48 protein-coding genes, 1 tRNA gene and 1 pseudogene (2 of these 50 running past the window's edge) are annotated in these 57,671 nt (G+C 38.4%); 21 read left to right on the top strand and 29 right to left on the bottom strand.

The window, feature by feature from the left end; genetic code table 11:
- Positions 1-513, bottom strand: partial view of a replication initiation regulator SeqA gene (locus tag KO525_RS06230; RefSeq protein ID WP_215962925.1) — the 5' portion only. It extends 129 nt beyond the left edge of the window; 513 of the gene's 642 nt are visible here — the first part of the coding sequence; it begins with the start codon at positions 511-513; the stop codon falls past the left edge of the window.
- A 330-nt stretch (positions 514-843) separates the two neighbouring features.
- On the opposite strand from KO525_RS06230, the gene KO525_RS06225 reads away from it, so the two are divergent.
- The 4 genes from KO525_RS06225 (at position 844) to fldA (ending at position 2,737) form a co-directional block, all read left to right on the top strand.
- The gene (locus KO525_RS06225) at positions 844-1,599 is read left to right on the top strand and encodes an alpha/beta fold hydrolase (protein ID WP_215962924.1); all 756 of its coding nucleotides are present in this window, start codon (positions 844-846) and stop codon (positions 1,597-1,599) included.
- A gap of 103 nt (positions 1,600-1,702) precedes the next feature.
- Positions 1,703-1,924, top strand: coding sequence for a DUF2788 domain-containing protein (locus KO525_RS06220; RefSeq protein WP_215962923.1), 222 nt, complete (start codon positions 1,703-1,705; stop codon positions 1,922-1,924).
- Positions 1,924-2,199, top strand: coding sequence for a LexA regulated protein (ybfE, locus tag KO525_RS06215; RefSeq protein ID WP_215962922.1), 276 nt, complete (start codon positions 1,924-1,926; stop codon positions 2,197-2,199). Before KO525_RS06220 ends, ybfE begins: the two co-directional genes overlap by 1 nt.
- Before the next feature lie 13 nt (positions 2,200-2,212).
- Entirely contained in the window at positions 2,213-2,737 is a 525-nt protein-coding gene (gene fldA / locus KO525_RS06210) for a flavodoxin FldA (RefSeq protein ID WP_215962921.1), read from the top strand.
- 64 nt (positions 2,738-2,801) lie between these two features.
- Here the strand turns inward: fldA and KO525_RS06205 are convergent, their stop codons facing one another.
- The 4 genes from KO525_RS06205 to KO525_RS06190 all read right to left on the bottom strand — a co-directional run bounded on the left by KO525_RS06205 (position 2,802) and on the right by KO525_RS06190 (position 8,755).
- The gene (locus KO525_RS06205; RefSeq protein WP_215962920.1) at positions 2,802-4,445 is read right to left on the bottom strand and encodes a SulP family inorganic anion transporter; all 1,644 of its coding nucleotides are present in this window, start codon (positions 4,443-4,445) and stop codon (positions 2,802-2,804) included.
- A gap of 346 nt (positions 4,446-4,791) precedes the next feature.
- Positions 4,792-6,681, bottom strand: a complete 1,890-nt coding sequence (locus KO525_RS06200) for an AMP-binding protein (RefSeq protein WP_215962919.1) — start codon at positions 6,679-6,681, stop codon at positions 4,792-4,794.
- Positions 6,682-6,753: 72 nt separating this feature from the next.
- The gene (locus KO525_RS06195; protein ID WP_215962918.1) at positions 6,754-8,127 is read right to left on the bottom strand and encodes a DASS family sodium-coupled anion symporter; all 1,374 of its coding nucleotides are present in this window, start codon (positions 8,125-8,127) and stop codon (positions 6,754-6,756) included.
- On the bottom strand, positions 8,120-8,755 hold the full coding sequence (locus tag KO525_RS06190) for a TetR/AcrR family transcriptional regulator (RefSeq protein WP_215962917.1): 636 nt from the start codon (positions 8,753-8,755) through the stop codon (positions 8,120-8,122). Before KO525_RS06190 ends, KO525_RS06195 begins: the two co-directional genes overlap by 8 nt.
- A 129-nt stretch (positions 8,756-8,884) precedes the next feature.
- Here KO525_RS06190 and KO525_RS06185 point away from each other — a divergent pair, with 129 nt between their 5' ends.
- From KO525_RS06185 to fur, 4 genes are all read left to right on the top strand, one after another.
- Complete coding sequence (locus KO525_RS06185; protein WP_215962916.1) at positions 8,885-9,892, top strand: cytochrome-c peroxidase; 1,008 nt, start codon at positions 8,885-8,887, stop codon at positions 9,890-9,892.
- 1 nt (position 9,893) lies between these two features.
- Positions 9,894-12,221 carry a response regulator gene (locus KO525_RS06180; protein WP_215962915.1) on the top strand — a complete coding sequence of 776 codons (2,328 nt, stop codon included), beginning with the start codon at positions 9,894-9,896 and terminating at the stop codon, positions 12,219-12,221.
- A gap of 133 nt (positions 12,222-12,354) precedes the next feature.
- Positions 12,355-13,773 (top strand): 30S ribosomal protein S12 methylthiotransferase RimO, encoded by a 1,419-nt coding sequence (rimO, locus tag KO525_RS06175; protein WP_215962914.1) that lies wholly within the window; start codon positions 12,355-12,357, stop codon positions 13,771-13,773.
- 103 nt (positions 13,774-13,876) lie between these two features.
- Complete coding sequence (fur, locus tag KO525_RS06170) at positions 13,877-14,317, top strand: ferric iron uptake transcriptional regulator (protein WP_215962913.1); 441 nt, start codon at positions 13,877-13,879, stop codon at positions 14,315-14,317.
- A gap of 96 nt (positions 14,318-14,413) precedes the next feature.
- On the opposite strand, the gene KO525_RS06165 is transcribed toward fur, so the two are convergent.
- Both KO525_RS06165 and KO525_RS06160 read right to left on the bottom strand, forming a co-directional pair.
- Complete coding sequence (locus KO525_RS06165) at positions 14,414-15,577, bottom strand: N(5)-(carboxyethyl)ornithine synthase (RefSeq protein WP_215962912.1); 1,164 nt, start codon at positions 15,575-15,577, stop codon at positions 14,414-14,416.
- Positions 15,578-15,968: 391 nt separating this feature from the next.
- Positions 15,969-16,598 carry an MBL fold metallo-hydrolase gene (locus tag KO525_RS06160; protein ID WP_215962911.1) on the bottom strand — a complete coding sequence of 210 codons (630 nt, stop codon included), beginning with the start codon at positions 16,596-16,598 and terminating at the stop codon, positions 15,969-15,971.
- Between the two features lie 216 nt (positions 16,599-16,814).
- Here KO525_RS06160 and KO525_RS06155 point away from each other — a divergent pair, with 216 nt between their 5' ends.
- Complete coding sequence (locus tag KO525_RS06155) at positions 16,815-17,672, top strand: MaoC/PaaZ C-terminal domain-containing protein (RefSeq protein ID WP_215962910.1); 858 nt, start codon at positions 16,815-16,817, stop codon at positions 17,670-17,672.
- A 124-nt stretch (positions 17,673-17,796) separates the two neighbouring features.
- Here the strand turns inward: KO525_RS06155 and rplT are convergent, their stop codons facing one another.
- The 4 genes from rplT to thrS form a co-directional block, all read right to left on the bottom strand.
- Positions 17,797-18,156: a 50S ribosomal protein L20 gene (rplT, locus tag KO525_RS06150; protein WP_215962909.1), complete on the bottom strand. Its 360-nt coding sequence runs from the start codon at positions 18,154-18,156 to the stop codon at positions 17,797-17,799.
- 16 nt (positions 18,157-18,172) lie between these two features.
- On the bottom strand, positions 18,173-18,370 hold the full coding sequence (rpmI, locus tag KO525_RS06145; RefSeq protein ID WP_215962908.1) for a 50S ribosomal protein L35: 198 nt from the start codon (positions 18,368-18,370) through the stop codon (positions 18,173-18,175).
- Between the two features lie 107 nt (positions 18,371-18,477).
- The gene (gene infC / locus KO525_RS06140) at positions 18,478-19,038 is read right to left on the bottom strand and encodes a translation initiation factor IF-3 (RefSeq protein ID WP_215962907.1); all 561 of its coding nucleotides are present in this window, start codon (positions 19,036-19,038) and stop codon (positions 18,478-18,480) included.
- A 67-nt stretch (positions 19,039-19,105) separates the two neighbouring features.
- Complete coding sequence (gene thrS, locus KO525_RS06135; protein WP_215962906.1) at positions 19,106-21,016, bottom strand: threonine--tRNA ligase; 1,911 nt, start codon at positions 21,014-21,016, stop codon at positions 19,106-19,108.
- A gap of 240 nt (positions 21,017-21,256) precedes the next feature.
- On the opposite strand from thrS, the gene KO525_RS06130 reads away from it, so the two are divergent.
- Together KO525_RS06130 and KO525_RS06125 are read left to right on the top strand one after the other, a co-directional pair.
- A complete protein-coding gene (locus KO525_RS06130; protein WP_215962905.1) occupies positions 21,257-22,000 on the top strand; it encodes a pteridine reductase in 744 nt (247 codons plus the stop codon).
- Positions 22,001-22,017: 17 nt separating this feature from the next.
- Positions 22,018-22,218, top strand: coding sequence for a CPXCG motif-containing cysteine-rich protein (locus KO525_RS06125; RefSeq protein ID WP_215962904.1), 201 nt, complete (start codon positions 22,018-22,020; stop codon positions 22,216-22,218).
- Between the two features lie 45 nt (positions 22,219-22,263).
- On the opposite strand, the gene KO525_RS06120 is transcribed toward KO525_RS06125, so the two are convergent.
- Positions 22,264-22,890, bottom strand: a complete 627-nt coding sequence (locus KO525_RS06120) for a riboflavin synthase subunit alpha (RefSeq protein WP_215962903.1) — start codon at positions 22,888-22,890, stop codon at positions 22,264-22,266.
- Positions 22,891-23,109: 219 nt separating this feature from the next.
- Between KO525_RS06120 and KO525_RS06115 the strand changes: the two genes are divergently transcribed.
- Both KO525_RS06115 and KO525_RS06110 read left to right on the top strand, forming a co-directional pair.
- A tRNA-Val gene (locus tag KO525_RS06115) sits at positions 23,110-23,186 on the top strand.
- A 94-nt stretch (positions 23,187-23,280) separates the two neighbouring features.
- A complete protein-coding gene (locus KO525_RS06110; protein WP_215962902.1) occupies positions 23,281-25,071 on the top strand; it encodes a site-specific integrase in 1,791 nt (596 codons plus the stop codon).
- 277 nt (positions 25,072-25,348) lie between these two features.
- Here KO525_RS06110 and KO525_RS06105 read toward each other — a convergent pair whose 3' ends face one another.
- Complete coding sequence (locus KO525_RS06105; protein WP_215962901.1) at positions 25,349-26,134, bottom strand: abortive infection family protein; 786 nt, start codon at positions 26,132-26,134, stop codon at positions 25,349-25,351.
- Between the two features lie 174 nt (positions 26,135-26,308).
- Here KO525_RS06105 and KO525_RS06100 point away from each other — a divergent pair, with 174 nt between their 5' ends.
- A complete protein-coding gene (locus tag KO525_RS06100; protein WP_215962900.1) occupies positions 26,309-26,491 on the top strand; it encodes a hypothetical protein in 183 nt (60 codons plus the stop codon).
- A gap of 191 nt (positions 26,492-26,682) precedes the next feature.
- Here KO525_RS06100 and KO525_RS06095 read toward each other — a convergent pair whose 3' ends face one another.
- The 5 genes from KO525_RS06095 to KO525_RS06075 form a co-directional block, all read right to left on the bottom strand.
- A complete protein-coding gene (locus KO525_RS06095; RefSeq protein WP_215962899.1) occupies positions 26,683-27,147 on the bottom strand; it encodes an RNase H family protein in 465 nt (154 codons plus the stop codon).
- A gap of 77 nt (positions 27,148-27,224) precedes the next feature.
- A complete protein-coding gene (locus KO525_RS19640; protein ID WP_252736702.1) occupies positions 27,225-27,659 on the bottom strand; it encodes a hypothetical protein in 435 nt (144 codons plus the stop codon).
- Between the two features lie 1,337 nt (positions 27,660-28,996).
- The gene (locus KO525_RS06085) at positions 28,997-29,554 is read right to left on the bottom strand and encodes a recombinase family protein (protein ID WP_215962898.1); all 558 of its coding nucleotides are present in this window, start codon (positions 29,552-29,554) and stop codon (positions 28,997-28,999) included.
- 458 nt (positions 29,555-30,012) lie between these two features.
- On the bottom strand, positions 30,013-31,347 hold the full coding sequence (locus KO525_RS06080) for a hypothetical protein (protein WP_215962897.1): 1,335 nt from the start codon (positions 31,345-31,347) through the stop codon (positions 30,013-30,015).
- Between the two features lie 373 nt (positions 31,348-31,720).
- Complete coding sequence (locus KO525_RS06075; protein WP_215962896.1) at positions 31,721-32,806, bottom strand: hypothetical protein; 1,086 nt, start codon at positions 32,804-32,806, stop codon at positions 31,721-31,723.
- Positions 32,807-33,488: 682 nt separating this feature from the next.
- Here KO525_RS06075 and KO525_RS06070 point away from each other — a divergent pair.
- From KO525_RS06070 to KO525_RS06050, 5 genes are all read left to right on the top strand, one after another.
- The gene (locus KO525_RS06070) at positions 33,489-34,121 is read left to right on the top strand and encodes a PEP-CTERM sorting domain-containing protein (protein WP_215962895.1); all 633 of its coding nucleotides are present in this window, start codon (positions 33,489-33,491) and stop codon (positions 34,119-34,121) included.
- Between the two features lie 480 nt (positions 34,122-34,601).
- Entirely contained in the window at positions 34,602-35,210 is a 609-nt protein-coding gene (locus KO525_RS06065; RefSeq protein ID WP_215962894.1) for a PolC-type DNA polymerase III, read from the top strand.
- A gap of 360 nt (positions 35,211-35,570) precedes the next feature.
- Positions 35,571-36,368, top strand: a complete 798-nt coding sequence (locus tag KO525_RS06060) for an ABC transporter ATP-binding protein (RefSeq protein ID WP_303521047.1) — start codon at positions 35,571-35,573, stop codon at positions 36,366-36,368.
- Positions 36,365-37,075: an ABC transporter permease gene (locus tag KO525_RS06055; RefSeq protein WP_215962893.1), complete on the top strand. Its 711-nt coding sequence runs from the start codon at positions 36,365-36,367 to the stop codon at positions 37,073-37,075. The genes KO525_RS06060 and KO525_RS06055 overlap by 4 nt, the downstream gene beginning before the upstream one ends.
- Positions 37,076-38,749: a Gldg family protein gene (locus tag KO525_RS06050; RefSeq protein ID WP_252736701.1), complete on the top strand. Its 1,674-nt coding sequence runs from the start codon at positions 37,076-37,078 to the stop codon at positions 38,747-38,749. It begins immediately after the preceding gene.
- On the opposite strand, the gene KO525_RS06045 is transcribed toward KO525_RS06050, so the two are convergent.
- Positions 38,742-39,608, bottom strand: coding sequence for a LysR family transcriptional regulator (locus tag KO525_RS06045; RefSeq protein ID WP_215962892.1), 867 nt, complete (start codon positions 39,606-39,608; stop codon positions 38,742-38,744). The genes KO525_RS06050 and KO525_RS06045 overlap by 8 nt on opposite strands.
- 360 nt (positions 39,609-39,968) lie before the next feature.
- Here KO525_RS06045 and KO525_RS06040 point away from each other — a divergent pair, with 360 nt between their 5' ends.
- Positions 39,969-41,099 (top strand): S-(hydroxymethyl)glutathione dehydrogenase/class III alcohol dehydrogenase, encoded by a 1,131-nt coding sequence (locus KO525_RS06040; RefSeq protein ID WP_215963050.1) that lies wholly within the window; start codon positions 39,969-39,971, stop codon positions 41,097-41,099.
- A 151-nt stretch (positions 41,100-41,250) separates the two neighbouring features.
- Positions 41,251-42,093: an S-formylglutathione hydrolase gene (fghA, locus tag KO525_RS06035; protein ID WP_215962891.1), complete on the top strand. Its 843-nt coding sequence runs from the start codon at positions 41,251-41,253 to the stop codon at positions 42,091-42,093.
- Positions 42,094-42,316: 223 nt separating this feature from the next.
- Here the strand turns inward: fghA and KO525_RS06030 are convergent, their stop codons facing one another.
- From KO525_RS06030 to KO525_RS05985, 10 genes and pseudogenes are all read right to left on the bottom strand, one after another.
- Positions 42,317-44,584: a heavy metal translocating P-type ATPase gene (locus KO525_RS06030; RefSeq protein WP_215963049.1), complete on the bottom strand. Its 2,268-nt coding sequence runs from the start codon at positions 44,582-44,584 to the stop codon at positions 42,317-42,319.
- A 286-nt stretch (positions 44,585-44,870) separates the two neighbouring features.
- Positions 44,871-45,254: pseudogene (locus KO525_RS06025) on the bottom strand (MerR family transcriptional regulator); the annotation flags it as partial.
- A gap of 184 nt (positions 45,255-45,438) precedes the next feature.
- Entirely contained in the window at positions 45,439-47,277 is a 1,839-nt protein-coding gene (locus KO525_RS06020; protein WP_215962889.1) for a PepSY domain-containing protein, read from the bottom strand.
- Positions 47,278-47,282: 5 nt separating this feature from the next.
- The gene (locus KO525_RS06015; RefSeq protein WP_252736700.1) at positions 47,283-48,011 is read right to left on the bottom strand and encodes a PepSY domain-containing protein; all 729 of its coding nucleotides are present in this window, start codon (positions 48,009-48,011) and stop codon (positions 47,283-47,285) included.
- Entirely contained in the window at positions 48,011-51,148 is a 3,138-nt protein-coding gene (locus KO525_RS06010) for an efflux RND transporter permease subunit (protein ID WP_215962888.1), read from the bottom strand. The genes KO525_RS06015 and KO525_RS06010 overlap by 1 nt, the downstream gene beginning before the upstream one ends.
- Positions 51,149-51,159: 11 nt before the next feature.
- Positions 51,160-52,956, bottom strand: a complete 1,797-nt coding sequence (locus KO525_RS06005; protein WP_215962887.1) for an efflux RND transporter periplasmic adaptor subunit — start codon at positions 52,954-52,956, stop codon at positions 51,160-51,162.
- Positions 52,956-54,329: a TolC family protein gene (locus KO525_RS06000; RefSeq protein WP_215962886.1), complete on the bottom strand. Its 1,374-nt coding sequence runs from the start codon at positions 54,327-54,329 to the stop codon at positions 52,956-52,958. Before KO525_RS06000 ends, KO525_RS06005 begins: the two co-directional genes overlap by 1 nt.
- Complete coding sequence (locus KO525_RS05995; protein WP_215962885.1) at positions 54,329-54,529, bottom strand: hypothetical protein; 201 nt, start codon at positions 54,527-54,529, stop codon at positions 54,329-54,331. Before KO525_RS05995 ends, KO525_RS06000 begins: the two co-directional genes overlap by 1 nt.
- 120 nt (positions 54,530-54,649) lie before the next feature.
- Complete coding sequence (locus KO525_RS05990) at positions 54,650-55,063, bottom strand: hypothetical protein (RefSeq protein WP_215962884.1); 414 nt, start codon at positions 55,061-55,063, stop codon at positions 54,650-54,652.
- A gap of 142 nt (positions 55,064-55,205) precedes the next feature.
- Positions 55,206-57,671 carry the 3' portion of an EAL domain-containing protein gene (locus KO525_RS05985; RefSeq protein ID WP_215962883.1) on the bottom strand. It continues 45 nt past the right edge of the window, so only the last 2,466 of its 2,511 coding nucleotides appear in the window; the start codon falls outside the window, past its right edge — the gene reads right to left on this strand; the stop codon is at positions 55,206-55,208.

The following is a 57,671-nucleotide window of genomic DNA, read 5'->3' as shown; positions in this document are numbered from 1 at the left end:
TTGCTTGGGTTTAATACTACTGCCACTGGCTTCTAATTCTTTCGCCGTCTCACCAAAGTAATGGCGTTCACGGCCTTTTATGTCCAATACTTTTTTAAATGATTTATTATGACAACGATAAAAAGCGGCCAAAATAAATAGGAAACGGCCTACCGCACCTTTTTGTGTCATGACTTCTTCTTTATTAAGAACGTCAAAAACATTACCGTTGACTTGTATGTCTTCTTTTAACTCTTCTGTCGCATCTTCGCTAATAATATCTTTATTATCAGCAACAGATTTAGCTATAACAGTAGAAGCTGATTGCGGGGCACTGTCTGGTTCAGAGGACATTGCGACTTTATTTTGTTGTACCTCTGCTGTTAGAGGCTTTAACACGTTAGGCGTCATCGCCTTCTCTGCCTGCTGGTCGATTAACAATCGACGTAAAATGCTAGACGCGCTTTCACCAATATCTTGGGTTTGCGACGCTATGTATTGGTATAAATCATCTTCAATTTGAATAGTTTTCATAAATATTGATCAGTTCATTGGAGGATTGTGATTAAAACACTGAGTTGAGCCTATTATAACCAGAATTCCTGCTCAGCTTAAAGAACCATCTTATACCAAAGACGATATTGAATAAAAACCTTTGTTATTAGACAATAAACCCACTAGAGCTTTTAACCTAAATCGTCACAACGCCAATATTAAAAATATCTGTTGTGTTTAAATGGTATTACTACTGCTTTACCGCGATATTACAGTTTTATTGAATAATTAGGATAGACTAAATACCGCTAAAACAAATAAAATTTAGCCTACGTTGAGTAGATAATTAAGATTAATAAAGAGAAAAACATGTCTATTCATTTTGAAAAGTTTGGTAACGGCCCGGCATTAATTGTTATTCATGGCCTATTTGGTACTTTGGACAACTTAAAAACAGTCGGGAAAAGTCTCTCTGATCATTTTGAAGTGTTTTTAATAGACGCTCCTGCACATGGCAAATCTTCAACCCCGACGCCATTGGATCTGCAATCTATGGCTGACATGGTAATAACCTTTATAAAGCAACAACACTTGTCAAAAGTCAGCCTATTAGGGCATAGCTTAGGCGGTAAAATTGCAATGGAAGTAGCTTTAAAAGAGCCAAAATTAATTACTAAACTTATTGTAGCGGACATTGCCCCCGTTAAATATACACGCCGACATGATGCAATAATAAATGGCCTGCAATCTGTAACGGTTGATACGAATAATAGACGTGATGCAGATAGTAAGTTAAAAGGCTACATTCAAGAACCTGGCGTGCGAGGCTTTTTATTGAAAAGTTTTCTACCTAATGCAAGTTCTCCGTGGGCTTTTGACTTAGATGCGTTAGCCAAAAACTACGACAATCTTATAGACCGAAATACCAATGTAACGTCTCCGGTAGATACCCTATTTATTATCGGTGGTGAGTCAAATTACGTCACGTTGGAACATAAGACAGCAATACTCTCTCGCTTCCCAAATACCCGTTCTAAAGTGATCCATGGCACAGGCCATTGGCTGCATGCTGAAAAACCAGCAGCTTTTGAAAAAATTTGTCGAGAATTTTTAGTTCAGAGCTGAAATTAGTGTCGTAGTTTGATAGAATCCGCCGCCGTTTATTGTTTATTAAATAAAACGGTGGGTTTAATACAATTTTCAAAAACATTTTAGGTAAGTTAAAACGATGACACCGCAACAGTATGCCATTGCCGAAACGATAGGATTAAATCTGTTTTTTATCGGAATTTTCATTTTTATAGGTATGGCAATTCAAGATGTTCTAAAAAAAGGCGAAGTGCCTAAATTTGGTCGGGTATTTGTTTGGCTTGTTTTGTTTTTGGGATGCGCCGGCTTTGTATTTAAAGGCATAGTTCAGGTTCTTTGGGAATCAAACGGACTTTCTTAATGGCTAAAGTAACAATTGATCGTACAACCATTGACTTGTTTGAGACTGAAAAGCAACGGGGGCGACCTAAATCGTCTCCATATAGTCGAGAGCAACAACTAAGAATTAATAAGAAAAATCAGCTTGTTAGAGATAGACAAGCGGGTTTAAAAAGAGTCGAAATTAAGCTTCATAAAGAAACTTATGATAAAGCGTCTGAATTGGCCCTAGAACGAGGGTTAAGTCGCGGCGAATTTTTAGCTGACTTGATAAACGAATCATTAAAAAATTTATAGAAGGTTATTTTAAATGGCAAGCGTAGGCATTTATTTCGGTAGCGACACTGGTAATACTGAACATGTAGCAAAACTTATCCAAAAAGAACTTGGTAAAGGGCTAGTTGACGTTCATGACATCGCAAAAAGTACAAAAGAAGAAATTGCAGAATACGATTTGTTGTTATTCGGGATCCCTACTTGGTATTACGGCGAAGCACAATGTGACTGGGATGATTTTTTTCCTGAATTAGAGCAAATAGATTTTGATGGTAAGTTATATGCTGTATTTGGCTGTGGCGACCAAGAAGATTATGCTGAATATTTCTTAGACGCCATGGGTATGGTACGAGATATTGTTGATGCTAAAGGCGGTATTTTAATGGGCTTGTGGCCTACTGAAGGATATGATTTTGTTGCTTCTAAAGGGTTACAAGATGACAACCATTTTGTTGGTTTAGGTATAGACGAAGACCGTCAACCAGAACTAACCGAGCAACGAATTAAACAATGGTGTGCACAGATAAACGAAGAAATGTGTTTAGATGAACTAAAATAATATTTAGATAGCGCATTAAAAAGGACGGTAAGCCGTCCTTTTTTTATGTCTGACGCTAAAAAACTTATTTTATGTACTCAAGTGCCCTATTCAACGAGATTTCTCTGCTTTCGCAAAGCGCATCTTGTTTTATTAAATCCATTATCTTAAATTTTTCTAATTGTTGTCTCGTATTTACATCGTCACACAATAACAAAATTTCACAGTTGGCATCTACCGCATCCTTAATAGCGTTCTCTAACGCTAAACCAACGGTTACATCTATCATAGGTACGTCTGTTAAATCTAAGATCATGACTTGATAGTCTGAAATACTTGCATGCTGTTTTGAAATCGCTTTAGAGACACTAAAAATCATTGGCCCAGAGAGATAAAAAAACAATACCTTGCCGTTCGCTTGTTCTAATAGTTCCCGTTCACGATTTGTCAGAGGCACGTCATTATCGTCGGCGTCGCTAATTGCTTTAATTTTACGAGCTTGTTCTTTACTTAATTTTTCAATAACAATGATATTTGAAATAAATACCCCTAAACCGACTGCAGCAATTAGATCTACAAAAACCGTAAGGAGCATAACGCCATACATAATAAACATGCCTTGTTTACTAACTTTATGGGCTCGTTGAATAAAACTCCAATCTAAAATATTTAACCCAACATAAACCGCAATGCCAGCGAGAACGGCCATCGGAATGGGTTCGGTTAATCCGCCAGCAACTAAAACGACCAAAGCTAGGGTTCCAGCACGTATAATGCCTGATAACGGAGAACGAGCGCCAACTTGAATATTGGTGACAGTTCCCATTGTAGCGCCTGCACCAGGCAGTGCGCCAAATAAGCCTGAGATCATATTTGCTAAGCCCTGACCCCGTAATTCTTTGTCTGAGTCATGTTCTTTACGAGTTAATGAATCTCCGATTACCGCTGTTAGTAGAGTATCAATGCAACCTAAAGTACCTAAAACTAACGCATCAATAACCATAATTGTTAACATTTCAGCATTAAAATGAGGTATGACGATAGAAGGTAGCCCTGATGGTATTTCGCCAATCCTACGTACACTATCGGTGTCGAAGATGATGACTGAAACGAGTGTGACAAAGATCAATGCAACGAGTTGTGCAGGTACAAATTTTCGATATTTTTTAGGAAAATAGAACAATACCCCCAATGTGATCAGACCTAGAAAAACTTCACTAAGTTTTAAATTGCTTAAAAGTTCTGGCAGTGCACTTAATGTTCCTATGACACCACCGGCAGGTGCAGGATGGCCAACGAGCGGAGATAACTGCAAAATAATGAGAATAATACCAATCCCAGACATAAAGCCTGATATGACACTGTATGGCATTAACGTGACATATTTTCCGAGTTTTAAAGTCCCCAGTAAAATTTGAAATGCCCCGGCCATCATGACAACAGTAAATGACATTGCTATCCCAGTTTCAGGATATTTAGCCATCATCGTTGTAAGTACTGCGGTCATGATGACTGTCATTGGTCCGGTCGGTTCAGATATTAAAGTGGTAGAACCGCCAAACAGTGCGGCAAATAAACCAACTAAAATAGCCCCCCACAAACCAGCCTCTGCACCAGCTCCCGAGGCAACACCAAATGCAAGTGCTAGCGGTAAAGAAATAACGGCGGTGGTTACACCGCCAAAAACATCACCTTTTAGATCTATATGTTTAAAACGACTCTCTGACATAAAGGGATCTCCGATAGAAATATGTGCTTAGCTTACAATTTTATCAAAAATCATTTTTAAAGGCTGTGATATAAAATAACTTCCTTATACATATTATTTCTATGACCTTTAGGATTGGCTTTACTATCTTCAGTGGCAGTATTTTCAGGCGATTGCGACTTATGTAAGTATTACCAAAGCGAAAGATTAAATACCCTGCTGTTCAACACTTGTTAACAGAGGGTAAACAAATATTTGAAAACCGAAACATTAAAATTTGGCAGTAGTAACAGCGTCGCGGTTTGTTAATGGATAAAAAAATCCTTTAAAAACCGCGAGTGAATGGCTGTACCGATATTATTTTTGGTTAAATTGGTAATCGTTGAGAAAATATACTCTTTAACTCTGAAATAACAGAAACATCATCGATAGTAGATGGTATTTGAATGTCTTCACCATCAATCATTTGCTTCATTAATTTTCTCAGGACTTTACCTGAACGTGTTTTTGGTAAACGTTTTGCAACAGCCACTTCTTTTAACGATGCAATTGCGCCAATTTGTTCCCTTATTAATGACTTAATTTCCTTATCGTATGTATTTAGGTATTCAATCCCATTTTTTAAGACAACCAATGCATAAGGTACTTGCCCCTTAATATCACAATGTATTCCCATTACAGCGCACTCTGCTACAGCAGTATGGCCTGAAATAACATCTTCCATTTCACCGGTAGACAGTCTATGACCTGCAACATTTATTACGTCATCAGTTCTGCCCATAACAAATAAATAGCCGTTGTCATCGACATATCCCCCATCACCAGTCACATAATACCCATCAAAGCTATTTAGGTAACCGGCTTTAAACCTGTCATTGTTTTTCCAGATAGTCGGTAAACACCCAGGTGGTAATGGTAATTTAATCGCAATGGTACCCATTTTTCCGGCTTTGCATTGATGGCCGTCTTGATTAAGGATCTCGACTTGAAACCCTGGGATTGGTAAACCAGCGGAGCCAAGCTTTTCTTCGAGTTGTTCTAAACCTACAGGTATGCCAGCGATAGGCCATCCGGTTTCAGTTTGCCACCAATGATCGATAACGGGCTTATGGGTAGCTTCTTTTAACCATAGATAAGTGGAGGGGTCTAGCCGTTCCCCTGCTAAATAGAGGCGTTTTAGATTTGAAAGATCATATTCTTTTAAAAGACTCGCTTTAGGGTCTTCTTTTCGAATCGCTCTAAATGCGGTTGGCGCAGTAAACAAAATATTTACTTTATGTTCAGCACACACGCGCCAGAAAGTGCCTGCATCCGGTGTTTTTATGGGCTTACCTTCATACAATAACGTAGTGCAACCAGACATAAGCGGGCCATATAAAATATACGAATGCCCGACAACCCAGCCAACATCTGATGCGGCCCAAAACACATCACCCTGTGAAGCACCGTAGACAGTTTTCATACTGTATTTCATTGCAATGGCGTGGCCACCATTATCCCGCACAACACCTTTGGGCTTGCCTGTGGTACCAGACGTATACAAAATATAAAGCGGATCGGTAGCCTTAACAGGAACGGGAGGATGTAAAGGTGCAAGTTGCTCTTCATCCATCCAGTTTATATCAATTTCTTGGTCTAATTTGGCAAACAGTTGAGAACGTTGGTAAACAATACAAGCATTTGGTTTAATCTGGGGATCCGAACTGGCGATGGCTTTGTCTACAATCGGTTTGTATGGAATTACTTTGTCTATTTCGATACCGCAACTCGCAGTAACAATGACTTTTGGTTCCGCATCATCAATTCTAATGGCCAGTTCATGTGCTGCAAACCCACCAAATACAACTGAGTGAATAGCTCCGAGGCGCGCAGTTGCCAACATTGCGATTAAAGCTTCAGGGATCATAGGCATATAGATTAATACACGATCGCCTTTTTGCACATTTTGAGCCGCCAATACACTAGCAAATTTTGATACACGCTCTAGTAATTCATTGTAGGTTATCGTCAATTTGGTATTAGTTACTGGCGAGTCGTAAATGATTGCCGCATTATCGCCAAGACCGAGTTTTACTTGGCAATCCAGTGCGAGGTAAGACGTATTTAGTTCACCACCATCAAACCACCGATAAAAGCCATTGCTGTCTTTACTTAAAATCGAATCTGGATTTTTAAACCATTCGATAGTTTTAGACTCTTCAGCCCAAAAGCCTTCAGGGTCATGTTTAGCAGCTTGATAGGATGTAAAATAGGTCATGTTTATTCTCCAGACTAGTTTTATCACTACTAACCTAGAGAATAAACACACATTAAGGTATTAGACCTTAGGCTATAAAATCAAATAACAGAGTGCAGAAATAACGAAAGCGCCCATTATATTAAGCGGGACACCTTGTTTTGCCATATCTTTTACAGTGACTTGCCCTGTTGCAAATACGACAGAATTTGGCGCAGTCGCAACAGGTAAACAAAATGCAAAGCTGCATGAAATAACTGCTGGGATCATTATGTATTCGATAGGGATCCCTTTTTCGAAAGCGACACTTGCTAGTATTGGCATAAATAACGTCGCGGTGGCAGTATTAGAAGTGACCTCTGTTAAAAAAGATAAAGTTAAACAAAGGACAATCATTACTAAAAATATTTGCATTTCTAATGCGCTAGAAAGCGAATTACCGATAAGCTCGCTCAGGCCAGATGCACTAAATCCTTTTGCTAAACAAATACCACCACTGAACAGTATTAACATGTCCCATGGGATAGTTTTAGCCGTCTCCCAAGTGAGTATTGGCCTGTCATTATCGCCTTTAACAATGGCCATTATGATCGCCCCAAACATAGCAATGGTAACATCGCCAACACCTTCTATTCCGCTCCAAGCTGTCCAACCGCCAAACGGTGTTTTTCTGAAAACCCAGAGGCAAACAACAACAGAAAAAATTGCTAAAGCCCGTTTTTCAGCCAAACTCCATTGTCCCATTTGGGGCAACTCAATTTTGTGGTCGAGTTTAATTTTGTGTGTTAACCACAATGCCACTAGTGGGATCATTACAACGACAATGGGTACACCAATTGCCATCCAATCAACAAAGTTAAATTCCATACCGGCATATTGTTCATAAACAGATGCAAAAATAACATTTGGTGGTGTACCAATTAGTGTCCCTACTCCTCCAATAGAAGCTGAGTAAGCTAACCCAAGTAGCAGTGCTACCGAAAATACTTTATTAGAACTGCCAGCACATACCGCTGCGGCAACTGGCATTAATGCCAATACAGTCGCTGTATTAGACATCCACATAGATAAAAAAGCACTGGCACACATAAATGCAAAAACAATACGAAATGCACTAGTACCACCGATAACGTTAATAATTTTAAATGCTATCCGCTTATGCACCTGCGAGCTTTCTAAACCCTTTGCGAGTAAAAATGCACCAAGTAATAAAATAATGACGTGATTGCCAAACGACGACGAAGCTTGTTTATAATCAATAATGTTAAAGGTAGGCAATACAACAAAAGGTAATAGAGAAGTAAATGGGATGGGTACACATTCAAATATCCACCAAGTGCCAACCCACACTGTTAATCCAATGGTAATTGCAATGTCCTGTGATAACCCTAAATAAAAACATATGACACCTGTAAATACTGCGACGATAGGTGCTATCCAGGTAAGGCTTTGTTTAGGGTCAAACATTTAAATTTCCTTGACGTATAAAACCGGCCGAAATATAAGGCACCATTCGATCTAAGATGTCATCAAGGTAAAGCTCTGTATTAAAATCGGCTTTTACAATATCTGTCAGCGCATCAGATGCCGACAAAGTGAATGATGTTGTGCCTAACGCAAAATGTAAATGCCAAAATAATTCTTCTTCAGACAATTGTGGGCAACTTTGATGAAATGCCTGACGGATGAATCGTAACTCGGTTTGATATTTGTGGGTAATAAAGCCTCGCAAATGGCCTTGTGAATCAATATAACCGCGACCAAGTAACTTAAGAAAGTAGACAGTTCCACCATCATTTATTGAATTTAAGGTTAATAATGGTTGTTTAAAAATGGAAAATATCGCGCTTATACTTGGTTCTTCTTTTTTGTTTTGAAGTTGTTTTAGATTTGCAATAATATCTGGCATCAATTGAGATAGATACCTATCGATAACTTCAATGGTTAACGCTTTTTTTGAACCAAAATGATAGTTAACCGATGCCAAATTTACATTTGCTCGATTCGTTATTTGTCGCATGGATGTTTCTGCATATCCGTGTGTAGCAAACAAATATTCTGCCGCATTTAAAATTTTAATTTTGGTTGAATTCATGGAGTAATACTTTTGTTTTAAACAGGCGTTTAGAATAGAACGAAATATGAATTCTATCAAAATTAAGTTGTTATGTTATTTATCTACTAAGCTTTTACTAAGCGTTTAAATACGAATGGAATTAACCGAATGGACAAAAAATATTACGTAGCATTAATTTGTGCTGTTTTAGTGTGTTTAATTGTCCCGTTATTAAAATTATTTGACGGTGAACATTTGAAACTTAAAGAGGAATTTACGCAGACCCGATATAATTTTCAGAAAGTTTACGGTGCAATACAGCCAATTCCGACCATCATTGAAATTAACAAAGAATGGGTAAGTTTAGGTAAAGCCGTATTTCATAGTCCGTTGTTATCTAAAGACAATACGGTTTCATGTGCATCCTGTCACCTAATTGATTATGGTGGTGATGATGGTTTTCCAGTATCGACGGGCATAAAAAATCGAAAAGGTTCTAGAAATTCACCCACCGTATTGAACGCCGTATTTAACTTTAAGCAATTTTGGGATGGTCGTGCAAACACGTTAGAGGAGCAAATGCTTGGCCCTATTCACAACCCTATAGAGATGGGCACTACCTGGCCAGAAATTATTACAAAGCTTAAAAATGATGCGTATTTTGCAAGTCAATTCTCAGAGTTGTTTGAAGACGGTATTACGCAAAAAAATATAACGCAGGTGATCGCCACATTCGAAGAGTCTTTAATTACCCCAGGTTCAGCAATTGATCGGTTTATTTTGGGTGATAGCAACGCATTAACGATACAGCAACAAAGAGGTTTACACTTGTTTAAATCTTACGGCTGCACAACGTGTCATCAAGGTATTAATATAGGTGGCAACATTTTTCAAAAATTTGGGCGTTTGCAACACGTTCCACTTGGGCTTAAAACTGACCCTGGACGTTATGCTATTACCAATGACCCTAATGACAATCATGTTTTTAAAGTACCTTCTCTGCGGAATGTTGCTGAAACAGCGCCCTATTTTCACAATGGTGAAATCGCAACATTGGATGAAGCCGTAAAGATAATGGCAAGATCACAGTTAGGACGGGAGTTAACATCGACAGAAATTGAAGACATTGTCGCATTACTTTATTCGTTTAGTGGGCCTCGGGTAGAGGTTGATTAATATGAGTATATTTAAATATCTACCTGAAGCTCTTTGTTTGTCTTTACTGGCATATTTTGCAAACAATGGAAGTCAAGCATATCTAGATAGTCAACATTTATATGTGAACTTGGAAAAGTTAAAAACATTAGAAATGTTATTACCAAAACATCAAATTCAATTATTGAACGTCAATTTTAGTGACCAGGTCCACTATGATAGATTTGCCCAGTTAGATTCGCAAATTGAACAAGCTGCCAAAGACTTAGAAAATAAGACTCAACTGCAAACGCTCATTCGAAATTATTCATCAGGTACATCTAAATACATTCAATTAGTCACAATGTTTAAAACGTCACTACGACTAATTAGTGGTTATGAAACTAGTGCATTTGTGGTTACAAACAGCGTGATACAGCAGGGAAAAATAGATGTTTTTAACTTTCTAAATAACCCAACGAGCCGACTGCAACAAGCAATAATGACACGATTAAATTCATTTGATTCAACACAGTTGACGCTATCAGAATTGAACCATTGGAATTTATTTAGACTGCATAGTCTATTTGTTTTGGAAAATTACCAACAGTCAGCAACGCAACGGCAACACTTAATAAACCTTCCTATTATTAGTAATGTTAACAAAGCTGTAGAAACCGAATATCTTAATATTACACGGTCACAACGAACGTTGATTACTGCAACTTCAGCCAGTATTTTGTGCCTATTGCTTTTGCTTATAATCGTGTTAAAACGTCAACAGATGAAATTACGGCAGACGTCCGAATCATTAGAACATGCCGTAGAAATCAAGAGCCAGTTTCTCGCCAATATGTCCCATGAAATACGAACACCTATGACTGGGATTATTGGACTCATTGAGTTAACACTTAAAACAACGTTGACGCCTCAGCAACGCGCCTACTTAGAGAAAGTCGACTTTTCTGCAAATGCCCTACTCACTATCATTAACGACATTTTAGACTTTTCTAAAATAGAATCTGGCCAGCTCAGTATCGAAAACATTACTTTTGATCATATAAAACTGTTTGACAGTCTTAACATTATGTTAGGTCGTGTTGCCGAGGATAAAGCAATAGAACTTATTTTTGATATTTCGCCAGATGTACCAAAAACCATTACCGGAGACCCAGTTAGAGTTAACCAAATTTTACTTAATTTGATGAGCAATGCAGTGAAATTTACTGAACATGGACACGTCATTTTGCACGTTAATTTGGCTCAATACGATGGTAAAGACTGGATCTGTTACCAAATAGAAGATACGGGTATCGGTCTATCCACTGAACAACAACTGAGGCTATTTAAACGATTTTCTCAAGCAGACCATTCAACGACTAGAAAATATGGCGGCACTGGTCTTGGATTAGCAATCGCAAAATTATTGGTTGAGTTAATGGGAGGTCGAATTTGGGTAGAAAGCGAATTGGGTTCGGGTTCGAAATTTAATGTAGCGTTACCGCTTATCGAATTAAAATCAAAAATTGAACCCGATAGCTTACCCGGCTTACAAATGTTACTTATTGAAGATTATGAAGTGACTCAAATTGTTATAAGCAAAATGGCCAATCATTTTAAAGTTGACGTTGACATCGCCACAACAATTTCAGAAGCCTTAACTTTAGTAGAAAAGAATCATTATGACCTTGCGCTAGTAGATTGGAATTTAAAAGGAGAATCTGGTCTCGACTTTATTGTCGCAATGGAAAACCATGCAAATCGACCTGATTTATTGGTCATATGTAGTGCATACAGTAAAGAGTACATAGAAAACCACGCAAACGTAGCATTTACCGGCCTATTTCTGCCTAAGCCCGTAACAATGGAAAGTTTGTATCAGATATTAAAAATAGCAAAAGAAAAAAACCATAGCGAATTAGACTTTATTGGAAAATCTAACCAGTTAGTCAAGGAAGTACCTAACAATCAAACGACGGTATCTAAATTAATTCAAAAAATATTGCTAGTTGAAGATAATAAAATAAATCAAATTGTTGCAATGAATCTTCTACAAAGCCTTGGTTTAACAGTTGATTTAGCAGAAAACGGCAAAGAAGCGTTAGAGGCGATAGAAAAATATGCCTACCGAGTGGTATTGATGGATGTTCAAATGCCTGTAATGGACGGGATAGAAACAACCAAAGTATTAAGACAAACGTACGAATTTGATGAACTAATCATTGTTGCATTAACAGCAAATGTCACCGAAGAAGAAGTCATTTATTATCAGAAAATTGGTATGAACGCGCATTTAGGAAAGCCCTACGAACTTGATAAAATACAAATTTTGTTAAGTAAATATTACCAATTATACGATGACGTTGAGTAATATTTAGGGCTACTTATCTTTGTTAAATTTAAACGTTTCTAAGGGTTCTGTAAGTACCTTTTGAGTTTAAAATCCTGTATTATACGCAACGCAATTCATACTTCGAATATAGAACCACAAAATAAGGCCCAATATGACCGTAAACAAATTTGACCCGACACAAACTACGACTTTAGAGACACCCAAAAAAGTCTTAGAACAACAGTCAAATAGCGCCAAAGAAGGTCAGCAAATAAACCTTGGTGCAGCTCGAATTGGTTTTATAAGCTTAGGTTGCCCTAAAAACTTGGTTGACTCAGAACGCATTCTGACTCAATTACGTACAGAAGGTTACGAAGTTGTTAATACATACAATGATTCAGATTTAGTCATCGTTAATACCTGCGGATTTATCGATGACGCAGTACAGGAATCTCTCGATACAATTGGAGAAGCACTTAAAGAAAATGGCCGTGTTATCGTTACAGGTTGTTTAGGTGTTAAAAGTGATGAAATTCGAGAAATACATCCAAATGTGCTTGCCGTAACAGGCCCACATGCCTATGAAGAAGTGTTAAATCAAGTTCATGAGCATTTACCAAAACCTGAACATAACCCTTTTGAAAACTTAATCCCAGATCATGGCGTTAAACTTACGCCTAAACATTTCGCCTATTTAAAAATATCGGAAGGCTGCAATCACAAATGTACCTTCTGTATTATCCCCTCTATGCGTGGTGATCTAGTTAGTCGCCCAATTGGTGAAGTTTTATCTGAAGCGGAGCGGTTAAAAGCAGCGGGTGTAAAAGAACTCTTAGTTATCTCGCAAGATACAAGCGCCTATGGTGTTGATGTCAAATATAAAATGGATTTTTGGAACGGCATGCCAGTAAAAACTGACATGAAAACGTTATGTGAAAAGTTAGGTGAATTAGGGTTATGGGTTCGCTTGCACTATGTTTACCCATATCCATCAGTTGATAAAGTCATTCCGTTGATGACGGAAGGTAAATTATTGCCATACTTAGATATTCCTTTTCAACATGCGTCTCCTAAAATATTAAAAGCAATGAAACGTCCGGGACAAGCAGAACGAGTTCTTGAGCGCATCAAAAAGTGGCGTGAAATTTGTCCTGAAATTGTTATCCGCTCAACGTTTATTGTGGGTTTCCCGGGTGAAACCGAAGAAGATTTCCAATTGTTGTTGGATTGGTTAGAAGACGCTCAACTCGACCGTGTAGGTTGTTTTAAATACAGCGAAGTTGAAGGTGCGGTCGCAAACGATTTAGCCGACCATGTGAGCGAAGATGTAAAAGAAGAACGCTATGCGCGTTTCATGGAGAAACAACAATTAATAAGTACAAATAAACTGAAAGCTCGCATTGGCAGCACGATGAAAGTGCTTGTCGATGAAGTTGATGAAGAAGGCGCAATTGGACGTACAACTGCAGACGCTCCTGAAATTGATGGTATGGTTTATCTCAATGGCGTATTTAATGTTGAAGCGGGTGATATGATTGATGTTCAGATTGAACACAGTGACGAATATGATCTTTGGGGAACACCAGTATAACGCGCTTTGTTGGGACTTTATAATCCCCCACTAAATACTGGGTTTAATTATATTTTTTGTATGCCTATAATCATACACAAACTAAAATAAGAAAAAGTGACTAATGAGTGAAAACGACATTCAACTAAAAAAGGCGGGACTTAAGGTCACGTCGCCACGACTTAAGGTCCTTGAGATCTTAAAGTCTATTCCTGATGAACATATCAGTGCAGAAGACTTGTACAAATTAATGTTAGATCAAGACGAAGAGATTGGTCTAGCAACAATTTACCGAGTGTTAAATCAATTTGACGACGCAGGTATCGTTACTCGCCATCATTTTGAAGGTGGTAAGTCCGTATTTGAACTCAGCGATAAACATCATCACGATCATCTTGTTTGTTTAAAATGCGGCAAGGTCATCGAATTTGAAGACGACGTAATTGAAGAGCGTCAATTGATGGTTTCTAAACGCTACAATGTGAAGTTGACTCACCACAGTTTATATCTATACGGCGAATGTAACGATACAGAAGCATGTGAAGACTATAAAAATAACAACTAACGTTCATTTTTAGTGTTTAATATTAAAAAGCAGCAATTAGCTGCTTTTTTTGTATCTCATGTTTTAACGTCTATTAAATTTCTATCACGTTAAAGGCTAAACATTCATTTCGCCTTCTCCTACTAAAGAATGTGGGTAGTCTTGGACTCTTTTTTGGAACGTAAAAATCGCTGAATTATTTATCTTACCGTTATCTATGTTAATGGCACGATTAATCGTATCGTTTTTAAACCAACTGTCCCGCCCTTTTAACATGACTGGTATGTAAACAATTAGTGCTGCGGAGATTGAACGAGTTGCACTTTCCCAAAGATAACTCGGTGTATGATCAACAGCGTAATAGTCTGTTTGGTTATACCTAAACATCGGGTTTTTAAAAGTGGTTGGTTTGGCAAAAAAGAAGCCCATGCCTTCATCACAACTCACGTCAATGATTAGACTATTGTGCTTCAGACATTCTTGTTCTGATTCAATTACAAAGTTGGTCGGCTTTAGGGTATTTTGAAAAGTGCCATTTACAATAATATCCGCTTCGCTTATCAATTCAGATAGTGGTCTAGAGGTACCGTCATGTTCAAAAACCATCATTCTGTCTTCGCCTTCTTTGCCATTTTTGACTCGGACATAATTACAATCTAAGACTTCTTCTCGAACTTCATCCTCAACTCGTTGAATACAGATAGTAATGTCTCTAAATCCATGGGCTTTTAAAGCATAAATAGCGCCGCGACTAACTGCACCAAAACCAAAGATAATAGTCTTCCGTTGGTTACCATAATGGCCATCTATGCCTTTGAGTTGTAAAGCATGGATCACGGCGCAATAGCCTGCCATTTCATTATTTTTATAAAATGTATGTCGCCCTATCTGTCCAGTTGCCGACCAAACAAACATATCTTCAAAAGCAATTATTGTTAGTTTTCTATCAATGGCCGCCTGCGTAATATCTTGCTGTTGCACACAATGTGCATAACCCCATAAAGTACCGCCTTCTTTTAGCTCAAGTAAATCTTCAAGAACAGGTTTAGCGATAATAACCGTCCCTATCTCTTTTAGAATTTCAGAACGTGTTGCTATTCCACCAGTCATTGCCGCTATTTCTTCATCACTCATTCCAAATTCAATCCCATAACCTGTTTCAAAAACTAACTGGCGGCGAAAAGATTCGGGTATTCTTGTTAAGTGTTCAGGATGAATAGGGAAACGTTTTTCATCTTGTTTTTTAGAAGTTCCAATGACTCCTACAATTAAGTTATTCAATTTGTCTTTCCTTTTATTAAATATTTAATAGGTGAGACGTCTGATAACGATATTTAGTGTGCCGCAATTATTATTTGGGTATTACGTATAAATATTTTAAGTAACGATTTAAAAATGATTTAAGGAAAGAGTATTAGAGCAGCGTACGAACATTAGTTGTAGAAATGAACAGCTGTATTTTGCTTTGATCAAGACGTGTCAAATAACCTATCGAGATGTGACACAAGATATAACTATAACACGTATCCGAAGGCAGAATTTACCTGCTTTTGAGGTTTATAATTTGAATGTATAAAAGTGCGATAAAACAGCCACCTAAGTTAACCAATGCGTAGCTCTAACTTAGGGGCAGACAAAAAATTTAACGCATGAAAAATGTCACTGGTTTTTGTTATCTAATATAAGGGTTTGTTTGTCTTTCATGACCAATTGTTGAAATATCACCGTGTCCTGAGATAAATTGATAATCATCTGGAAGCGTCATTAAACTTGAATGTATTGAGTCAATTAATGTTTGATGATCACCTCTTGGAAAGTCGGTTCTTCCCATACTGCCTTTAAATAATACATCTCCAACCCATGCTAATTTGTTCTCGTGATTTATAAAAACGACATGACCAGGTGTATGGCCTGGACAATGTTTTACATCAAAGGTTAAGTTCCCGACAGTTACTGTGTCATCGTGTTCTAACCAACGAGTGGGAACAAAAGGTTTTGCCTCAGGAAACTGAAACATACGAGATTGGTCACTTAAGCGATCTATCCAAAATATGTCTTCTTGTTGAGGGCCTTCAATAGGCAAGTCTAATTTATCTGCGAGATCTTTGGTGCCGCCGGCATGGTCAATGTGGGCATGAGTAATTAGGATCTTTTCAAGCGTTACGCCCAGAGCGTCTATTCGATCGACTAAACGTTCTACTTCGCCACCAGGATCGACAATTGCCGCTCTATTTGTTTCACTGCAAATAATAATGCTGCAATTTTGTTGGAACGGCGTTACTGGAATAATTTCGACTTTCATTTAAACAAACCTAGTTGGGACTTAATTTAGTTGGAAAACCATTTAAAAGAATGGGCAATGGAATTAATTGAATTCTACCTGAACCAGCAGTTAAAAACAGCCTAGAGTTGGATCTGGACGAACTAAAATTTAATAGAAATAACACTGGTAAGGTGAATTCAAATTGAATACATTGATAGCTATAAACTGGTTTCAACTGACATTAAGAGTGTTGTTATGTCTAAGCTTCAAAAAGAATTTTCGATTGCCAAAATAATTTATAAAGCAATGTCTCGGAAAAAAGACCCGACGGAAGATTTCCGGCCATTTAGTATTCGCGTCAATAATTTTTATTGTCGACGGGCTCAGTTAGAAAAATTCACTAAAGGTTTCGCTCATCCAAATGAGCTTCCGAGTTTTGCATTTGTTGCAACGTTCAAATTAGTTTTGCAATGTTTAGCGCAATCAAATATCACCTCAAATTTGATGGGGCTCATCCATTTAAATTCAGACTTTAATATTGCTACTCCGCATAATTGGTTATTGCCGACTGATATAGAAGTGTCAATTAAAGATGTCACTAAAGATGAAAAAGGCCTTAATTATTTGGTCGTGACTAAGTTATTTCAAAACGGTGAAATAACGATAATCAATTCCAATAGAATGTTAGACAAAGATCCATCTTATCGCCCTAGCCGCTCTGCACCAGAAAAAAAGCAAACTAAGTCACTTAGCAAAACCTTGGCGTCGACGGTATTGTCAATAAAAACAGCCTGGTATTATGCGTGGATGTCGAAGGATTTTAACCCTATCCATCTTCACCCTGCGTTAGCTAAACAGTTTGGGCTAAAACGTGCGTTAATTCACGGTATGTTCAATTTGCACTTTAGTTTAAAACACATCTTAAAAAGTCGAACCGAAAAAGTATCTTCAATAAAAGTGCAGTTTAATCGCCCGTGCTTTTTGCCAAATCAGATATTTTTGAAAAATTATACGGATACCAATGAATATGGCCTATTTGGTAAAGATCAGACGGAACGTTTTTTAAAAATAGAAATAGAAGATTTAGTTACCCAACAAACCGAGTCAAAATAGCTTAACTATATAAGTACGAGCACGTGCATGTACTTTTTTCGATGTATGTTGTCGTCGCAGTTACTCAAATTCGGGCATAAAAAAAGGAAGCATAAGCTTCCTTTTTTCTACAAACTGTTTGCTATTATGCCGCTAAAGCTTCGTTCGCTTTAACAACTAATGCTGCAAATGTAGCTTGGTCGTGCACTGCTATGTCAGCTAGGATCTTACGGTCAACTTCAATAGACGCCTTTTTCAAGCCGTTCATGAATTTGCTATAAGATAAACCGTTTTGACGCGCTGCAGCGTTAATACGAGCAATCCACAATTGGCGGAAAACACGTTTTTTCTGACGACGGTCGCGGTAAGCGTATTGACCAGCTTTAGTTACTGCTTGGAACGCTACACGATAAACACGTGAACGTGCGCCGTAATAACCTTTAGCTGCCTTTAGTACTTTTTTGTGACTCTTGCGAGCTTGTACACCACGTTTTACTCTTGCCATTTTTCAGTCTCCTCTCTTAAGCGCCAGCTAACATACGATCGATTAACGGTTTATCAACCGCTGAAACCATAAGTTTGCTACGTAGATGACGTTTACGCTTAGAGCTCTTTTTAGTCAAAATGTGACGTAAGTGAGACTGTTTACGTTTGTAACCGCCAGAAGCAGTTTTTTTGAAGCGTTTAGCCGCTCCACTGTGAGTTTTCATTTTAGGCATAGCCTGAACTCCGCATTGTTAAGTTTAATAATAGTAATAAGGCGAGACGACTAATAAATTAATCGAGCTACTTTTTAAAGGCCCTAATTACTTGCTATGTTAACGACCTAGTTGGTCTTAACAGGCGCGAGTACCATGATCATCTGTCGTCCTTCAGCTCTTGAAGGAAAAGATTCAACATTGGTTATTTCTTCTAAATCTTTTTTCACGCGATTTAAAAGTGCAATACCGATATCTTGATGAGCCATCTCTCGACCACGGAAGCGGATCGTGACTTTCGCCTTGTCCCCAGCTTCAATGAAGCGACGCAGGTTGCGTAGTTTTACCTGGTAGTCGCCTTCGTCAGTCCCAGGACGGAATTTGATTTCCTTAACCTGGATCTGTTTTTGCTTTTTGCGCTGCTCTTTCTGAGCTTTGCTCTTTTCATATAAAAATTTGCCGTAGTCCATTACCTTACAAACAGGTGGCTCTGCATTTGGGCTAATTTCAACCAAATCCATTCCAGCTTCAGTCGCTGTACCTAACGCTTCACTAATAGTAACTACACCTAGTGGCTCGCCTTCAACCCCGACTAATCTTACTTCTTGAGCAGTGATCTCATCGTTTAACCTGTTTGCCGCGACCTTTTGGCCTCGTTTGTTTTGCGCTCTAATGGCAAAATCCTCCACGAAATTAATATAAAAGAACGAAGCTATTTCTCATTTTTAAGCTCCGTTCATCAAATTTTAGAACCGATTATTTATGATTGCTAATCGTTTCTTTAATTAAGCCGACAAAATCGACTAAATCAATCGAACCTAAGTCTTCACCTTTTCGAGTACGAACGGCAACTTGACCAGATTCTTTTTCCTTCTCGCCCACAACTAACATATAAGGAATACGTTTTAATGTGTGCTCGCGGATTTTAAAGCCTATCTTCTCATTTCTCAAGTCCGAAATGACTCTAATTCCATTTAGTTTCAATTTTTCGGTGATTTCTTGCACATATTCGGCTTGTGAGTCGGTAATATTCATTACGACGACTTGTTTTGGTGCTAACCAAGTTGGCAACAAGCCTGCATATTCTTCAATTAAAATTCCAATAAAGCGCTCAAGAGAACCCAAAATCGCTCTGTGGATCATAACAGGCGTTCGTCTTTCGTTGTCTTCTGCAACATAAGTTGCACCTAAACGACCAGGCATTGAGAAATCAACTTGGATTGTGCCACATTGCCAAGCACGACCTAAACAGTCATGTAAGGTAAATTCAATTTTAGGGCCGTAAAACGCGCCTTCTCCTGGTTGGAAATCAAAATCCAGTTCATTTACTTTCAAAGCGTCTTCTAACGCTTTTTCTGCTTTGTCCCAGCTTTCATCTGTACCAACACGTTGTTCAGGTCGCGTTGACAGTTTGATACTAATATTTTCAAAACCAAATGTTTTGTAAGTATCAAAAACCATTTCGATACAACTGCTGACTTCTTTTTGAATTTGCTCTTCAGTACAGAATATATGCGCGTCATCTTGGGTAAATCCACGTACACGCATTAATCCGTGTAAAGCACCTGACGGTTCATTACGGTGACAACAGCCAAACTCAGCCATACGCAGTGGTAAATCACGGTAAGATTTAAGCCCTTGGTTAAATATTTGTACGTGACCTGGACAGTTCATTGGTTTAATCGCGTATTCACGGTGTTCAGAACTTGTTGTGAACATGTTTTCAGCGTATTTGTCCCAGTGACCTGATTTTTCCCACAACGAACGGTCCATCATTAATGGGCCCTTAACTTCGTCGTAGTTGTATTCAACTAGTTTGTTGCGAATGAACTTTTCCAATTCAGTATAAATCGCGTAACCGTCATTATGCCAAAATACCATTCCTGGCGCTTCTTCTTGCCAATGGAATAGATCGAGGGCTTTACCAATTTTACGATGGTCTCGTTTTTCAGCTTCTTCAAGACGTTTTAAATACGCTTTAAGTTGCTTTTTGTCGCCCCATGCTGTGCCGTATACACGTTGCAACATTTTGTTGTCAGAATTACCACGCCAATAAGCCCCGGCAACTTTCATTAATTTAAAGTGCTGACAGAACTTCATATTAGGAACGTGAGGACCACGACACATATCAACATATTCTTCGTGATGGTATAAACCTGGACGATCGTCACGTTCTATATTTTGATCTAAAATTTCAAGCTTGTAAGGTTCACCACGCGCTTCAAACGTATCACGCGCTTCTTGCCACGATACTGTTTTCTTCACAACATCGTAGTTGGTCTTAGCAAGTTGCAACATGCGTTTTTCAAGCGCATCAATGTCTTCCTGAGTTAACGATTTTTCTAAATCTAGGTCGTAGTAGAAACCATTTTCGATGGTTGGACCTATGGCCATTTTAACATCTGGGAACATTTGCTTAATCGCGTGTCCTAAAAGGTGAGCACATGAGTGACGAATAATTTCGAGTCCATCATCATCGCGTGCGGTGATAATTTGTAAATTAGCGTCAGCTTCTATTAAGTCACAAGCATCGATGCGAACACCGTCTATAGCACCCGCTATTGTTGCTTTAGCTAATCCAGGACCGATGTCATTGGCAACGTCCATTACTGAAACGGCATTTTCGAAGACACGTTGGCTTCCATCAGGGAGAGTAATTACAGGCATGAAATTTCCTTAGTACAGTGGCGGCGCATACGAAACGTCGCATATACAATAAAATGTGTTTTAATTTGAAAGCGCAAGAACAGATACTACCTATTCAAAGCTGCGCCTAAGAACGACGAATGGTATTTTATCTAGTGCAAATTCGCAAGGGTTAGCCGTATGATATTGGCTAGTTTTTCCGTACTATTGGTACCACTAAGACAAAATCGCTAAAATTAACAACGAAAGGCTTTTTAATCTATGACATTTCCTGTTGCTTTAATCACCGGCGCGGCTAAACGTATTGGTAAAACGACCGCGTGTCATCTCCACAACGCCGGTTATAATGTGATCATTCACTGTCATAAGTCGGTAAAAGATGCTGAGAAACTTGTTGAACAGTTAAATCAAAAACGCAGTAATTCAGCACACTTACTCATCGCTGATCTATTGGAACTAAACCAACTCGATACCATTGCACAACAAGCTGTTAATTATTACGGCCGACTAGATCTACTTATTAATAATGCCAGTACGTTTTATCCAACTGATGTCGAAAACGCCAGTTTCGAACAGTGGGACGATTTAATGACAACTAATTTAAAGGCCCCATTCTTCTTGATTAAGTCGCTTCAACAGCAATTAGAAACGAATAAAGGTTGTGTAATCAATATGGTAGATATCCATGCTGACAGGCCCCTTTTAGGCTACCCAATTTATTGCATGGCAAAAGCCGGTTTAGCGATGTTAACAAAGTCGCTTTCTCGTGAATTAGCACCTAATATTAGAGTGAATGGCATCGCACCGGGTGCAATATTGTGGCACGAAAATGAACTTGCTGAAGAAGATAAGGTCACAGTATTAAATGAAATAGCACTCAACCGACTTGGAAGTCCCGATGATATTGCAGAAGCAATATTGTATTTAGCTAGAGCACATTATGTAACAGGACAAATTTTGGCCGTAGACGGAGGGAGAAGTGTCAATGGAGGCGCCAAAGCATAACTAAATAGAGGTGAACTATGGATACCTTTGAAAAAACAATTTTATGCCCACATTGTGGACACCACGTGCACTTTACGTTTGATGCATCAAATGGTGACCAGAACTACTATGAAGATTGTGCCGCTTGCTGCAATGCAATCCATATAGACATGCACTTAGATAACGTTCATCAAAAAATTGAATTGAAACTTGATGCGGACGACGAACAAATTTATTAGTCGTCGCCCTACGGCTTTTAATCACTGTGGCAAACCTAGTTATCGTTATTTATTATTTGCTAAATAACGTTCTACTGTTTGCACGATAGAATACGTTTGTTGATCAACTTCTAGGTTTAAACGGTCGCCCATTTTAACAGTGCCTAAATTAGTAGCCTGCAATGTTTCAGGTATTAAGTGTAGAGAGAAACCATCAGGTTTGACTTCACCAACGGTTAAACTGCAACCATTTATCGAGACAAAACCTTTATATAAAATAAACTTCATCCAATTTGGATCGACTTGCAGTTGGATTGAGCAGTTGTCTTTGTTTTGTTCAACACTAACGACTAAAACAGAATCGTGAATATGACCCGACACAATATGACCGCCGAGTTCAGTGCCAAATGTAACACTGCGTTCTAAGTTAACCTTTTCGCCCTTCTGCAATTTGCCTAAATTTGTTTTGTCTAATGTTTCATCGATAATATCAAATTGCACGTGGCCATTTCTCTCACCTAAATCGCTTGCAAATTTAGTTACCGTTAAACAGACACCATTTATCGCAATACTTGCACCAATATTTAAACGTTGCAGGTGCTCACTGGCTACAGACAAAGTTAATGTCCTAAATTTGTCATTACCAACAAATGAAATTACGGTGCCTTTGGTTTGAACTATTCCTGTAAACATATAAGTCGCTAATCTAAATAAAAAGATAATGGCAGGACTATACCAAAATATCTAATTTGAGATCAGGTTAAGGGTGTAAAATAGACCAAATTACTGAATTAGAATCGTTGTCTGATTATAAAATCCGCAAACAAACGGCATTTTAAAAAAACGTCTTGCTTTTTTATAGGCGCCTACTTAACATAGCGCCCGTCTTAACGACAAACTATTTAAAAATGTACGACCGTAGCTCAGCTGGTTAGAGCATCACCTTGACATGGTGGGGGTCGGTGGTTCGAATCCACTCGGTCGTACCAATTCTTCTAAGTATTTGTTTTACAATAAATTAGTTAACAATCAATGATTTATAAGCACCTTCTTTAACCAACGTGGTACAAAGAGGTGGTACAAATGGGTACGATGGCAACACCATTCAAACATAAAAAAACAAGCGTATATTACTGTCGTGTTTCAGTTCCCAAAGATCTAAGAGACATTGTAGGTAAAACAGAATTAAAGCGCTCACTTCATACTAAAGATATCAATCAAGCTAAACGACTATTCCCAGAAATTTATTCAGAGTTCAATTGCGTCATTGAGACGGCAAAAAGAAAGCTTGAGACAGAGCTTAAAATCAAACATAGACGAACTACATCACCAGACAAATTGACGATGTTTGATGTTCAAGTCTTGGCATCTCGTTATTATAACAATGAGATTGAAGCCCTTAGAAGTCATGAAACATTTTGTGCTAATGCAATAGCTAAGTATGATTTGATTCTTGTTAACTTAGGTAATTGGAAAGGAAACTCTGAGGTTACTCTTGAAGACTTCGATGTTATGTTTGGTGGGAATGAAGACAGTTCTGCAAGACCTTTCCAGCATGACCGAAATGAAGCCTTAGTTGAGTGTTTAGGTGAGGTTACAGATAAACTTTTGGCAGATAATGGTTACGCAATACCAAGAGAAAGTAAGTACTATCAGATACTTATCCAAACCCTTGCGCTTAAAGCCCAAAAGTTAAGCCAAGTAGCAATGCAATACTATAGTAACAACTTTGATGATTCAGATTTTGAACAATTAGCGTATCAAGATACAACTCCTCCCCTAAACAATCTGACAGTTACTACAGGAACCAAACCTCGAGAGCTGTTTGATAGATACGAAGAGGATTTACGTCTACAAAAACAAGGACAGGAAAAAACTCTAAAGCGAACCATTAAAGATTATGAAGTAGTTATCAAAAGGTTCATTGAGTTCTCTAATAATAAATCAATTGAAGATGTCACATCTCGTGATATTGCTGAGTTTCGCGACTTGCTTCTGCGTCTACCGTCACGCCCTTCTAAAAATGTAACTTCAATGCCCTTACTTAAACAAGTTGAGTATGCCAAGGCTAACAAGTTAAAGACTTTGGCACCAAAGACAGTTCGTAAACTACTTATGGCATTAAGTGCAATATTTGAATTCGCTAAGGAACAAACCTTAATTGATATTAACCCTGTGCACGGAAGTGCTAAGAGATTAAGTCAAACAATTAAACAGCGCTCAGGAAAAGAAAAGGAATACCCTAAAGAAGACTTGTTGAGAATATTCAATAGTCCAATCTATACGGATTCCTTCAGACCACCAAGAGCTGATTACGGTGAAGCTGTCTACTGGCTTCCTTTACTGGCTTATTACACTGGTGCTCGTCGTGAAGAACTCGCTCAGCTTTATACGCTAGATATTAAAGAAATAAACGGGATTCACTACTTTGACTTGGAAGCAAACGATGACGACAAGTCTCTTAAGAATTGCTCAAGTGTTAGGAAAGTTCCAATACATAACGATCTGATTGACCTTGGATTTCTTAGCTATGTTAAATCACTAAAAAATAGCAAGCGCCTTTTCCCTAAACTGACAATTGGCGGTGATGGCACTTATGGAGATAATGTTGGTGATTGGCTAGGTCTCTATTTTCGGAACAAACTTAAGGTTAACTCACAACTAAGACCTATTCACGCATTCAGACACACCTTTAAGACAAATGCTCGTCTCGTTGGGATGTCAAAAGATGTTCACGATACGATTACTGGACACAACTCAGGTGATGTTTCAAGCTCTTACGGCCACTACCCTCTTGAGCTTTTACATCAAGAAATAAATAGGATTCCTTCAATACCTGTTGAGCTCAACAGGATTAAATGGAAATTAAATTAACAGTTTGGGTAAGCATTGTTTAAAACAGTACTTTACACCATTATTAGACGTCAACTAACCTGTAACCTGAATGGTTTTTGAGGCAATCAATGATGTGCCAAACAACAATACTAGACGAATATGACAGATTACAAACTGAAATTAATTTGTACTGGTTCATCTTTGAACGTACAACTTCGTTGAATAAGTTTAGATTCGATCTTACAGACAGGAGTGAGTGAAGATTGGACGTTTTGTCTAATTCATTTCCGGACGTGCAACTTAGAAAAGTCTAAATTTAAGTACACTCATAATGTTTTGGTGTCGCTAAACTTTGTTCGAGTTCTTCTATAAAGCGGATTGAGCTTGTAACATGACCAAAAATAAGCATAGCTTCACTATATTTTAAAACGTTATTGTCATGAGCGAAGCTTTGGTTATTCCTTACATGATTAAAAGCTTCCATATTCGCGATGCTCGACTTAAGAATTCGCTCGGTCATCTCAGATTCAATGACGCCAGAAGCCTTCATTTTCTTTATGTATTCCCCAACCAGACTATGGAGAGGTTTTTTCTTGTCTGTCTCAATATCGTACTTTCCACAAAGAACTCTAAAGTACTTAACTAGAAAGGTATGTAACCGATCTAATCCAACCTCAGGTTCATTGCGATCAATTGTGTCTCTAACCGCTTTAGCTAAGGTTTCAAAATCTTTATCTTCTGTGTTAGGCACCACTGCATCAATATCAGGAACAGGCGCGCTCAACTTTAAGCGCTGTACTATCTTTAAACACTCATCACTTGGTACATCCGTATTATTAATGCCCTTGTACTCACCCCATTCATCGAAGATATCACCAAGTAATTTACCTACAGTAAAATTTGATTCGATATCCCAAAAAGCACGCATTCGATTTGCTTTAGAACCACTATTTAGATTGTACTTTTCGTCGTATATTTCTTTGCCAGTACTTTCTAATATAAATTCTTCAAAGGTACGATTTGAAAAATCTATTACAAAGCCACTTGCCATACCAAGCATTCGCTCTAGCTTTCTCTTTTCAGATTTAGATAAATTAGACAATTGTTAATTCCTTCCATGAAGTACAAAACTGAAAAGACGTGCCTTATCATTTGCAGTCTCAGAGTTACTATATACTGCTACTTTGAAACAATATAACTGGGGGGTCAACTGTTTGGCGATATATGCGACTGTCAGATTTGATTAAATCCTAAAAGATGAAGTTTAAACCAATTAATGAACTTTCCCCTTCAATCTACTAATGCCTTTATTGAAGTAACCGAAGCTTTTGATGGACAGATAACACAAGGTTTCTTAAACACTGCACAAAGGCTCAATGATGACTTCAAAAAGGCCAATCAAAAGCTTGCGAAGTATCTTCAAGTCGTGGTTAATGAAAAACCTGACACCTCCATCTAGCTAAATGAAAGAACTCCAGAGAGCCAATCTCAGATCGAAATTAATCAATGGAATGGGATAGCTTTAAGTTAGTCTTAAAGTCTTCTCTGGAGATCTTACAGATCGTTTTAGGCGTATTTGCTGGCAATAGATGATGTCAAAACAATTTCTATAGCGAGCCATATCACCTTTGTCTGCGATTTTAGGAAGGGCTAAGCAGCTGCTTCAGTCGCTAAGCTATCAGCAAGCTCATTGCCATAGATACCGCTATGACCGCGAACCCACTTAACGGTAACTTGTGACTTTTCTTGTTTTAGCTTGTCGATATGTTGCCATAGGTCTTGGTTAGCTATTGGTTTCTTATTGGCATTCTTCCAGCCTTTCAGCTTCCAACCTTCAAGCCACTCGTTGTAGCCTTTTACAATCATTTGGTTGTCTGTGTGAATGATGTCGCTTGACTTAGCCAGTTCGAGCGCCTTAATGACTGCTAGCATTTCACAGCGAACATTAGTGGTTGTCGTCATGCCATCAGATGGTTCAATACGAGAGTTGAAGCTATCTAATAGCTCACCTTCTTGATTGAATACAGCCACACCTATTCCACCAATAGTGCAACCATTCTGGTTATTAGGTGCAGATCCATCCGTGTATATGACTCGTGATAGTTGAGTTGTCATGTGTTTTCCTCCGTATAAACTTAGTTAGTTACTCACAAAACATCGGCTTTGCTTTAAGATTTGTGCTTGTTTTTAAATTAACTGATGGAAGCTGGCATACCTGTAACGCCTTCATACTTTTCATACATAGACTCTCGTAGCTGCTCGGCTTTAGATGCAGGGACGATAAAACTGTCATGAACAGGAAGCACAGGTATTGCATTGCGTGCTAATTGGTTAAGCACATCGTTCGCAATTCTGCTGTCGATATTCTGAAGTGATTGCCATGCGCTCTTGTAAAGCAAACCGATGATGTTTTTGTGCCTGCTTTCAAACTGTCCTAAAAGCATTTCGGCTTCTTGTCTGCTTACCTTTAAGTGGAAAGACACCGCACTGACTGCTTGGTTTCTGCTACTGGTACTAGTCGCAATCAAAGCTATCGTCTTAACATTGTCTCGCTTTATTCCTTCGATTTCATAGCAGTCAGCTGGAGCTTCAGTACCTGCTAAATGATAAAGAAGTCGAGGGTGCATAGATTTGAAGTCAAGCTCGACACATGACTCTCCATTAATAGTGATAGTCCTTCTAACAGCTTGCGGTAAGTTCTGCGCGTCACAGTAAAACCTTCCACCAATACACCACTGACCCTTAAAGATTCGTCTACAAGACAAGTCAGAATAGGAAAGTGTTATGGCTCTGTTGTCATCAGTTGTGTATGTCCAGTGACAACTCAGCCTAACTTCATTCTGTGTTTGTATTGACTGCCTCATTTTCAGTGTGCTTGGCTCGTCGGTATAATTTACATAGTCATATGGACTATTCCGAAGAATCAGTGGGTCAATGGGAGCTGAAATGTCCTTGATTTGATAGTCTTCGAGGAGCCTTGCTTGACTGATATAGGATTCTGTAGGAAGTATAAGTGACGGAACGCCTGACACGTAGTTCTCACTTTTAAATCCACGCTCAATCTTAATCAAGTCAAGTTGCTCACACTTTGACAGAAGAGTGCTCATTGTTTCCCTACTGAACAGTTCTCTCCTAAATCTTTTGGGGATAGCTTTTAATCGCTTGCCAAATGAATACAAAATACCAGTATTGCTACTGTGGTTCATTGCGCCCTTAAGATTCACAGCGATGCACATTGCAGCCATAACCGTAGGCTTTGTGATACGCTTGCGTCCACTTATCAACTGCTGTGTTAGCCAGTCAGTAAGCTCAGATTCTAGACCTTTGTATGTCCTCAGTGGAAAGGTGAAGATTGGGTTTGTGTCTTGTATGTCAGCCTTACCCTTCAGAGCTTGCGTCCATTGAAAGTTTTCTTGTGGGCTTATCATTAAGTGGTTCATAGAGTTCTCCTTGTGTTATTTCCCCCTATAGTGCTACTGGTGGTCTCCTTGTCTGTCGCTGAGTCGTTGCTAAGTGTATTTATCAATAATCAACTTAGTCAGTCATTTCTGGTTAATTAGTGAGTGGATACACCTCAGTGATGTCTAATGTTGGAGGACAAGAAGTTATGATATTTGGGAGAAAGTGATTTAGTTAAAGGTGACAACTAATTGATAGTCAGCCACCTGCTTTTGTTGGATAAAAGAACAGGGTATTAGAAACGTACAGCTTAAGATTCCTTGCTGACGCTCAGACTGCTTAGCTTCTTCTTCCTCAAGTCAGGGAGTGTGATTGTACGAGTTTTCTTCAACCCAGATATCTTGTATCTATAAGTCAGGGACTGCCTGAGGCTAGATTATTTGAGGGTTTCAGAGATGGCCTGTTAGAGCATGAATTATGTGAGCTTAAAGACCATCTCAAAGAGGTGTTGAGATCGACCGAAGGTACTACGTACCATATGAAGTCGCTGTGATAGTCCACAGGTTTAAGCAGCTGCGAACTCAGCTAGAACCTTATGAACAGCACCTTTACTGCAAGACAACTCAGCGGCAATCTTAGCCATGCTTAAGCCTTCCTCTCGAAGCTGGTGGACTCTCTCACGGTCAATCGTTTTGGTTCGACCAAACTTTACGCCTTTTTCTTTTGCCTTAGCGATACCTTCCATTTGTCTCTCGTATCTCAGCGACAATTCAAACTCCGCTACAGCTGCAATCATATGGAATGTCATCTTGCCGTAAGCCGTTGTTGTATCAATTCCTTGGTCAATAATAATCAGACCTACGCCTTTGGCTTCAAGTAACTTCGCTATATTCGCTAAATCTGCCACTGAGCGACCTAAACGGTCTAACTTGGTGACAACTACCGCTTCACCTTCACGTACATAATCAAGCAGCTTCTCAAGCTCTGGCCTTTTTGCCGTCTTACCTGAGCACTTCTCTTGATAAATTTTTGTGCAGCCTTGTGCATTTAACGCATCTAACTGAACGTCCAGCTTCTGTCCTGTAGTTGATACTCGTGCGTAACCAATAAGTTCTTGTGTCATAATAACTCCAATTCGTTCAATAAGGTCTAAAAGTTATGTGAACACAATATTAATGAACGGAAAGTGAACGGTCAATATTTGAGTTCAAAAAAGTTTACTTTAGTGGACGATTTCTCGTTAAGCACATATGAATAAGTGAAGCTACCAGATCGGAAATTTCTGGTTTGGTAACAACCTGCTAAATTACATTTTGTTAGTCAGTCTTTTTGGACTTCAGTAATGTAGATCGAAGAAACTGTAAAAGTGTAGTTACTTACCGTTCTTAAAATTTTCAGTTCGGCTTTAAGAACCACTAAGAAAGCTTGTACGTTGTCTTCGTGTTTGGTCGAGCTGAACAAAAGTTGCGATTAACTTGAAGATTGCCTTAGCGTTGTTCCTGTGGTGCGTAGAGACACCCTATGGGGGGAAACGAGGCTTCATCATTGTCAAATTGGCCTCTCAGATTTTTGTAGTGAAACTTATTTGTTCCATAGATCTAGAAATATTTTTTTGAATAGATCATAAAGTTCAAAGTGCCACTCAAAAAAGCCGAGTTCTTTACTATGAAAACTTAAGTTGGGTGAAACTTCGATTACGTTGCTTTTTGGTAAAATAACTATACGCTTTTGGTTTGAAGTTTCTCGTAAGAATACATAATTCGAGTTCATCATTAAGTATTTAAACTCTCGGCCTTTTGAAATTTCACTCTTAATTTTTACATTATATTTAGAAACATATTCTTCACTGTTCATTTGCCCTGTTAATTTACTTGCTTCAAAATTTAAGTTTATAAAAAAAATCAATAATGATAACAAGATAATATGAGCTAAGGTTGGATTTTTAAAGTAGTCCGCTATTCTAAACTTGTCCACAAACGTGAAGCCCAAAATCAAATAATCGACTAATAGCGTTAAATTAATATAAACAGGCTCAGTTACTCCATTGATTAAACTTAGAATCATTGAAACGTTTATAAACACAATAAACAAAGCTAGCGTATATGGAATTTTATAAACACGTCTAGGTAAGTTTAATTCCTCTCTCGTATGCTGTTCCGCGAGCCTGTGTTTTACCAAAAATACTGTAAAGACTAAAAAAAACAAACTATAAATCAGTATACTGGAAATAAGTTCGATACTTGTAGAAACATAGTCTTGGACTTCAAAAAAGTCTTGAGTACTAATACCCCAAGATTCTGTGATTTTATTATTTACATAATATCCGCTAGATATAATAATTGCAGATACAAAACCAAATATAGCGATGATTTGAGATAAATTAATTTTAAAGTATTCATAAAAATCAGTACTCTTTTTGTCTACTTTTTCTTTTAGTTTACTGCTTACTAATTCCCTACGAGTAATCAATGCCTGTTTACTTTCAGATACATACTGTTTGAACATTGTATCGTTTTCTATTTCTCTAACGTCTTTGTCTAAACTAAAGGCTTTGTTGCTGCTGTCTTCTTTAATTTGAGCTAAAAAATCAGATTTGCAAATGCCTGTTGCGTAAGAAAATGCCATTAAGAATTTACTGAGCTCCTTAACCTTTTTTTCATCCTCGGATACTAGATTAACTAATTTATGAAGTTGCTTTGAATATGTCTCATCATTGGGCTTCACATCACGACCACACAGTTTAGCAATAGCATCATTAGATAATTCCAGTAATTTATCGAATGTAGACTCAGGAAAAAGCTCTAAAGCAGTCAATAACACCTGATGGTTAAATGCATCTTTCCCAAGCTTTACTTGCTTTAAATACCTATTTGCTTTCCTGTAAAGGAGTTGTGTTTTAAACCAGTTGATAGCCACTTTTCTTTTAATTCCGTTTTCAATAAAGTTAACTCTATGTTTGAATTAAATTTAATTCAACTACAAAGAATATTTTTAATCAGCCATTATTTAAAACAATACTGGTAATATTACGAACAAAATATACATTGTCTCTAAAAGGCTTTGTAATTGGTTATTGAAGTCAAATTTGGTATTGACAAAGTGGTACAAGATAGTGGTACAGTAACGGCAGAATTAAGCACACTAGGTTGCTTATAAATCAACAACTTAGCGATTGGCAGCTAGATTCGGTGGTTCGAATCCACTCGGTCGTACCAATTCTTTATCCTCTAAAAGAATTGAAAATATATAGAACAGAATAGCCCCTTTGTGCCAAAAGCGGCCGCTTAAGTCATAGTCCTTTGTTAAGTGGTTTTTTAGTGTGGATTGTTTCAGCTAAGTACCCCATCAAGTCTTTAATTATATAAATCATTTTATCAGCGTACTCTTCCGTAATTTCAACTTTTCTTCCATGAACAATCGAGTCTCTACAATCTAATACGATATCAACAAAAGATTGATAATGTTTATTGCTTTTAAAGGCTTTATTACCAGTAATGAGAGTAATTGCTTCTTCCCTACTAATATTTTTCTTCTTACCTTTAGCCTCTAAGTAAAATTGATCATCTATCTGCTGTTCAGTAAAACCACTATTTATTAATGCTCGCCTCACTTCCCTAAAGACCCAGTGTTCAAAAGAAATAACAGCAAAAACACAAAAAGTATTGAAATCTTGTTGTCGCCTGTATTTATTAGCGAGCTGTCTATATTTTGTAGAGGGATCTTCTAAATAACCTAGGGTTAGAGCGTTTTGTAATGAAAGCATTTTATCTTTAGGCATATCACAACCAATCATAACCCCTGTTCCACGCTTATCATAAACCCCCATCTCCCATACACTTTCACCTTTAATATTTTTACCACGCATTTTGTGCCACGGACTTAGTCTTGATACATTAACTTCAGGAATCCAATCTTTTGTTGAATCATTCATAACCTTGTAAAGATAGATAAACTTTTCAATAAACTTTGTTGCAAAATTTACTACCTTAATGTGCTTTATGGTGCCTTGAACGTCTTCTATGTGCGAATTAATAGGGTGCTTTATAGGGTCTGTGGACATTATTTTCAGCATAAATACAGAGTACGAATATTCTCCGTAAATATCTTCCATCCCAAGAGTCATTCCCCAACGTTTCTGATCATTACTTACGACTTTATAAAGCCTTAATTCGGCACCAAAGTTACCAAGTACAATTGCAAGTGGAGGTTCATTATTGGGGTTACTTTGGTCATCGAGAGAATCAGGAATCAAAATCACAGCAGGTAAACGACCACCAACGTATAACTCAGTTATGGTCTCATCAGATATTTGAGACTCTTCGAATTCAGTTGCACTCCCTTTAGCACCCGAAAGTCCATTTAAAACCGTTCTCAATACAAACTCCTTGACACTTAATGCCGCGCTAAGCGGACTAAAATTGTTTGTTATACTGTGTAGCGAAGCGAAACCTAACCAAATGTTTTAGTTCCATTTAAGCGCCTTGCTAAGCATTTTTACCAATACACTTAAAGTTTGTTTCGCCTGTAACTGCGCTTCATGAAGCCAGCCACCATCTTTATTTCGATAAGTATCAAACCTTTCTAATTAGGCTATTAGTTCATCAAAGTTGGCTCTACCTAAAGCGACCTTATCCAAAGCATTATCAATTCGCTTTGTAGACAAGTTAGCTTTTGGAGGAATACCAGCATCTAGGAAGTGATAATTATTTACAAGCTCTATACCCGATAATATTGCAACATCCACTAATTAGGTGGCCAAAATCACTATGCCACTACAAACCCATTTGGAGTCAGTGTAGACTTCCCCTAGCCACCCATTATAGTTCACTGGCGCTATTGCCCTATTCTGGTAAACCAACTTATTAGGTAGCGAAGGATAAACTTAAATTATTCGGCTTAAATTGTTTTGCTGCACCTAAGTGTCGAAAATTTTTACACTCATGAAATTTGGCTGTTTACTTATGAAGCTAAGATATTGTAATTATTACAAAATATTCAATTGGCTTAATATGTGCTTTTTCCTAATTAACAAACCTCATAAATTAGGAAATTGAATAATGAAAAAAGTAACCACTCTAGCACTGATATTTGCTGGCTTAATATTGTCAGCTACAGCACAGGCTACCGTTATTTCCTTAGACGCCTATTTAGGCAGTGATTGGAAGGCAACGGTCACCCCAGAATCATTTGACAATACCTGCTACCCCTGTGCTTCTAATATCTTTGCGACAGGCTCAACATGGGAATCAGCGAACAGCGGTTGGAACAGTAGCGCTAGCTATGATGACTCTTCTTGGTCTGCATACAGCGGTGGCTTACCTGCGGGGGCACTTACTCCATTCTATGCACGTCAAGTATTCAACATCGGTGGGACTCCAAATTATGGAACATTTTCCATAGGCGTTGATGATGACTCGCTAGTTTGGGTTAACGGTATACTTGTTCCTGGGCTAATTGATAATAACGGTGGCAATAGTGGCGTTCAAACGGCTGATATAACGAGCTATTTGGTATCTGGTGACAACGTCATCGCCTTTAAGGCACACAACAGTGCAGGCGGCGGTTTTGGAGTTTACGGTCTTACTGGTTCAGTGACATACGAAGCCAATGCTGTGCCAGAACCTACAACATTAATGCTTCTTAGTCTTAGTATTGCAGGAATTGTCTTTAATCGACGCAAAAAAGTGTAATCACCTTTTTAAAACAAAGGTCAGGTCTTTCCAAACCACACTTCAATGTCACTTCAGTTAGAAACACGTGATTGATGCGGTAGGTAAAGACTTGACTTTAGCTAAGCGCTCTCATGCAGGGCTGGTTACTTCTCAATACCTAACATGCCTCAGCGAATGTGAAAGTCGATGCCGTATCGAACAAAACCCACCTGTTGTACAAGGGCTTAAGTAAAGTCATTTGAAATCCCCCCTTCCTGCTTCAGTGCTAGTATACTCAGGTTAATGGCTGGCGCTTACCTAGCACGTTTTCGTTCAAAAAATTGAAAAGAAATTGGTTTCCGGACAGTCGTACCCATTTTTATCCCATAAAATATTTAAGCTCAAAAAGAGTTCATAATCCCAAAAATTTATACTTCAGCTTAGAAAATTTAAATTTGTTGTTAGAGCACCCAAAGACTTGTTGTATATTGCTGTCACTTTGACTAAAAGATTTTTAAAATGAACGCACACACTGTAATTGTTCTCGACTTTGAAACCACAGGTTTATCACCGGATAACGGGGATAGAACAATTGAGATTGGTGCGGTCAAATTAGTTAATGGTGTTATTACGGAGCGATTTCAGGAATTAATGGATCCTGGACGGCCAATAAATTATTTTATCGAAGATTACACCGGAATTACCAACCAAATGTTAAGTTCGGCTGCGCCTTGCGGTGAAGTTATGGCCCGATTTGCTGACTTTATACAGGGACACAACTTAGTTGCCCATAACGCTTCATTTGATAAACGATTTTTAGACAGTGAACTTCAACGTATTTCCGCAGATTATGATGGCGACTTTGCTTGTTCTCTTCTCTTATCAAGAAGATTATATCAAGATGCACCAAACCATAAACTTGGCACATTGGTAAACTACAAAAATATTGAATCCAACGGCAGCTTTCACAGAGCGTTATATGACTCTGAAATGACTGCGAAGTTATGGTTAGTGATGCTTAATGATATAGAACAACAAACAAGTGTTAGTGACGTTCCGTTTTCACTTATACAGAGGTTATCAAAAATGCCTAAAAAGAACATTGATACCTTTTTAGCAAAGCTTTAATCGTAAAATTACCTGCAAGTTCCCGCCATATGCATAACCCAGAACATTACGTCAAAATGTAACTTAAAAGCATTTGAATAAGCTTTGGTATTTTCTGCTTTATTACGTCATCTCCTCTCCTAATTAGTAACGTTAAAAAACCAAAGTTACTAGTACGTGTTACACTCAAAATTAAAGTTAAGCGCTTATCTCAACAATTGTTTAGATCCTGAGGGGTTTATGGTTAATATGTTGTTTTGCGTACTCATTTTTTAGAAAAACAACAAACGGTTTTGTATATTTCATTTCGTGATATATGAACGCGCTAAAATATGGTTTTAATCAGGTTTGAATACACCCATCTTTATAGAAGGCGATTTAGTGAAGATCCTAACAGTTGATAATATCAGTAAGCGCTTTGGTTCACATCTGGCGGTAGACAATGTTAGTTTTGAAATAAACCAAGGTGAAATTGTTGGTTTTTTAGGAAAAAATGGCGCTGGTAAAACAACCTTAATGCGCATGATTACGTCATTCTTGGCCCCAACGACGGGTAAAATATTGGTAGACGGTGATGACATCTCCAAACATTCCCTAGCTATAAGGCAAAAGATAGGTTATTTACCGGAATCCCCTCCTTTATACGCAGAAATGTCGGTTTATCAATATTTGAAGTTCGCTGCCGAAATAAAAGAAGTTCCAGCAAAAAAACTGACGGTACAAATCGCAAAAGTAATTGATGAGTGTAACTTACAAGAGGTTGCAAAAAAAACCATATCAACCTTGTCTAAGGGTTACAAACAGCGTGTTGGTATAGCGCAGGCTATTATCCACGACCCCAAATTACTTATTTTAGACGAACCCACGAGTGGTTTGGATCCGATTCAAATTCAACAAGTCTTGTCGTTAATTAAAAATCAACGTGAACAACGAACCGTATTGCTCAGTACTCACACTTTGTCAGAAATTGAGCAAATAGCAGAGCGCATTTTAATGATTAAGACAGGTAAGTTGGTTATCGACGAACCTTTAGAAACACTGCTTCAAAACTATAAAGGCGGAAGTATAGGTGCTTTAGGTGACAATCCCCTAAACAAGGTTGCTACATTAGAGCAGATATTTATCGATTTTCACGGCGTTAGTGCCAAGTCAGCAATAGCAGATAATAAAACACAATGAATAAAATATATGCGTTAACCAAAAAAGAATTGCGAAGTTACTTTAGCAGTCCTATTGCCTACATTATTCTTATTGCGTGCTTGTCCTTGTTCAATATTTTGTTTTTTATGATCATTGACCAAAATAAAGAAGTGTCGTTAAGAGATGTGTTTCAGGTAATGGAATTTATGTTTATTTTCATTATTCCAATGTTAACGATGAAAAGTTTTGCTGAAGAAAAAGCAAATGGCACGATGGAATTTTTATTAACTGCGCCTTTAACACCGAGCATGATTGTACTAGGAAAATATTGTAGTGTTTTACTATTTTACTCTCTTTTAATTGGCCTAACTGGAAGTTACTATTTTATCGTTGAGTACTTTGGTGAACCTGATTCAAGTAGCATGCTTTCCGGTTATCTCGGAATTTGGTTAGAAGGCGCACTGTTTATTGCTATCGGACTATTAACCTCTTCTTGGACCCGCAATCAAATTATTGCTGCAATGTTGTCGTACATCATTTTATTTATGCTCTATTTTTCAGTTACCTTTAGTAAGTATTTTACGGGAGCCGCTGAAAACTTCGTCATACAACTGAGTACCCGTACACATCTTGAGAACTTTGCAATTGGCATGATATCCATTGGTGACCTTGTATATTACCTTGCAGGTATTGTTCTTTGTTTGACCCTCACCCGTGTCAGTATAAATCATAGGAGCTGGTCTTAAATGAACAACATGGAAGTGTTAAAAAGAAAATTTAAATCAATCTCGCCGATTTTGATGGCAATGTCTCTAGTGATGGTCGCTTTAGGGTTATCTCTGTTTTACATCAATGCACAAAGCACGTTTTGGTCATGGACGTTAGCAAGTTTTTTAATTTTTATCGGTTGTTTATCCACAGTAGTTTTATTTTGGTTTCTATTCACAAAAAACGAGCAAACCGTAGAAAACAGTTACAAAACACAAGACAGCCTTTATGGTCGCTGGCGCACCCCTATTTTGATTGTTTTGTTAATAATAGCGAGCGTGGGATTTTTAGGAATAAGTCATTACATTGCAGGAAAGTTTCCAACGCCGTGGGACGTCACTGCTGGTAAACAGCATACAATGACTAGTAATACCATTAAATTGGTCAGTTCTCTAAATAAGAATGTTGAGTTAACCGCGTTGCACGTAGGGACTCCGCCAAAATATCTACAGGATTTATTTAACAATTACGAGCGATTGTCCAATGGCTTTATTACCACTCAAATAATTGACCCAATTGAAAACATTTCATTTGCTGCAACCTTTGGTAACGTTGTTAATAGTGACGAGCAGAAAGTTATCGTACAGTCCGACAATGTACGACAGGACGTTGATTTTACTAAAGACTTGCTGACAGAAGAACAACTAACCAATGCAATCGCTCGTGTGACTCGAGAGCCAGCAAAAGTGTATTTTCTCCAAGGGCACGGAGAATATTCAACTTCCAATCAAGGCAATATTGGTTTGTCGACGTTTAAGCAGCTACTCGACGACAACAACATTCAAAGTTATCCACTAATGTTAGGTATCACGCCTGAAATTCCAACGGACTGTGACGTGTTAATTATCGCGGGGCCAAAAACAAACTTAACTACACAGGAACAAACATTAATTACCAACTACTTAAGAGATGGTGGTGATGCGTTATTTTTGATTGAACATTCTTTGGTAACAACCCCAGATCAGCCGCTAACCGACGAGCAGCAACAGCTAAATCCATCACTTAATGAAATCATAAATCAGTGGGGACTTAATGTAGAGTCCGATGTTGTGGTCGACTTGACCAATCATATAGGAAATGATGTGGGCAGCCCTGCGACTAAAAATTATCAAAATCATAAAGCCATCACAGCTGATCTTGATTACACATTCTACGTTCGACCTCGTTCTATTAAAATAGTTAATGGTCGTCGTCCAACCATTAAACTTGCTGTTATTGCCGCCACAGCTTCTAAAGATCAAAGTTGGGCGGAAACAAATCGATATTTAGAAGTTCAATATGATGCAGGCGTCGACACCTTAGGGCCTGTGCCAATGTCTTATGTCGTCCTTGAAGAACATAAAGGGCGACATGCAGGCGATGGCGTAACACTAAAAGCAAAATCAGATACTCGGCTAATTGTATTCACCGATGCAGACTTCTTGACGAATGTTTATATCAATCAATACAGTAATTCAAAAATGGGATTAAACATTGTTAATTGGTTAGCCGATTTGGACTATCAAACCTTGATGAGTTCAAACCAAATAAAAGTTGAGCGACTTGATTTAACCAGTCAACAAAAACGGGTAGTCGTCGTGATACTGTTTTTCTTGCCGTTTTTGATCGCCCTATTCGGTCTAGTGGTCTGGATGAAGACTAAAGTTAACTAAGTTCTGCTGCTAAATAGTCAACTAAAAAGCGGATCTTCGGTGATAGGTGCCTGTTTTGTGGGTAAAGGGCCCAAATCCCCTCGTCGGGTACCCGGTGGTTATCCAACAAGGAAACAAGTTCACCGTTTTCTAAGTACTGTTGTACGTAATAATCTGGTAGTTGTACGATGCCCAACCCTTTGAGCGCCGCGTCGACTAGACCAAAACCACTGTTGTATCTAAGCTTGCCTTTTACTCGCACATTTAGGTCTCGTCCATCTCCTTTAAAATGCCAACTGTCTAACGTGCCAAGTAAACAGTTGTGTTTGTTTAGCTCAGATAACGTATGCGGTGTGCCAAATTGTGTTATGTAACTAGGTGACGCACAGACATAGTTTGTTCTAGATCCAAGTTTTTTAGCCATCATAGTTGAGTCAGCTAAGTTTCCAACTCGAATGGCTAAGTCGTAACCACCGTCGACTAAATCTATTTGGTGATTACTTAAATACGCATTAATTTCGATTTCATTATGTTGTGCCATAAAGTTGTTTAACAAAGGTAAAATATACTGCTCACCAAAGGTGACTGGCGCAGTCATTTTAATCTTTCCCTTAGGTGTCGACTGCAAATTGGTGATTGCACGTTCTGCCGCATCTAATCCGTCAAGCACGCTTCTACAATGTTGATAAAATATACGCCCTTCTTCCGTTAAAGCGACTTTTCGAGTGGTTCGATAAAACAGTTTTACGTCTAAACGACGTTCTAATGCGCTAATTTGACGACTTACTTGAGCCGTTGAAATAGCCAGCTTTTTTGAAGCTAAGGTAAAGCTTTCACTTTCAGCGACAAATACAAATTCACTGATCCCTTCCCAATTCATTAAAACCTACCTTTAAATGCCTTTTGTTAAAGTACGACTTCAACCGTAATAAAATTTGATTTAGCAGTACAAAAATAATAGTCGTAATGATGTAACACTTACCCCTTAAATACCATTGATTATTACATATAGGTAAAACTGATTTGTAATTTTGACCTATTATCACAAACTAAAATCTGAACTAGACTTACTTCACTTAATGCAGTCAGATCCATTAATGTTAATAATACGTTCTGCCATAGGTCAGCTTAAATAACATAGATTTCTGTCTCTAATTGTAGATAAATCAAAACCTTGGTAGATATCTAGCTAGTTTCGGCTATTGCAATAAACACATATTAATTAAAAGCGAGAATTATGATGTCCGATCAATTTATTAAATCAAAGGCGGCAATTGCCTGGGGTCCAAACCAACCAATGACAATTGAAGAAGTTGATGTCATGTTGCCAAAAAAAGGCGAAGTTTTGGTTAAAATTGTTGCGTCTGGTGTGTGTCATACTGACGCATTTACCCTATCTGGTGAAGATCCGGAAGGGATCTTTCCTGCAATTTTAGGTCATGAAGGTGGTGGCATAGTAGAACAGGTAGGTGAAGGTGTTACAAGCGTGCAAGTTGGCGATCATGTCATTCCACTTTATACGCCTGAATGTGGCGAGTGTAAATTTTGTACTTCTGGCAAAACCAATCTATGTCAAAAAATACGTACCACTCAGGGCCAAGGGTTAATGCCGGATGGTACTACCCGCTTTTATAAAGATGGTCAGCCAATTTTCCACTATATGGGTTGTTCAACGTTTTCTGAATATACTGTTTTACCAGAAATATCATTGGCGAAGGTCAACAAAGCTGCACCACTAGAAGAAGTTTGCTTATTGGGGTGCGGTGTCACAACAGGTATGGGCGCTGTAATGAATACAGCCAAAGTAGAAGAAGGCGACACGGTTGCAATCTTTGGCCTTGGTGGCATCGGTTTATCTGCAGTAATCGGTGCAACGATGGCAAAGGCAAGCCGAATTATTGTTATTGACATCAATGAAAGCAAGTTTGAATTGGCTAAAAAATTGGGTGCAACAGATTGTATTAATCCTAAATTGCATGACAAGCCTATCCAAGACGTTATTGTTGAGCTAACTGATGGCGGTGTAGATTATTCGTTTGAATGTATTGGTAATGTTGATGTTATGCGCTCTGCCCTTGAATGTTGTCATAAAGGTTGGGGAGAATCGGTGATTATTGGCGTAGCAGGTGCCGGTCAAGAAATATCCACTCGTCCATTCCAATTAGTGACCGGTCGAGTTTGGCGCGGCACTGCATTTGGTGGCGTTAAAGGTCGTACTGAATTACCAAACTACGTAGAGCGTTACTTACAAGGTGAGTTTAAACTTAGCGATTTTATTACACATACTATGCCTTTACAGGATATTAACTCTGCATTTGACCTTATGCATGAAGGCAAAAGTATTCGCACTGTTATTCACTTTGATAAATAGCAACTGATTATAGTGGCTGCTTTATGTTAAGCAGTCACCTTAAATTACATCTTTTTATTGACTATAAAACACAAACTTATCGTCGCTTATAAATTAGTGAGTTAGGTCGTATTGGTTTGTGAAGTTCAAACTAGGCATTTAGGGCAAAAACATGACAATTGAAAATATTAGTGCAACTAAGAGTTTTAATGGCTGGCACAAACAGTATCGACACAAGTCCAACGTACTTAATTGCGAAATGCAATTTGCTATTTATCTACCACCGCAGGCAACTAGCGGTCAGCCTGTGCCTGTTTTATATTGGTTATCTGGATTAACCTGCACTGATGAAAATTTTATGCAAAAAGCCGGTGCTCAGCGCATTGCTGCAGAACTAGGCATTGCTATAGTTGCGCCTGACACCAGCCCTCGTGGCGATAGTGTTGCTAACGATGAAGGTTATGATTTAGGTCAAGGCGCTGGGTTTTATGTAAATGCGACGCAATCCCCCTGGGATAAACATTTTAAAATGTATGACTACATTGTTGAAGAACTACCAGCATTGATAGAAGAGACGTTTCCTGTATCAGATAAACGCGCGATCTCAGGACACTCTATGGGTGGGCATGGGGCATTAACGATATCAATGTTAAACCCTGACCGATACGCGTCGGTTTCAGCCTTTAGTCCTATTAGTAACCCTATGAACTGCCCTTGGGGTCAAAAAGCATTTAGTGCATATTTAGGTAACGACAAAGCTGCATGGCGCAAGCATGATGCCAGTGAACTTATGCGAATTGCCACCAAATTTGTTCCTACAAAAGTTGATCAAGGAAACGCAGATAATTTCTTAAATGAACAGCTGAAGCCTGAAACACTCGTTTCGGCAGCACAAATAAGTGGTTATCCGCTTCAATTAACTCAGCATGATGGTTACGATCACAGTTACTTTTTTATTGCGAGTTTTATTGAAGAACACTTACGCTTTCACGCAATACATTTAACAACAAGTTAGGTTCTTACTCGCAATTTATGCTGAATTAAAATGTAAAAAAACGGGCAAATCATTAGCCCGTTTTTTTATATTTGTTATTTGTTCGGTGGTTGATACAACCAAAACCACCACACAATGAAGGCGATTAAACCGATTCCAATTAAATTAATCAATAACATTGATTTTATCCTTAGTTAATATTACTTAAGCAAATATAGAGCGTGTTAGCGCAAAAACTAATTGATTATTGCTTTGGACTCATATGAGTAGAATTAATTTTTAACCAGCGCAATCGGTTAGCGTTCGACACCACCGTTACTGACGACAACGCCATCGCAGCGCCCGCGACGACTGGGTTTAGCAACATCCCAGTTAATGGATAAAGTACGCCTGCGGCCACTGGGATCCCGATAATATTGTATATAAAGGCCCCCACAAGGTTTTGTTTGATGTTTTTAATCGTTGCTCGACTTACGGCAATACCATCAACTAACCCATGGAGTGAACCTCTAATGAGTGTGATATCGGCACTTTCAATAGCGACGTCTGTGCCGGTCCCAATCGCAAAACCAACATCAGCTTGCGCCAATGCGGGGGCGTCATTTATTCCATCACCAGTCATCGCTACGATTTGATGATCAGTTTGAAGATGTTTAACATAAAGCGCTTTTTCCTCTGGTAATACTTCCGCTTTAAAATCGTCTACCCCGACTGATTTTGCAATTGCTTTTGCCGTGTCATAATTATCACCAGTCAACATAACGACGTTTATACCAAGTTGTTGTAATCGCAGAATGGCTGGCTTTGAATCAGATTTGATTGGGTCGGCCACGGCGATAATCGCGGCTAGTTTATTATCAACAGCAAAAAACATAGGCGTTTTTGCTTGTAGGGCAAAGCTTTTTGTTAAATCTGTATATTCATCAATTTGAATGCTACTGTCGGCCATAAGCCTAGCATTGCCAAACGATAGCAATTTATTATCACAATGAGCTTCAACACCCTTCCCTGTTTTTGAAGAAAACTGCGTTATTTTGACCAACGGTAAATTACGTTCTTTTGCACTTTCTACAATTGCCTGAGCTAATGGATGTTCAGAGCCAGACTCTAAACTCGCGGCCAGAGATAATATGTCGTTTTCTGACATTAGATTTACAACATGGATGTCGGTCACCTTTGGTGAACCTTCTGTAATAGTGCCTGTTTTATCAAGCACCATAGTGGTAATCTTTGATGCCGATTGCAGCGCATCGCCGTTACGGATCAATATGCCGGCTTCAGCAGCTTTACCAACACCTACCATAACAGACATCGGTGTTGCTAAACCGAGTGCACACGGACACGCAATAATTAGCACGGTCGTTGCGGACACCAATGCAAAAGCGATAGTGGGTTCAGGTCCAAAGTTGAGCCATACCAATGCACTACAGACCGCGATAATTAGTACAATAGGGACGAAGTATGCGGATATGACATCTGCCAATTTAGCGATTGGCAACTTAGAGTTTTGGGCTTTTTTAACTAAGGTAATGATATTAGCTAATGCGGTGTCTTTACCTACTTTGTTCGCCTTAAATAAGAACATACCGGTTTTATTTATGGTGCCAGCGATTACTTTGTCGCCTGTGTTTTTTTCAACAGGCATAGGTTCACCGGTTAACATGGCTTCATCAACCGTTGAAGCGCCAGATATAACATGTCCATCAACTGGTATTTTTTCACCCGGTCGTACTTTCACAATATCGTTAATTACCACTTGTTCAATTGCAATCGTAACCTCTTCGTTGTCCCTAACAACAATCGCTGTTTTGGGCTGTAAGCCAATAAGCCGTTTAATCGCTTCAGATGTTTTACCACGAGCTGTAAATTCAAGCGAAAGTCCCAAATTAATAAGCCCAATGATCATCGCCGTAGCTTCGAAATACACATGACGAGCCATTTCTGGAACCATCATTGGCGATAGAACAACTACCATAGAATAGAGCCACGCAGTACCTGTTCCTAATGCAACTAAGGTATCCATATTGGCAGAATGATTTTTAAAACTTTTCCAAGCACTGCTATAAAAATGGCCTCCGGATAAATACATAATAGTCAAGGTCAATAAACCAATGGTGCCCCAGACCGCGCGTTCGTTGTTTGTTACGACGGTCATCTCGCCAATAAACATGCCGTATATCATAAGAGGAATACCAAGTGACAAAGCCGTAACGGTATTTTTTATTAACTTTTTGTATTGTAATTCATCAAGCTTTTGTTTTTCTTCCTCGGCTTCCTCACTAACATTGTCGCTAACGATAGTTGCCTTATACCCCGCTAAATCCACAGCATTTTGGAGTTCTGTTACGATAGCTTTTTTACTATTATTTTCAACGTTAGCAACGACAACAACCGTCCTGTCGCCAAAATTCATTTCCGCCGACGATACATTTTTAACCGTTCGCAAAGCTTTTTCGATTTTTAATACACAACTCGAACAAGAAGCGCCTTCAATGAGTAATATAATTTCCATCTGATTTTGAGGTTGAGGTTGAGGTTGAGGTTGAGCTTCAGATGCAGTACCGATATTGCGTTGACTATCCTTTTCTTCAGGCAATTGTTTAGCTTTACAGCAGCTACTTTGGGCTGGTTTTAACTGTTCTTTTGAATTTGTAAGGTCACCTATCGTTGAGCTATTCTTTGTCATGAGTCTCGCCTCCTAACGTTTTTGGTCCTGTCTTTTGAGGACTGCTATTGTGATTAGAAGTTTCAATACCAGCTAATGTAACTTCCTCAGGTTTACTCATGCCAGCATGTCCAATTAAATGGCAGACCATATCAGATGTAGGACACCGGTCGTCCATTTTTTCCCACAAAGACAACGTATCTATCATTTTCTGTCGTAGCGCTAACATCGCTTGGAACTGTTTTTCTGTTTCTGCTAACCGTTGTTTAATTATTTCTCGAACCATAGGACACGCGGTTTTACCCTGCTTTGCCTCAATTAAAATGTTTTTTATGTCTGAAATCGTAAAGCCCAAACTACGAGCACTAAGTATGAATTTGAGCTGAGATACATCTTGAGGGGAATAGTATTTATAGCCGTTGCTACTTTTAGTGGGCTTAAGCAATTTTTCTCGCGTATAAAAACGTACAGTATCAGCAGAAATGTTTAACAAACTGGCGAGTTCAGATACTTTCATCAGCATATCCTTTGGTGGTTATACAATTAATATGGTCAGTTTAAACCTGTGAGTTAGACACAGGTCAACCTTGTTTTAGAATTATTAACCCGTATGTTCAAAAGCTAAGTTAATCGCTTAAGAGCCATATTTTAGATATACAACGGGCCTAAAACAGGCCACATTGATGTTAGGGAGCCTTCAATTATTTTGAGTTACGACTAAAGTCATCTTTAAATATATTTACACTATCGATACCCAACAAATGCAGTTTATTTTCTACTTCAATCATCATTGCAGCAGGGCCGCACAAATAAAATTCAATGTCGGTAAGGGGGTCGTCTTGATTAATGTAATCTTCCAATATGTCTTGAACGTAGCCTTCGCGACCTTGCCAGTTTGAACTCGGCTGCGATAAAACAGGGACATAATTAAAGCTGCTATTAGTTGACTCTAATTTTTTAAATTGATCTTTGTAAAGCAAATCCTTTTCAGTACGTGCGCCAAAAATAAAAAGTGTTGGGTTGCTAACGTCATACTTATTAAATTGTTCAAAAATAATTGCCCTCAGTGGCGCCATACCAGAACCCGCACCAATAAAAACACGTCTGTTTAGTGAGTTTGGACGAGCGTAAAATTCACTAAAAGGCCCCGTTGCTTCGATAGTATCGCCAAGCGAAAGTGAACATAAATAGCTTGAACCAATCCCTACCTCGCCAATTTTATTTACCGGAACTTGCCACCGAACAGCAAATGTTAGCTGATGAGTTTCAGTATCAAAGTTGACAATTGAATAACTTCTAACGATTTTGTCGTGTTGTAATGTTTGGCTTGCCATACCTTTCCAAAACGATTGATAACCCTCTGGTACATCGTCAAACGTGGCTTCATATTGGCTAGCAGGAATATGGAATTGCATATACGCCCCAGCTCTATAGTTTAAAACCGCATTTGAAGTAGGTTCAAATTTAAGTTCTTTTATAAATGGCGTAACAAATTCACTAGATACTAAAGTCAGGTAAATGTGTTTTGCATTTAATTGTTTAGCCAACGTAATATTCTCAAATTCACTAACGTTATGTTGGCACGAAAGTCGGTATCCCTGCTCTAGTTCCTCCTTTGATAATTGTTGTCTATCCGCTGGCCATATAGATGCATCTTTATTTGCAATAAACTTACATTTACCGCAGGTTCCCCCACCGCCACAACTAGATGGTATAAAGACACCTTTAATCGCTAAACTTTCCAATACAGTGTCGTTGCTCTTTAAGATGAGAGTCTCAGTTTTAGAGTTATCTGAATAATGTAACTGGACCGCCTTATTTGCTTTGTGAAATGAAATTTTAAACTGTTGAGATTTAACTAACTCTACCAACCAAATCAGTCCTGATATTGACAAAAAAAACGTAGCCGCGCCAAATAGAATAATCCACCAATTATTAAAACTCCCCTGATTGTTATAGTCCATAAAATGCAAAGTAAACATGAGGTCACGTAATCGACGATCGTCATTAAAGTGACCAACAACCTCACCTGTGTAGGCATTTACAAAAACTTCCGTATTATCAACATCACCTAATTGTACTTTCCATACAGCTGTTTTTTGTTTTGGCAAATTATCTATAGGCGGTTGAACAAAGCTTATTATTGGCTCAGTTACCGTCCCTGTGAATGACTGCTTTGCAATTTTTAATGCATCCCTTTCTGTTAACTGAAAAGACGTGCCTGTCACCGCGTGAACAACGAGTTGATCCTGTAGCGCTTCTGCATGTGCTGGTAGCTCATATTTTAATTGATAATAGGGTTCACCTAAGATCCAAACTAGATTGAGCGCTTTCGGCGCGGGTAATCCCAATGATTTTATCGGCTTAAACACAAAGTCTTGATGGTTCCCAATTTGACTAACATGTTGGCGATTGTTGTTCCCCGTGGCTTTTTCGTGGTCCATCAAATTAAAATAGAGACCCGTTGCTAACCAAATGAGTAATTGAATACCTACAAATAACGATGCCCATTTATGAACTGTTTTACTCAATTTATACATATTCGTTATTTAACCTCATTGTAATTGGGTTTAAATACGCGAATATAAGTAAGCACTGCTCCTGCAAATGCCGCCAAAATCCCAAGAGAAGCCACTAATAATAAGAACCAATTAGCGACGTTTTCTCCATCATCATAATCCATAATATGGAAGCGCCACATCCAGTCGAATAATCGCCAAAAATCATGTCTTTTAGTGACTAACTTGCCCGACTCCTGGCTAATGTATAGCGTCGGTGAGGAAAACTGATCATAATCTATTTTCCAAACAGGAATATAACGAGAAGATAATTCAGGAGGTACGTCTGTAGACTTACTCAGAAGCCTTATTGATTTTATTTCACTATTGCCGCTATATTTACTTTCAGCGATATGAATTGCCATCATTTTGTCGATTACCGGTAATATAAGCCCTGTTTTAGCATCAACCAACCGCCAGCTAGGTTTGCTTTTGGGCTCTGAAAACAGATAAACCGGCCGGTCGATTAAAGTCGTCAACGAAATCGACTCAGCCTCTGGATATTGCGCTAAAAGTTCGCTTATTGGGTACGTTACCTGTGATAACGCTATCGACGCTTCATTCTCTTTAACTAAGGTTTCGCCATGAATATAGTGGATATCAAAACTCACCATATATAGGCCAGTCAAAGACCAAAATAGAAACTGCACACCAACAAACGCCATAAGCCATTTGTGGTATTTTCGAATACTTCGGATCATGACGTTTCCTTTCATTACGTTTCCTTATTTCCGACCGTTAACTTTGTTACTTCCTTAAGATAAAAAACAGCCGGTAATACCACGAGAGTCAACATTACCGCGCTTGCCATGCCACCTACCATAGGAGCAGCAATTCGACTCATCACTTCAGAACCAACGCCTGTGCCATACAAAATAGGTAGCAAACCGACAATTATTGCCGCGGCAGTCATCATTACAGGTCTTACCCGCATACCAGCACCTTCTATAATGGCACTCTGTATATCCGCTTTAGTCACCGGTTTATTTTCCTTTAGCAATGTTTGATACATCGAGTTAATTGCCTGATTTAAGTAAACTAACATGATCACCCCGATCTCCACTGCAACACCGGCCAATGCGATAAAGCCGACACCAACTGCCACTGAAAAATTAAAGCCTTGTAAGTACATTAACCAAATACTGCCTACCATAGCCAATGGCAAAGTCCCCATAATAATGAATACTTCCGCAACGTTTCTAAAATTGAGGTACAACAATATTACAATTATCGCTAATGTTAATGGCACTACAAAAGTTAGCTTTTCTTTAGCCCGCAACATATATTCATATTGCCCAGCCCAAGCGATAGAATAACCTGATTTTATATTTAATTGCTCCGAGACGACTCGTTGTGCTTCTTGCACATAAGTGCCGATATCCGCCCCTTCTATATCGACAAACACCCAACCGTTTATTCTGGCATTCTCACTTTTAATTCCCGGCGGACCATCTTCAATCAAAACATTAGCGACATCCGCTAATGAAATACGCATCCCATCCGGTGTAACTATTGGTAATCGTGAAAGTTTTTCAGGTGAGTCTCGATAGTCCTGTGGGTAACGTAAATTAACCGGGTATCGTTCTTGACCTTCAACTGTTTGCGTAACATTCATACCACCAATCGCAGAGGCTACAACTTGTTGTACATCGGCGATATTTAAACCATAGCGCGCTGCTTTTTTACGTTGAATGTCGACTTTAAGATAACGGCCACCGGCGACTCGCTCGGAGTAAACAGACGAAGTACCAGGTACAGTCATCAATATTTTTTCCAACGATTTCCCTATTTCTTCAATATCTTTTAATTTAGGTCCAGCAATCTTAATCCCGACAGGCGTTTTAATGCCTGTAGCTAACATGTCTATTCGAGTTTTTATCGGCATTACCCAGGCATTGGTTAACCCAGGAAATTGAACTAAATTATTAAATTCTTTCTTGAGGCTCTCAGTTGTGACACCGTCACGCCACTGCTCCCGTGGTTTAAGCTGAATTATGGTCTCAATCATAGTTAATGGCGCGGGATCGGTAGCCGTTTCAGCACGCCCTACTTTGCCAAATACAGTTTCTACTTCTGGAACGGTTTTAATCAACTTGTCCGTTTGTTGTAATAATTCACGGGCTTTACCAATTGAAATACCTGGGTATGTTGTGGGCATATACATTAAATCGCCTTCATCTAAGGGCGGAATAAACTCACTACCTATTTTATTTATTGGCCAAAAACCCGCTACGGTTACTAAAAATGCCACAACAATAGTCGACTTTGGATAAGTTAAAACCTTATTTAATATCGGTAAGTATACTGCCGTCAACAATCTGTTTATTGGGTTTTTATGCTCAGCTAATACCTTACCTCTAATAAAATACCCCATTAAAACTGGTACTAACGTTATAGCGAGGGCCGCTGATGCAGCCATTGCGTACGTTTTAGTAAACGCCAATGGAGAAAACATTTTTCCCTCTTGGGCTTCTAACGTAAATACCGGTAAAAACGAAACCGTTATGATCAACAGTGAAAAAAACAACGCAGGGCCAACTTCACTTGCCGATTGAGCTACGATCTGCCAGCGATTCTTGTCTGTTAGCGGAGTTTTCTCCATATGTTTATGCATATTTTCAATCATGACAATTGCGCCGTCTATCATTGCACCTATAGCTATTGCAATACCACCTAATGACATGATATTGGCATTGATCCCTTGCAAATGCATGATGATAAATGCCGTTAGGATACCGACTGGCAAGCTGATGATAGCAACCAATGACGATCGTAAGTGGAATAAAAAGACCATACAAACTAATGCGACAACAGCAAATTCTTCTAACAATTTTGTCCATAAGTTTTCTACAGCATCGTCAATAAGTCCTGAACGGTCGTAAACCGTGACAATTTCAACGCCTTTAGGAAGTCCCTTTTTGAGTTGTTTAAGTTTTGCTTTAACACCTTCAATCGTTTGCTGTGCGTTTTCGCCAAATCGCATAACAACAATCCCACCAACAACTTCGCCTTCACCATTTAACTCGGCAATACCTCGGCGCATTTGTGGCCCTAAACTTACCTGGGCTAAGTCACCAATGGTTAATGGTGTTCCTTGTTTATTAACACCAAGTGGAATTGCTTCAATGTCTTGAATATTCTTAATGTAACCAGACGCGGTAACCATATATTCAGCTTCGGCCATTTCGACGACAGAAGCGCCGGTTTCTTGATTACCGCGTTGTAGAGCGGTTTTTATATGGTTTAGTGGTACACCGTAAGCTCTAAGTTTATCTGGGTCAATTTGGACTTGGTACTGTTTAACCATGCCACCAATTGCGGCGACTTCTGACACCCCAGCCACTGTTTGTAATTCATATTTCAAAAACCAATCTTGCAAGCTACGTAATTGGCTAATGTCGTGTTGCCCGGTTTTATCAATTAATGAATACAAATATACCCAGCCAACGCCGGTAGCGTCGGGTCCTAATTGCGGACGTGCACTTGGTGGTAATGAAGGTGTAACTTGACTCAAATACTCTAACACTCGGCTGCGTGCCCAGTATAAATCTGTAGATTCGTCAAATATGACATAGACAAATGAATCGCCAAAAAATGAATAACCACGCACGGTTACAGCGCCAGGCACAGATAACATTGCCGTGGTTAATGGATAGGTTACTTGGTCTTGAACAACCTGTGGTGCCTGGCCTGGATAATTGGTTTTTATGATCACCTGTACATCTGATAAATCAGGTAATGCATCTACAGGTGTATTTTTGACGGAATATAATCCGGCACCAACGATTATTATTGTGGCTAAAATAACAAAAAAACGGTTTTGAATTGACCATCTGATAATTGCTTCAATCATTAAATAGTCTCCTAATGGCCGTCATGCATAGACATTGGTTCGACCTTGTCTTTAGGTTTTATCGCAGGGTTATCATTTACTTTTATCGCAATCACTGTTAACTCATCTCTAACTTCAAAAGTAAATGTCACAGGATTACCTTCCACAAATTTGTCTAATGATAAATTTTCTTCAATTTCAAAATCCAAAGTTGCTGCGTCTCTTTGCCATTTGGTTATGGCTTCTCGACTTATGTTTACGATCCTATTTTTTTTGTCAACGCTGTTAATAATGCCGCCCACAGTTGCCGTTGGGTAATTAGGTGAATCCTTTGCTGAATTATCACCTTCGTCACGAATATGAATAACAGTAATGTTAATTTCGTCGTTAGGCAGTTTTGTCATTTCAAAATGTAGTGTTTGCCCAACTCGAACGTCAGATAAATCGACCTCATTGGCTACGATGAAATCCATTGTCATCTCTGGCCATTGCCATTCCTCTACGGGCTCATGTGTGATATTTATCATACTATGTTCCCGCATCAGACTGTTTACAACGCCCGTAGCAAATACAGTTTCACTGCGAACCGTTGGACTCATTCTGAGGAAGTCTGAACTTTTACTTGATTCTGAATCAATCAAAAACTGGGCAGAAACAACGACTCGGTCTTGATCATTTAAGCCACGTTTGATTTCAATGTAATCATTTGAAACACGACCTATGACGACCTCGATAGACTTAAATTGACCATCGCCTAACGCTAAAACAACTCTATCTTGTTTACCCGTTCTTATAACAGATTCTTTTGGTACCATTAACGTATTTGTAATACCAGTGGCGTGAATTAAGACTTGCGCGAACATGTTAGGCTTTAATTTGTGGTCCGGATTCTCAAACTTTAATCTGACTCGTAGAGTACGAGTTGTAGGGTTTAAAGTTGGATAAACATAGTCAACAATTCCTGACCACGTTTTACTTGGCAGGTAATCTAACGTCATTGATACATCTAATCCGGCTCGCACCAATGCGGCGTCTCGTTCGAAGACTTCGGCTTCAACCCAAACTTGGTCAAGCTGTCCAATACTCATTAACGTTGTGCCTGGCTTTACAAAAAATCCTTCGCGAATTTTAAGCCCATCTATTACGCCTGATTGAGGTGCGATAAAAGTGATGTTTTGAACCACCTTTTGACTTTTTTCTAAGTTAAGAATAAACGCATCTGACAGTTGCAATGCCTGTAGACGTTCTCGCGCTGCGATGATTAGTGTTTTATTATTGCGCTTTAACGCGATTAAAAACTCTTCTTGAGCGTTAACTAATTGTGGCGCATAAAGCGTATATAAAGGTTGGCCTTTTTCAACGGGATTCCCTGCGGCTTTGACAAACAATTTTTCTATCCATCCCTCTACGCGGGGATGAATATGAACCAATTGATCTTCGTCATATTGTACATATCCTACCGTAGAGATTTCGGTCATCATTTCACCGCGAACGACTTTTGCCGTCCTAACGCCCATATTATTGATAACGTGAGACGCAATTGTCACCTGTCCAGCGGTTCCCTGTTGCTTGCTCTCGGCATAAACCGGAACCAGATCCATTCCCATTGGTGACTTACCCGGTTTATCTCTACGGTAATTTGAATCCATAGGTGCTACCCAATAAAGTGGCTTCTTACTTGCTGACTCATCTGTACTATTTGCAGCACCGTTGTTGGGGAATAGATTAAAGCCAAGCAGTTGTAAAGTAGGTGCACTAATTACGGTTAACACTGCACCTAAAATCGTGCTAGCTATTATTGTTGCGACAAATTTTTGTGTAATAGTCATTATTTAGTCCATCCGTCTGGATAATATGGCAGTAGCGATTGCGTCGTTAGATAGTTAATTCGAGCCGTTGCTTTTAGCAAATTGATATCAATGTTAAGTGCCGATATTTGTGTATTAAGTTCAGCGATACGAGCGCGAATAACTTCAGAGAAATCACCGTCGTCATTGGTATAAGCTGTTAACGAGGCCTCTGCTTGCTCATGAGTTTGGGTTATTAGTTGCGTTATATACAGTTGCTGTCGCTGGGTAAGTCGTTGTAAGTTTCTATATTCTTTTTCAATTTGTGTAATTAGGCTTTTTGTTAATAAAAGGTGGTCCGTTCTAATGGACGCTGCGTCGGAAATAGATGCAGATACAAGTTTATCTTGTCGTTTATTGGTAAATAATGGCACATCAAAAGTAACCCCAATGGAAAAAAAATCTGCCCTATCATCACCATTTTCCATAGCGTCTCTATACGCATAAGACGCATTGATCCCCCATTGTGGTTTGTATTGTTCTTTCGCTATTTCAACATCTTTTAATGCCACTTTTTGGTCAACATCGATTAGACGTACTGTGGGATGATTTGAAACAAGCTGAGCTAATGAATTTCTAGACAATAGTTTATTTTTAGACAAAATATTGCTTCTCAAAGGTATTGATGGCAATGAATCAGTTACTTTGATGTCTGTTGCTATTGCGTCAAAATTAGGTTTATTGTCATGTAAACCGTCTTGAAAAACATGCAACCATTCATTAAGCCTTGCGATAGCGGATTCAAGCTTTTGATACTCTACCGCTAATCTGTCGTCTAATTGGATAAGCTCTAGTTGTGAACGAATAACATCTTGTTGTCGGGTTTTTCCTACGGTACTAGAATAACTCGCTCTAGCAACATCTGCAGTTTGTTCAAATAAGGTTTTGTCACGAGTTATAAGGTTAATGGTCTTTTGGGCCAAATAAATGTCTAACCAAATATGTGTCACATTTAGCGTTAGTTGGGCTTTTCGTTCTTCTTGCATCAACGGATATTTTTGCGCACTTGTAGTCAGTTTCGCTTGTTTAATGTCGAGTACGTTTCCTCTTGGCAGCAGTTGCGATACACCAACTTTTAACTGCGTCATGTTCTCTTGATTAAAATCCATAGAATCGACAGGTACATTCATTAAACTAACTGACACAAGCGGATCAGACATCGTGGCGACGGCAGAACTTCTTGCTAATGTCGCTCGGTATTTTTGGTTATTGCCATTCACCCAAGGGTCATTTGTAATGGCTTGAATTATTGCGTCGTCTAACGAAATAACGGGATTCGCCGTCACCGAATTAGACATAGTAGAAATTAATACCGCTCCGATTAAGGTAGCATTACGAAAATTAAGTTGAGCCATTAAAACTGCTCCTCGTAATGGTCAATATGCAAGCCCCATTTTTTACAGCATCCACAACTAGGTTTTTTATAAACTTGGCGCTTTTTCTCTGGGTGAATAAGAGGCTCAATTTTGTTCATTGCATTAGCCATTGCTGCCAAAATCGCGCCTGCGACGAAAAATACCAGCATGGCAATTAGTTCTTTTGTTTGTAAATACATGCTTTACCATCTTTAAATGAAAACGGCGTTAGACAAATAAATAGACTAAGTCGTTCTAACTTTTTGGTTTTGAGAGAGTTATGTATGTGCACCAAAATTTAGATGCACTTGTCCTGTGGATTAAGAAATTATAGGAGGACGGTAGAAAGACTTATAAATTGAGATTGGTGATGTATGTTCTAGGCTCGGCACTTTTTCGATTGTTACTAGAGATAATATTGACTGTATGTCAACGGTTACAAACGTGTAAGTTGAGCAGGCGTTTGCGGGACAACTGCATTCAATATCACAACAATCCATTTTCCCGCTTTGCTCATGATTAGAAGGTGCACCATATGACATATTTCCAGATACTTTCATATCTTTGTGCATTGCCATTGATGAAGATGTAGATGTTTTCCCAGTATGATTCATCGTCATGTGTTGGCCACTATCTGTCATTTCGCAAGGCATAACGGTATTAGCAAGCGATTGCCCTATTACGGACAACAACATTGTTATAATTACGCAAGCTCTAGTAAACGCAGACGACATGGATTTCTCTTACTGATTTGATAGTAGCAAAATACATTCTAAGCACTTATTTGTAAAGTTGAAAAGAAACAAATAGGTTACTAACATTCTAATACAACGACGACAGCGATTTATAACGCCTTATCAAAAGTATTGAATAAACTCACCTTGCGTTTGTATTTAGCCAGTTGATATACATATGAAAAGGCAAAGGCTCACAATATTTAAACCCTTGTACGATATTACAAGGTAGTTCAAGCATCATATTTTCAGAATCTAATGAGTCTATCCCAATACCTACAACATCAATACCATTGGTATTTGTCAAGCTGACAAGCTGACGAATGACGGTTGTATTACCTTGTGTCGCTTCTATATTTTGAATTTCTCTGCAATCCAATTTGATTTCAGACACCAGTCCGTTAAATACAAATCCTAAATTAGATAACGGCGTTTTTAGTGCATCTACTGAGATCCGATACCCTTTTCTCTTTAGTCCTATTATTGTTTTTTTAATATTATTGTCTAAATTTTCAAATTTTAGATCAGTGAACTCAAACGTTAAATGCTTGGCCGCAATTCTATATGTATCTAAACTTTTTTGGACCATCGCTAAAAACTGTGACAAATGTAAATCAGAAACAGAAATGTTAATGGCGACATGATAATTAGGGTCAAACTCTTTAATTAGCTTACTTAAGTTTTGACACGAAGTGTCTATCACCCATTCAGTTAATGACGAAATCAACCCTGTATCTTTGGCAATCGGTACAAACTCTGAAGGACTAATTTCACCTAACTCAGAATGTTCCCAGCGAACTAATATTTCACTACCAATAACTTCAAGCTTATCCACACCCAATTTCGGTTGATGGTAGATAATGAGTTCTTTGTTATCGATCGCTTTTTGTAATTCAGTGGCAATTTCAACTCTTCTATTTTGGTTAAATTTATCTAATTCATTAAAAATCCAAAAATCTAATTTTTTAGAATTCGCGATATTAATTGCTTGTTGCGCCTGATTGACAATATCAGTTAATGAAAAATCATTACTTTCCTTGGTCGCTGCGCCAATAACAAAATGCATTTTATACAATTGTGCTGTTGTACTATTGTTTAACTTTTGTAACTTACAAAATTCTTTAATCGTAGTTTTGAGTAATGCTTCATCACTGCTGGTAATCGTAATGGCAAACAATCCCTCACGCACTAAACAGACTTTTCTTATCGTCGAGTCATTATCAACGTCAATAACATGGAGATAACTTGAAAAATATCGTTGTATATCGCTCACAAAACTATTGATAAACGCTATTTGTTCTTGGTTTTTATCTATTGTTGTAAAATTATCAACTTCATCTAACTCAATTAATATTACAGAGTATTTATTCTTAGCTAGCTTAGGCGTTTGATTAATGCAAAATTCTAATTTTGCAATATTTGCCAGTTTAAAGATCTTGTCATGTGTCGCTTCATAAAGTATTTCTGCTTTATTTACCCGTAATCTTTCGGCAAGTGCCATCGAAATTAATGTCATTTCAAAAACGACGCCAAAAAACGCCGCATGCCGCGTCCAAAAGCCATATTCTAACTGCCCTTGCAGCAATAGAGTTCCAACGGCTGAACCGACAAAGAGCGGCAACCATGAGATGATGTAAAGCGTCCCCCAACTCTTATTTTTTCTTATTCTCTGAAACAACATGATTAAGCACAAAATATAAATAAATAGCTGCATTAAAAAAAATGGTTTAGCAGCCTCATACTCACTTTGGGTTGTGGCGTATACTCCAAATACAAACAATATGATCGTTAACCCTTTCACAGAGCGCTGAATCACTAATTGTTCTTTATTATTGAAATGTAAAAAGTAATAACTAAATAACAGCAAGAAGATGCCAAGCAGGTAATAAACTGAAATAATATTGTTGCCAATGTGCTGGTAAAAACTGATTGGTAATAAATAAATTCCAAAACCATGCACAAAACTTAAAACCATTAAAAAGCTAATAATATAGCCAACATATAAAATATATAATTTGTCGTGAACACCGAGAAACAAGATTAAGTTATAGGCTGTCATAACAAAGACGATCCCTACGATTGATCCCCACAACAAATACAGCATATTTTTATAACGATTGAAGCCATTAGATTCAAAAAGGGCCACTGGTAGATGTGGTGTTCCTAAAGAATAGGTTCTAATAAGTAATTCTTTTTGTTGTTGCTTTTGCAAACTCACTGCGATTGAAGGTAACGCCATTTCGCGCTTCTTATTAATTCGATTATCACCTAATCGCTTAACGAGAGTTGGGATACCAGCTTTTATTTCATAAATGTCTATTTCATCTAACATTGGATTATCAAATAAATAAACATATTCAGACAATACAGAACGTAGATTTCTAATTTTAATTAAGTGCCAGTATTCATTCTCACCAAACTCTAAACTTATTGTTTTCTTTTCTCGAGTATCATTTTTAAAGAAATTGTAGATGGTCTGCGAGTCAGTTTTAAAGTCAACTTGAACATTCCTGTAAACTGATTCGACTGCCAAATTTTTACTATTTAATGCCAGTTTATTAATATTTTCGAGTTTACTAATGATATAGCTAGTAAAAATAACAACTAA

Source organism: Psychrosphaera sp. B3R10 (genome assembly GCF_018861025.1).
GTDB classification, from domain to species: domain Bacteria; phylum Pseudomonadota; class Gammaproteobacteria; order Enterobacterales; family Alteromonadaceae; genus Psychrosphaera; species Psychrosphaera algicola.
Note: the sequence above shows the minus strand (reverse complement) of the source record. Positions and strands in the feature narration are given on the sequence as shown.

Coding starts and splice junctions, on each gene's coding strand:
- KO525_RS06200 (WP_215962919.1), bottom strand. CDS start 6,681: ATGACCTATTTTACATCCTATCAAGCTGCTAAACATGACCCTGAAGGC.
- KO525_RS06130 (WP_215962905.1), top strand. CDS start 21,257: ATGACATTTCCTGTTGCTTTAATCACCGGCGCGGCTAAACGTATTGGT.
- KO525_RS06125 (WP_215962904.1), top strand. CDS start 22,018: ATGGATACCTTTGAAAAAACAATTTTATGCCCACATTGTGGACACCAC.
- KO525_RS06055 (WP_215962893.1), top strand. CDS start 36,365: ATGAATAAAATATATGCGTTAACCAAAAAAGAATTGCGAAGTTACTTT.
- KO525_RS06040 (WP_215963050.1), top strand. CDS start 39,969: ATGTCCGATCAATTTATTAAATCAAAGGCGGCAATTGCCTGGGGTCCA.
- rplT (WP_215962909.1), bottom strand. CDS start 18,156: ATGGCAAGAGTAAAACGTGGTGTACAAGCTCGCAAGAGTCACAAAAAA.
- ybfE (WP_215962922.1), top strand. CDS start 1,924: ATGGCTAAAGTAACAATTGATCGTACAACCATTGACTTGTTTGAGACT.
- KO525_RS06190 (WP_215962917.1), bottom strand. CDS start 8,755: ATGAATTCAACCAAAATTAAAATTTTAAATGCGGCAGAATATTTGTTT.
- KO525_RS06065 (WP_215962894.1), top strand. CDS start 34,602: ATGAACGCACACACTGTAATTGTTCTCGACTTTGAAACCACAGGTTTA.
- fghA (WP_215962891.1), top strand. CDS start 41,251: ATGACAATTGAAAATATTAGTGCAACTAAGAGTTTTAATGGCTGGCAC.
- KO525_RS06100 (WP_215962900.1), top strand. CDS start 26,309: ATGAACTTTCCCCTTCAATCTACTAATGCCTTTATTGAAGTAACCGAA.
- KO525_RS05995 (WP_215962885.1), bottom strand. CDS start 54,529: ATGTATTTACAAACAAAAGAACTAATTGCCATGCTGGTATTTTTCGTC.
- KO525_RS06050 (WP_252736701.1), top strand. CDS start 37,076: ATGAACAACATGGAAGTGTTAAAAAGAAAATTTAAATCAATCTCGCCG.
- KO525_RS05990 (WP_215962884.1), bottom strand. CDS start 55,063: ATGTCGTCTGCGTTTACTAGAGCTTGCGTAATTATAACAATGTTGTTG.
- KO525_RS06225 (WP_215962924.1), top strand. CDS start 844: ATGTCTATTCATTTTGAAAAGTTTGGTAACGGCCCGGCATTAATTGTT.
- fldA (WP_215962921.1), top strand. CDS start 2,213: ATGGCAAGCGTAGGCATTTATTTCGGTAGCGACACTGGTAATACTGAA.
- fur (WP_215962913.1), top strand. CDS start 13,877: ATGAGTGAAAACGACATTCAACTAAAAAAGGCGGGACTTAAGGTCACG.
- rimO (WP_215962914.1), top strand. CDS start 12,355: ATGACCGTAAACAAATTTGACCCGACACAAACTACGACTTTAGAGACA.
- KO525_RS06085 (WP_215962898.1), bottom strand. CDS start 29,554: ATGACACAAGAACTTATTGGTTACGCACGAGTATCAACTACAGGACAG.
- KO525_RS06185 (WP_215962916.1), top strand. CDS start 8,885: ATGGACAAAAAATATTACGTAGCATTAATTTGTGCTGTTTTAGTGTGT.
- KO525_RS06005 (WP_215962887.1), bottom strand. CDS start 52,956: ATGACTATTACACAAAAATTTGTCGCAACAATAATAGCTAGCACGATT.
- KO525_RS06195 (WP_215962918.1), bottom strand. CDS start 8,127: ATGTTTGACCCTAAACAAAGCCTTACCTGGATAGCACCTATCGTCGCA.
- KO525_RS06155 (WP_215962910.1), top strand. CDS start 16,815: ATGTCTAAGCTTCAAAAAGAATTTTCGATTGCCAAAATAATTTATAAA.
- KO525_RS06010 (WP_215962888.1), bottom strand. CDS start 51,148: ATGATTGAAGCAATTATCAGATGGTCAATTCAAAACCGTTTTTTTGTT.
- KO525_RS06205 (WP_215962920.1), bottom strand. CDS start 4,445: ATGTCAGAGAGTCGTTTTAAACATATAGATCTAAAAGGTGATGTTTTT.
- rpmI (WP_215962908.1), bottom strand. CDS start 18,370: ATGCCTAAAATGAAAACTCACAGTGGAGCGGCTAAACGCTTCAAAAAA.
- KO525_RS06045 (WP_215962892.1), bottom strand. CDS start 39,608: ATGAATTGGGAAGGGATCAGTGAATTTGTATTTGTCGCTGAAAGTGAA.
- thrS (WP_215962906.1), bottom strand. CDS start 21,016: ATGCCTGTAATTACTCTCCCTGATGGAAGCCAACGTGTCTTCGAAAAT.
- KO525_RS06120 (WP_215962903.1), bottom strand. CDS start 22,890: ATGTTTACAGGAATAGTTCAAACCAAAGGCACCGTAATTTCATTTGTT.
- KO525_RS06160 (WP_215962911.1), bottom strand. CDS start 16,598: ATGAAAGTCGAAATTATTCCAGTAACGCCGTTCCAACAAAATTGCAGC.
- KO525_RS06095 (WP_215962899.1), bottom strand. CDS start 27,147: ATGACAACTCAACTATCACGAGTCATATACACGGATGGATCTGCACCT.
- KO525_RS06110 (WP_215962902.1), top strand. CDS start 23,281: ATGGGTACGATGGCAACACCATTCAAACATAAAAAAACAAGCGTATAT.
- KO525_RS06180 (WP_215962915.1), top strand. CDS start 9,894: ATGAGTATATTTAAATATCTACCTGAAGCTCTTTGTTTGTCTTTACTG.
- KO525_RS06030 (WP_215963049.1), bottom strand. CDS start 44,584: ATGGAAATTATATTACTCATTGAAGGCGCTTCTTGTTCGAGTTGTGTA.
- KO525_RS06020 (WP_215962889.1), bottom strand. CDS start 47,277: ATGTATAAATTGAGTAAAACAGTTCATAAATGGGCATCGTTATTTGTA.
- KO525_RS06000 (WP_215962886.1), bottom strand. CDS start 54,329: ATGGCTCAACTTAATTTTCGTAATGCTACCTTAATCGGAGCGGTATTA.
- KO525_RS06015 (WP_252736700.1), bottom strand. CDS start 48,011: ATGAAAGGAAACGTCATGATCCGAAGTATTCGAAAATACCACAAATGG.
- KO525_RS06070 (WP_215962895.1), top strand. CDS start 33,489: ATGAAAAAAGTAACCACTCTAGCACTGATATTTGCTGGCTTAATATTG.
- KO525_RS06220 (WP_215962923.1), top strand. CDS start 1,703: ATGACACCGCAACAGTATGCCATTGCCGAAACGATAGGATTAAATCTG.
- KO525_RS19640 (WP_252736702.1), bottom strand. CDS start 27,659: ATGCACCCTCGACTTCTTTATCATTTAGCAGGTACTGAAGCTCCAGCT.